Raw genomic sequence first — 54225 nt, 5'->3', positions numbered from 1 at the left:
GATCGCGGCCATGGTGTCATGGCCGCCCGCCCTGGCCGTCTCGCCAAGGTATTTCACCCGTCACCCCTGGCGGGCAGCGGCGACCGAGGCCTCGAGGATCTCCATCGCCTCGGCGAAATGCGCGTCGGGAATGGTGATCGGGGCCAGGAAGCGCACGACGTTGCCGTAGACGCCGCAGGTCAGCAGGATCAGCCCGCGCTTCTGCGCCTCAAGCCGGACCCGGCCGGTGAAGCCCGCGTCGGGTTCCTTTGTGGTGGCATTGCCGAACTCGACCGCGACCATGAAGCCGGGACCGCGGATGTCGACGATTTCCGGCGTGGTGGCGCGCAGGGCTTCCAGCCGCTGCTTCAACCGGCTGCCCAGCTCGTTCGCGCGGGCGCAGAGGTCTTCCTCCTCGATCACGTCAAGCACCGCATTCGCCGCCGCGATCCCCAAGGGGTTCCCGGCATAGGTGCCGCCCAGACCGCCGGGATTGGCCGCATCCATCAGCTCGGCCTTGCCGGTCACCGCCGCCAACGGCAGCCCGCCCGCAAGACCCTTGGCCATGGTGGTCAGGTCGGCCGCGACGCCATGCATCTCCATCGCGAACAGGTTGCCGGTCCGGGCAAAGCCGGTCTGCACCTCGTCCGCGATCATCACGATGCCATGCTTGTCGCACAGCGCCCGGATCGCCTTCACCAGATCGGTCGGGGCCGGATAGAAGCCGCCCTCGCCCTGCACCGGCTCGAAGATGATCGCGGCGACGCGGGCCGGGTCGAGGTCGGCCTTGAACAGCTTCTCGATCCCCGCCATCGCATCCTTGGTCGAGATGCCATGCGGCTCCATCGGGAAGGGAACGTGGAAGACATCGGGCATCATCGCGCCGAAGCCCTTCTTGTAGGGCTCGACCTTGCCGGTCAGCGACATGCCCATGAAGGTCCGGCCGTGGAAGCCGCCGCCGAAGGCGATGACGGCGTTGCGCCCCGTGGCGATGCGGGCGATCTTGATCGCATTCTCGCAGGCTTCCGCGCCGGTGGTGACGAAGATCGTCTTCTTGCGGAAATCGCCCGGCACCTTCTCGTTCAGCCGCTCGGCCAGGCGGATGTAGTTCTCGTAGGGCATCACCTGGTGGCAGGTATGGGTGAACTTCGCCATCTGGTTCGCCACCGCCGCCATCACCTTCGGGTGGCAATGTCCGGTGTTCACCACCGCGATCCCGGCGGCGAAGTCGATATAGCGATTGCCCTCGATATCCCAGATTTCCGAGTTCAACGCCCGGTCGGCGTAGATCTGCGTCATCATCCCCACCCCGCGCGAGATGGCTTCGTCGCGGCGCTTGGCAACTTCGGCGTTCAGCATGGTCTTGCTCCCAGAGACATGAAGGCGACCCCGGCGGCCAGACTCGACCTCGGGCTTTGCGCTATTTGATCAAATATCCGCGCCGGGTTCAATCCTCCCCTCGGGGATCCAAGAATTTAAGCAGTCGTTAACCCTGCCGGGTGCAGGCTCCGAATCGCGAACGAGGCGAGGGCCATCATGCCGGACGGGCAGCTTTCCACCCCACACCCCATTCCCCGGACGGAGGATGACCGTCTGGACCGGCTCCGCCTCGTCCGCTCCCGCCGGGTGGGGGCGGTGACCTTCCACCGCCTCATGGCCGAGCACGACTCCGCCCAAGCCGCACTTGCCGCCTTGCCCGGCATCGCCAGGGCAGCGGGGGTAGCGGAGTATGAGGTCTGCCCCCTGGGCGTCGTCCAGGCCGAACTGAAGCATGGGCGGGCGCTTGGTGCGCGGCTTCTGGTGCATGGCGATGCCGATTATCCCGCCGCGCTGGCGGACCTGCCGGACGCGCCCCCGGTCCTCTGGACGCTTGGCGACCTGGCGCATCTCCACCGCCCTTCGGTCGCGATGGTCGGTGCGCGCAATGCCTCGTCGCTGGGCCTGCGCATGGCGCGCCGCCTGGGGCAGGGGCTCTCCGAGGCGGGCTTTGCCGTGGTCTCGGGCCTTGCGCGCGGCATCGACGCCGCCGCGCATGAGGCGGCGCTGGAGGGCGAGGGGCGCACGATCGCCGTGATGGCCGGCGGGATCGACGTGATCTATCCGCCCGAGAATACCGCCCTGGCCACCCGCATCGCCGCGATGGGCTGCCGGATCAGCGAACATCCCCCCGGCCTTGTCCCCCAGGCCCGGCATTTCCCGCTGCGCAACCGCATCGTCGCGGGCCTTGGCCGCGCCGTGGTGGTGGTCGAGGCGGCGGCCAGATCCGGCAGCCTGATCACCGCGAAAGCCGCGCTCGACTACGGGCGCGAGGTGATGGCGGTCCCCGGCCATCCCTTCGACGCCCGCGCCTCGGGCTGCAACATGCTGATCCGCGACGGCGCGCTTCTGGTCCGTGGACCCGCCGACGTGGCCGAGGCGCTGGGGACCCCAACTCTGGCCGAGCCGGAGCTGCGCCTGCCGGCCCAGCCGCCGCTGCCCGGCCCCCAGGCTCCGCAGCGTCCGCTGAAGGATGTGGCGCTCCTCCATTCGATGATCCTGTCGCGCCTCGGGCCCAGCCCCCTGGCCGAGGATCAGCTGGTCCGCGACCTGAGGCTCAGCCCCGCCGAACTCGCGCCCGAACTCCTCAATCTTGAACTGGATGGCCGCATCGCGCGCCAACCGGGCGGCCTGCTCTCGCGGATCGACTGACGGACCCGGGCGTCCACACCGAAACCGGGCCTGGCCGATGCGTGACCGCGACAGGCTGCGCCGCCGGTTGACATTGCCGCCGCTTCTCCCACATGTTGCCGCGCCATTCGCAAGGCCGTCGGAGTTCGGGAAATCATGCCAGTCGTCGTCGTCGAATCCCCGGCCAAGGCCAAGACAATCAACAAATATCTCGGCCCGGACTTCACCGTGCTGGCCTCCTACGGCCATGTCCGCGACCTGCCCGCCAAGGATGGCTCCGTCGATCCCGAACACGGGTTCGAGATGCTCTGGGAAGTCGCGCCCGAATCGAAGAAACACGTCCGCGCCATCGCCGAGGCGCTGAAGACCGACGACACCCTGATCCTCGCCACCGACCCCGACCGCGAGGGCGAGGCGATCAGCTGGCACCTGAAGGAAGCCCTGCAAAGCTCGATCAAGAAAGGGAAAAAGGTCGCCCGCGTCACCTTCAACGCGATCACCAAGGACGCTGTGACCAAGGCGATGAAGGAACCGCGCGAGGTCGACCAGGCGCTGGTCGAGGCCTATCTCGCCCGCCGCGCGCTGGACTATCTGGTGGGCTTCACCCTCTCGCCGGTCCTCTGGCGCAAGCTGCCGGGGGCCAAGTCGGCGGGCCGGGTGCAATCGGTCTGCCTGCGCCTCATCGTCGAGCGCGAGATGGAGATCGAGGCCTTCAAGGCCCAGGAATACTGGACGGTGAAAGCCGTCTTCCGCACCCCCCGCGGGCAAGAGTTCGAGGCCGGGATGGTCACCCTCGGCGGCAGGAAGCTGGCGAAGTTCGACATCCCCACCGCCACCGCCGCCGAGCTTGCCGTCCAGGCCGCGACACACCGCGATTTCAAGGTGGCGGCGGTCGAATCCAAGCCCGCGACCCGCAACCCCTGGCCGCCCTTCATGACCTCCACCCTCCAGCAGGAGGCCAGCCGCAAATACGGCATGGGCGCGAAACAGTGCATGAACGCCGCGCAGCGCCTCTATGAGGCGGGGTATATCACCTACATGCGGACCGACGGCATCGACATGGCCCCTGAGGCCGTGATGGCCGCGCGCGACGAGATCAAGCGCCGGTTCGGGGCGGAGTACGTTCCGGATTCTCCCCGCATGTACAAGAACAAGGCCAAGAATGCTCAGGAAGCGCATGAATGCATCCGGCCGACCGACATGGGTCTCGGGCCGGAGAAGATCCGGGTCGAGGACGACCAGCGCAAGCTTTACGACCTGATCTGGAAACGCACGATCAGCAGCCAGATGGCCGCCGCGCGGCTGGAGCGGACGGCGGTCGACGTCGTCTCGCCGGATGGGGAAGTGGGCTTCCGGGCCAACGGGCAGGTGGTGCTGTTCGACGGCTATCTCAAGGTCTACGACCAGGGCCGCGATGACGAGGACGACGAGGAAGGCCGCCTGCCGCAGGTGATGCAGGGCGAGGCGCTGGCCAAGGGTGCCGTCACCCCCGACCAGCATTTCACCCAGCCGCCGCCGCGTTATACCGAGGCGACGCTGGTCAAGCGGATGGAAGAACTGGGGATCGGCCGGCCCTCGACTTATGCCTCGATCCTGACCACGATCGTCGACCGTGAATATGTGCGGAAGGACAAGAACCGCCTGTTCCCCGAGGACAAGGGGCGGCTGGTGACGGCCTTCCTCGCGAACTTCTTCAAGCGGTATGTGGAATATGATTTCACCGCCGATCTGGAGGCGGAGCTGGACGACGTCTCGGCCGGGGACCGCGACTACAAGGACGTTCTGGCCCGCTTCTGGCGCGATTTCTCGGCGGCGATTGCCGAGACGGCGGACCTCAGGATCGGCGAGGTGCTGGAGAAGCTGGACGAGTTCCTCGCCCCCCACCTCTACCCGCCGCGCGCCGATGGCGGCGACCCGCGCGTCTGTCCGACCTGCGGCACCGGGCGGCTGCACCTGAAGACTGCGCGCTCGGGCGGGGCTTTCATCGGCTGCGGCAACTACCCGGAGTGCCGCTATACCAGGCCCTTGGCGGGGGATGCGGAGAGCGTCGCCTCGGACGGGCGGGTGCTGGGGCAGGACGAGAACGGGCTGGAGATCAGCCTTCGGGCGGGCCGTTTCGGGCCCTATGTCCAGCGGGGCGAGGCGAGCGAGGCGCAGCCGAAACCGGACCGGGCGAGCCTGCCGAAGGGCTGGACGCCGGACAGCCTGACGCTGGAGCGGGCGCTCCAGCTTCTGTCGCTGCCGCGCGAGGTGGGGGTGCATCCCGAGGACGGCGTGCTGGTCGAGGCCGGGATCGGGCGGTTCGGGCCCTATGTGAAGCATGGCTCGGTCTATGCGAACCTGCCGGAGGTCGAGGAGGTGTTCTCGATCGGGATGAACCGCGCGGTCGAGGTCTTGGCCCAGAAGGCCGCGCGGGGCCGGGGCCGGGGGGCGGCGGTGGGGCCGCTCAGGGTGCTGGGGCCGCATCCCGACGGGGGCGAGGTCCAGGTGATGCCGGGGAAATACGGGCCCTATGTGAAGTGGGAAAAGGTCAACGCGACCCTGCCCAAGGGGGTGGAGCCCGAGGCGGTCACGCTGGAAGAGGCGCTGGTCCTGATCGCCGAGAAGGCGGGGAAGGCGGGGGCGAAGAAGAAGGCTCCGGCAAGGAAGGCGGCGGCTTCGAAGACGGCGGCTCCGAAGAAGGCCCCGGCGAAGAAGGCTGCTGCGGGCGAGAGGAAAGCCCCGGCGAAAAAGGCCGCCCCGAAGAAGAAGGCCGCGACGGGGGATTGAGCGTCCACTGTGGACAGATCTGCGGGACCAGCGGAATCAACGGGTTGGCCGCGGGCGTTAACCTGGGGTTAAGGTTTCAGGCGTGCCGGCTGCGTTCGGGCGGAGCCGATCGCCAAAGCCGGGATGCCACGGTCGCGGCGGCGGCCTGACGGAACCCGCCGACCGCAAGGGTTACGGACCGGAGGGGCTTTTCCGTGCGGCAGGGCTGCGGGCACGGCGGGCAGATTCGCAACTTTGCGATTTGATGCGGCATCCTTCAAATCGCTTTGCAAATTTTCGCATTCGCGCTTTCGCAATGTCCGGCCTCATGTAGATTGGCGCTGCCATCGGGCCGGGGGGAAGAGATGAAGGATATCCTTGACGAGTTGGAAGCGCGGCGGGCCGTGGCCCGGGCGGGCGGCGGCGAGAAGCGGGTCGCGGCGCAGCATGCCAAGGGCAAGCTGACCGCGCGCGAACGGATCGAGCTTCTGCTGGACGAAGGCTCGTTCGAGGAATTCGACATGTTCGTCGCCCATCGCTGCAACGACTTCGGCATGGACGGCGAGCGGCCGCCGGGCGACGGGGTGGTCACCGGCTGGGGCACGGTCAATGGCCGCATGGTCTATGTCTTTGCCCAGGATTTCACCGTCTTCGGCGGCTCGGTCTCGGAAACCCATGGCGCGAAGATCTGCAAGATCATGGACATGGCGATCCAGAACGGCGCGCCGGTGATCGGGATCAACGATTCGGGCGGCGCGCGGATCCAGGAGGGCGTGGGGTCGCTCGCGGCCTATGGCGAGGTCTTCCAGCGCAACGTGCTGGCCTCTGGCGTGGTGCCGCAGATTTCCCTGATCATGGGGCCCTGTGCGGGCGGCGCGGTCTATTCGCCGGCGATGACCGACTTCATCTTCATGGTGAAGGATTCCAGCTACATGTTCGTGACCGGCCCGGATGTGGTCAAGACGGTGACCAACGAGCAGGTCACCGCCGAGGAACTGGGCGGGGCGGGCACACATACGAAGAAATCCTCGGTCGCCGACGGGGCCTATGAGAACGATGTCGAGGCCCTGGCCGAGACGCGGCGGCTGATCGACTTCCTGCCGCTCAACAACCGCGAGAAGGCGCCGGTGCGGCCCTTCTTCGACGATCCGGCCCGGGTCGAGATGAGCCTCGACAGTCTGGTCCCGGACAATCCGAACCAGCCCTACGACATGAAGGAACTGATCCTGAAGATCGCCGACGAGGGCGATTTCCTGGAGTTGCAGAAGGATTTCGCGGCCAACATCATCACCGGCTTCATCCGGATCGAGGGGCAGTCGGTCGGCGTGGTCGCGAACCAGCCGATGGTGCTGGCGGGGTGCCTGGATATCGACAGCAGCCGCAAGGCCGCGCGGTTCGTGCGCTTTTGCGACGCGTTCGAGATCCCGCTGTTGACGCTGGTGGACGTGCCGGGCTTCCTGCCGGGGACGGGGCAGGAATATGGCGGCGTGATCAAGCACGGCGCGAAGCTGCTGTTCGCCTATGCCGAGGCGACGGTGCCGAAAGTGACGGTGCTGACCCGCAAGACCTATGGCGGAGCCTATGTGGTGATGTCGTCGAAGCATCTGCGTGGCGATTTCAACTATGCCTGGCCCACGGCCGAGGTCGCGGTAATGGGGGCCAAGGGCGCGGTCGAGATCCTGTATCGGTCCGAACTGGGCGAGCCCGAGAAGATCGCGCAGCGGGTGAAGGATTATGAGGGCCGCTTCGCCAACCCCTTCGTGGCGGCGGAAAAGGGCTTCATCGACGAGGTGATCATGCCCCATTCCACCCGCCGCCGGGTGGCCCGCGCCTTCGCCGCCTTGCGGACGAAGAAGCTGGCCAACCCGTGGAAGAAGCACGACAACATCCCGCTGTAAGCCGATGGCACGCCGCATCCTCGCCCTGCTTGCGCTGCCGGTCCTGGCGGGGCTCTCCGCCTGCCAGGAGGACGGCGAGGGGATCCCGGTCCCCTCGGGCCGCGCCTTGTCGCTGATCGAGGTGGTGACCAACGCGCCGGGGACCGAGGGCGCCGCGGCGCGCTTCCGCTTCCTCGCTCCGGGCCTGACCCCGGACGAGGCCGAGGCCGCGGCGGTGGACATGCAGGCCCTGTGTGACGGCTATGCGCTGCCGCGGACCGAGGGGATGGTGCCCGCGCCGCGGCAGATCATCATCTCGTTTTCCGGCAAGAACCTGCCGTTCGGCCAGACCGCGCCGGATGTGGTGCAGTTCTTCGAAAGCTATGCGATCGGCACGGGCACCTGCATCTGGGAGCAATTCTGATGCGGGCGCAAAATCTTGTAATTCCGGCTGGTCTTGCCCACGGGGCTGATGTAGGAACGCCACAGGCCGGGAACTTGGTTCGGCTGGCGTGTCATTCCTCTACCCGTTCGGGTATGGTGCCGCCAGGCCGCGCCAAATCGGCCGAAGTCAACAAACTGATGCCGGGTGCAGATTGCCCTCGTGCATCTCAAAAAGGATGGAGTAGAGGATGTCGAAGAGCGGACGTATCGTTCTGGTCGTTGCCATGTTTGCCGCTATGGCTGCTTGCGCGAAAAAAGAAGAAGTCGCAGTGGTCGAGCCGGTCACCGTCGAGCCGACCTACACCGGCAAGTACAAGTGACTTTCCGGAGCGGGCCCGTCGGCATCCGCTGACCGGGCCTGCTCGCCCCCGGGTCGATGACCCGCGCGCCGGCTGGCGCACCTCCCTCGACATCGCCGCGCCATTGCGCCTATGGGCGACCGCTTCGCTTTCGACTATTCGTGCCGCTGCAATCGCAGACAGGAGTGAAGTCAGATGCTGAAGCACCGCGGCTTTCCCGGCCGGATGCCGGGAACCGATTTCCAGTTCACCATCCGCCGCGCCAATGTGAAGGAAGGCGCGACCCGGCTGATCCGGCGCGAGCGGTTCAAGGACCGCAAGAACCTGGACCGGGCGGCCGACAGCGCCTTCATGGCCGCGCTCTGGCAATATTTCGGCGAGGAGCCCTTCGAGCGCGGCAATCTGGACGCGGGGCGGCTGTCGTGGCTGTTCGGGCGCGAGGTGGTGGCGGCCGAGGATCCGTTCGACCCCTGCTCGTACGAGGCGCTGCTGAAGATCGACGCGAAGCGGGCCGAGGCGGCTTTCCCCGAGGTCTTTGCCCCGGACGCCCCCGCCGCGCTGCACGACGACTGGGACGAGGACGACGAGGCGTGATGGCCCGGGGCCCATTCCAGGCGCGGCTGGTCCCGGTGGGGCGGTCTTTTGCCGACGGCTCCGGATGGGCCAGAAACCGCTTTGCAATCCGTGGCGTTGCGGTAGAATCTCGCGCAACAACAACACGCAAACGAGGCAGTTCCACATGCGCAAGTCCCTTGTCCTTTTCGCCATGCTCTCCATGCCGCTGGCCGGCTGCATGCAGGATCCCGCGTCGCGCGGTCTTGCCGGCGCCGCCGCGGGCGCGCTGGTCGCCGATGCCCTGGACGAGAACATGGTCGCGGGCGCGGCCCTTGGCGGTCTGGCCGGCGTCGCAACCTGCGGCATCGAGCTGGGCTTGCCGCCCTGCAACTCGGGCTACTGATCTAGCCGCCTCCGGGCGGGCACACCAACCACGCAGGACCATCCGGGCCGACCGCCCGGGTGGTCCTTTGCTTTTTGCGTCTCAAGGGGGAGCCGATGTTTGACAAGATCCTGATCGCCAACCGGGGCGAGATCGCCTGCCGCGTGATCAAGACGGCACGGAAGATGGGGATCAAGACGGTCGCGGTCTATTCCGACGCCGACCGCAATGCCTTGCACGTGCGGATGGCGGACGAGGCGGTGCATATCGGCCCGTCCCCGGCGGCGCAGTCCTATATCGTGATCGACAAGATCATGGCGGCGATCAAGGCGACGGGCGCGCAGGCGGTGCATCCGGGCTATGGCTTCCTGTCGGAAAACCGCGCCTTCGCGGCGGCGCTGGAGGCGGAAGGTGTGGTGTTCGTCGGCCCGCCGTCGCCCGCCATCGAAGCCATGGGCGACAAGATCACCTCGAAGAAGATCGCCCAGGAAGCGGGGGTCAGCACGGTCCCCGGCTACATGGGCCTGATCGCCGATGCCGAGGAGGCGGTGAAGATCAGCCGCGAGATCGGCTATCCGGTGATGATCAAGGCCAGCGCCGGCGGCGGCGGCAAGGGGATGCGGATCGCCTGGAACGACGCCGAGGCGGCGGAGGGCTTCCAGTCCTCGAAGAACGAGGCGGCGGCCAGCTTCGGCGACGACCGGATCTTCATCGAGAAGTTCGTGACCCAGCCGCGCCACATCGAGATTCAGGTGCTGGCCGACAAGCATGGCAACTGCGTCTACCTGCACGAGCGCGAATGCTCCATCCAGCGCCGGAACCAGAAGGTGATCGAGGAGGCCCCCAGCCCCTTCCTGGACGAGGCGACGCGGAAGGCGATGGGCGAACAGGCCTGCGCCCTGGCCAAGGCGGTGGGCTATACCAGCGCCGGGACGGTGGAGTTCATCGTCGATGGCAGCCGCAACTTCTATTTCCTTGAAATGAACACCCGTTTGCAGGTCGAGCATCCGGTGACGGAACTGATCACCGGCGTCGATCTGGTGGAACAGATGATCCGCGTGGCGAATGGCGAACCCCTGCCGTTCAGGCAGGAAGACCTGAAGATCCACGGCTGGGCGATGGAAAGCCGGCTTTACGCCGAGGATCCGTACCGGAACTTCCTGCCCTCCATCGGGCGGCTCACCCGCTACCGGCCGCCGGTCGAGGGCAAGACCGAGCGCGGCGGGATCGTGCGCAACGATACCGGTGTCTACGAGGGTGGCGAGATCAGCATGTTCTACGACCCGATGATCGCCAAGCTCTGCACCTGGGGGCCGACCCGGGCGGACGCGATCGAGGAGATGCGGCTGGCGCTGGACACGTTCGAGGTGGAAGGCATCGGCCACAACCTTCCCTTCGTCGGCGCGGTGATGGACCATCCGCGCTTTGTCGCGGGCAACATCACCACGGCCTTCATCGCCGAGGAATATCCCGAGGGCTTCCAGGGCGCCAGGCTGGACCAGCCCACGCTGCGCCGTGTCGCGGCGGCGGCGGCGGCGATGAACCGGGTGGCGGAGATCCGGCGGACGCGGATTTCCGGCACGATGGACAACCACACCCGCCGGGTCGGCGACGACTGGGTGGTGACGGCGCAGGGCGTGGCCTTCCCGGTCAAGGTGGCCGCCGATCCCGAGGGCTCGACGGTGGTCTTCGACGACGGGACCGAACTGCGTGTGACCAGCGACTGGACGCCGGGCCAGCCGCTTGCCCGGCTGCATGTCGGCGACGAGCCGGTGGTGATCAAGGTGGCGAAGATCCCGATGGGCTTCCGGATGCGCCTGCGCGGGGCCGAGCTGAAGGTCCATGTCCGCACCCCGCGCCAGCATGCCCTGGCCGGTCTGATGCTGGAAAAGGCGCCGCCGGACACGTCGAAATACCTGCTCTGCCCGATGCCGGGCCTGATCGTGAAGATCAATGTCGGCGTCGGCGACGAGGTGCAGGAGGGCCAGGCGCTGGCGACGGTCGAGGCGATGAAGATGGAGAACATCCTCAAGGCCGAGAAGAAGGGCGTGGTCAAGGCGGTGAAGGCGGCCCCGGGCGCGAGCCTGAAGGTCGACGACGTGATCCTGGAGTTCGAATGATGGCGCGACGGCGGAATTCGAACGAATTCCGTGTCGATTTCCGTTCGGAAATCGGTTCCGCCTCAGCGTCCGGCCGGATTCCTCTCCAGAATTTCCTGCCGGCGCAGGGGCAGCTTGTCGATGGCATGCGTGATCTCGCGCACATCCCAGGGCAGGGGCTTGCGGATCACCGGGCGCAGGTCCTTGTCCATGATCACCAGCGAAAAGCCGCGCGGGCGCAGTTTCTGGCGCCATTCGCTGCGCGCCTCGGGGTCGGTGTCGGTGACGAGGATCACGTCGCGCTCCTCAAGCTCGGGGTAGGATCGAGCGAGAAGCTCCATCTGGCGGGTGTAGCTGGGATCGTTGGGGCTGTCGGCAAAGACCACGATCGGGCGCTTGAGGTAGAGCTGGTCGGCCAGAACGACCTCGGCCGCGGGCAGCGGGCCGAAGGGCGGGGTCTCCTGGGCCGGGGCGGCCAGCGGCAGAAGGGCAGCAAATACAGCAATGTGCAGGGGTCGCATGGGGCCTCTCTTTGTCCCGGATATAGGGGCATTCGGGCGAAATCTAAAGGCTTTGGGGTGAGAGATGACGGATGATCTGAAGGCCTGGGCGGCCCTGGCGTCGAAGGAGCTGAAGGGGGCATCGCCCGACAGCCTGAACTGGCAGACCCTGGAGGGGATCACGGTCAAGCCGCTGTATACGGCGGCGGATACGGCGGACCTGCCGCAGCTGGGGGAACTGCCGGGCGTGGCCCCGTTCACGCGCGGCGTCCGGGCGACGATGTATGCCGGGCGGCCCTGGACGATCCGGCAATATGCCGGCTTCTCGACCGCCGAGGAGTCGAATGCCTTCTATCGCAAGGCGCTGGCGGCGGGGCAGCAGGGCGTCTCGGTCGCCTTCGACCTGGCGACGCACCGGGGCTATGACAGCGACCATCCCCGCGTGGTGGGGGATGTCGGCAAGGCCGGGGTCGCCATCGACTCGGTCGAGGACATGAAGATCCTGTTCGACGGGATCCCCCTGGAAAAGATCAGCGTTTCCATGACGATGAACGGGGCGGTGATCCCGATCCTGGCGAATTTCATCGTGGCCGGAGAGGAACAGGGGGTGCCCCGCTCGGCCCTGTCGGGGACGATCCAGAACGACATCCTGAAGGAATTCATGGTGCGGAACACCTATGTCTATCCGCCCGAGCCTTCGATGCGGATCGTGGCCGACATCATCGAATACACCTCCGCCGAGATGCCGAAGTTCAACTCGATCTCGATTTCCGGCTATCACATGCAGGAGGCCGGGGCGAACCTGGTGCAGGAGCTGGCGTTCACCCTGGCGGACGGCAAGGAATATGTGAAGACGGCCGTGGCGCGCGGGATGGACGTCGACGACTTCGCCGGGCGGCTGTCGTTCTTCTTCGCCATCGGGATGAACTTCTTCATGGAGGTCGCAAAGCTGCGCGCCGCGCGGATGCTGTGGCACCGGATCATGGACGGGTTCGGGGCGAAGAAGACGTCAAGCCTGATGCTGCGGACGCATTGCCAGACTTCCGGCGTGTCCTTGCAGGAGCAGGACCCCTACAACAACGTGATCCGCACCGCCTATGAGGCGATGGCGGCGGTTCTGGGCGGCACGCAAAGCCTGCACACCAACGCGCTGGACGAGGCGATCGCGCTGCCGACCGAGTTCGCGGCGCGGATTGCCCGGAACACCCAGCTGGTGTTGCAGGAGGAGACCGGGATCACCCATGTCGTCGATCCGCTGGCGGGCTCGTATTATGTGGAAAGCCTGACCGCCCGGCTGGCCGAGGAGGCCTGGAAGCTGATCGAGGAAGTCGAGGCGATGGGCGGCATGACCAAGGCGGTGGCCTCCGGCATGCCGAAGCTGCGGATCGAGGAATCGGCGGCGAAGCGGCAGGCGATGATCGACCGCGGCGAGGAGGTGATCGTGGGGGTCAACAAGTATCGCAAGGCCAAGGAAGACCCGATCGACATCCTGGACATCGACAACATGGCCGTCCGCGAGGCGCAGGTGGCGCGGCTGAAGGCGGTGCGCGCGGGCCGGGACGAGGGCCGGTGCCAGGCGGCGCTGGCGGAAGTGACGCGGCGGGCGGGGGAAGGCGGCAACCTTCTGGAAGCGGCGGTGGAGGCAGCCCGGGCTCGGGCCTCGGTCGGGGAGATTTCGGACGCGATGGAAAAGGTGTTCGGGCGGCATCGGGCCGAGGTGAAGACCCTCGCCGGGGTCTATGGCGCGGCCTATGAGGGCGACCAGGGCTTCCAGCAGATCCAGAAGGATGTCGAGGCCTTCGCCGAGGCCGAGGGGCGGCGGCCGCGGATGCTGGTCGTCAAGATGGGGCAGGACGGGCACGACCGGGGCGCGAAGGTGATCGCCACGGCCTTCGCCGACATCGGCTTCGACGTCGACGTGGGGCCGCTGTTCCAGACGCCCGAGGAGGCGGCGCAGGATGCGATCGACAACGATGTGCATGTGATCGGGATTTCCAGCCAGGCGGCGGGGCACAAGACGCTGGCGCCGAAGCTGATCGAGGTGCTGAACGCGCGCGGGGCGGGGGATATCCTGGTGATCTGCGGCGGGGTGATCCCGCAGCAGGATTATGAGTTCCTCAAGGCGGCCGGGGTGAAGGCGATCTTCGGGCCGGGAACCAATATCCCGGCGGCGGCGAAGGAGATCCTGGACCTGATCCGGGCGGCGCGGGGCTAGCAGACCGTAGACAGACGCGGCGAAATGCCGCAGCGTAATCCGAACTCCATCCCCGCCGGCGTGCCGGCGGGGCGAAGGCGGATGGATCACGCGACATGGACCAGAGCGAGCAGAGGACGTCCGAGGCACCCGCAGTCGTGTTCTTCGACGGCGACAGCCGTGGCTGGGGACCCATCGTCCACATGGCGCAGCTGATGGCGCGGCTGTTCGGCGCGCCGCTGGAACGGCCCGCAGCGCCGCAGCCCTCGCGCCTGCGCCTGGCGCAGCGGCATATCTTCAGGACCCGGAAGGGGACGGGGCACGGGGTGATCTATCTGGCCAGAGGGCCGCAGGACATTCCGCGGATCGTCGCCTTGCCGGGGTTCGACCGGCCGCATCGGTTCCGGGCGCTGTGGATCGTCGACAGCTTCTGGACCGAATGGGCCCCCTCGTCCCGGCTGTTCTCGCATTTCGATCTGGTTGCCTACATGCAGAAGGGCGAAGCGGCCTTTTACGAGGGAATGGCGCCGGGCCGGTCGCTCTGGCTGGGCTGGGGGGCGGATGTCCTTGGACTTGGCTCGGCACGGGCCGAACGCGATCTCGACGTCCTGCGGGTCGGGCGCCAGCCGACCGAATGGGATGACGATGCGCGCAGTCTTGAACTGTGCCGGGCGGCAGGACTGCGCTTTCACGGCCGGCCGCCCGCCCTTTCCGCCGGATGATCCGCAGGACCCTTCGGCCAGCCACCGCGCCCTTATGGAGTATTACGCGCGCAGCAGGTTCCTGATCGCGCATTCCAACCTTGCGGCCCCGGCACCCTATACCCATCCGGAGAAGGCCTATCTGACCGGGCGCTGGACCGACGCGCTGGCCTGCGGGGCCATCGTGGCCGGGCTTGCGCCGCACGAGGATGCCGGCGCCGCCGAGCTTTTCTGGCCGGGAGCGACGCTGGACTTCGACCGGATCGACCTTGGTTCCAACGTCGCGCAACTGGCCGACGCGGTCGCGGGCTGGGCGCCGGAGATGGCCGCAATGAACCATCGGCAGTCGCTGATCCGGCTGGACTGGCGCTGGCGCTTTGCCGCCCTGGCCGAGCGTCTGGGTTTCCGGGCACCGGCGCTGGAACCGGAGATGGCCGGCCTGAAGGCGGCGATCGCCAGGGCCGCAGCCTGAGGCATCGGGGGGTCGCTAAAGCTCGATCTCGCCGTTGGGGCCGGGGATGGGTTCGGTCGGCGTCACCAGGGGGGCGTTGCGGCGGATCAGGATGTCGCCGTTCGGCAGCATCACCGGCGCGTCGTAATTGCTGAAATCGTCGATCAGCGCAATGAACTGGCGCAGTTTCGGCCCGACCTCGGCCCCGAAGGCCTCAAGCGCGGGGCCGATCTGGTCCATCGCCTGGTCCATGTCGTCGAGCGCGGGCTGCATCTCGGACAGAAGGCCGCGCAGGACCAGTTTCGCGCCTTCCTCGATCAGGCTGAAACCATCCTCCCCGGGCGTCGGGGTGGGGGTGGTTTCCTGCGCGAAGGCGGGTGCGGCGGCGAGGGCGGCGGCAAGGAGAGGGGGCAGGGCACGTCTCATGCGGGCAATATGCGCGCGCGGGACCCGCATTTCAAATCACATCCGGCAGATCGACCGTCACCGGGAAATGGTCCGAGGCCTGCAGCACCGCCTCGCGCAGTTCGGGGACCGAGGCCACGCCGGGGTCGTTGAACGGATGCCAGATCCGCCAGTCCGGGCCGCGCGCGGCAAGGTCGGGCGAGACCATGACGAAATCCAGAAGCGCCTCGAAATAGCATTTCCGGGGCGCCATGTAGAAGCGTGCGGTGCTGGGCGCGAGGCCGACGCGGCTTTGCAGGGCCAAGGCGGCATGGGGATCGGTGAGGCGGAGTTTCGGATCCTGCGTGGTGCCCAGCACGATCTCGACCCCGGAATGGCCGAACAGCTTTTCGAATTCGTCGATGCCGGGGCCGTCGTTGAAATCGCCCAGAACCACCAGGCTCTCCCCCGCCGCAAGGTGGCTTTCCACCCGCTGCCGGATCCAGAGGCACTGCGCCAGCTGCTTGCGGCGGTTCTCGATCGAGAGCCGCATCTGCGCCTCGCGGCCGATGGCGCCATAGGGGTTCTTCGACTTGGCATGGACCCCGATCAGCCGCAGGTCCGTCCCGCCCGAGGTGGTCAGCCGCAGTTCCAGCGGCGGTTTCGAGAAACGGATGGTCTCGGAGATGCTGTCGGCGTCGAGGTCGTAGCGGAAGGTGGTGTCGAAGCGCGGGGCGTCGTGCGAGCCATGGCTGTTCGACGGCGCGCCCTTCGGGTCGTGCTGCACGGTCAGCCGGTCGGGATCGTAAAGGAAGGCGATCTCCTGCTCGGTCTCGGAAGGAAAGCCGATCAGCGCCTTGCGGGTGCGCAGGCCATAGGCCTGGGCGAAGGTCTCCAGCGCGCGGATGGTGGAACGCTTGCCGTTGGTGTCCGGGGCCTCGACGATGACGATCCCGTCGGCGTTCAGCGCGTTGAAGACGATCCCCAGCGCGCCAAGCTGTTCGGCCCGGCTGGTCTTGTAGCGGGCCGAGGGTTCGCCATCCTCGAGCAGGCGGCCGCGGTCGTCGAAAAGGGCGTTGAACCATTCGACATTGTAGGTGGCCAGGCGCAGGCCGGTCATGCGGCCTCCTTCGCCGAGATCTCGCGCCAGGCCTCGTTGATCAGCTGCAACCGGCGCTCGGCCAGTTTCATCGCCTCGGGCGGGACGCCGCGGGAATGCATGACATCGGGATGGGTGTCGCGCACCAGCTCGCGCCAGGCCTTGCGCGCCTGGTCCTTGCTGGCATGGCGCGGCAGGCCGAGGACGTCATAGGGATCGCGCGGCGCGCCTTCGACCAGGCGCGAGCGGACGATGCGGAAGCAGGCCTCGTCCAGGCCGAATTCATCGGCGACATGGGCCAGGAAGGCATCCTCGCCGCTGTGGTAGGAGCCGTCGGCGACGGCGATCTGGAACAGCGCCTCCAGGATGTCGACCAGGACATGGTGGTCGTCGGCGCAGATCCGGTGGCCGTCAGGATTGAACAGCCGCGCGATCTTGCGGGCATAGGCGTCGAAGCCCGCCACGTCCTGCCGGGCAAGGTTGTAGACGCGGGCGGCGTGTTCCTCCTCGCCCTCGGGGAAGGAGAAGATGCGGCGGAAGGCAGTGACCTCGTCGCGGGTCACGGTGCCGTCGGCCTTGGCCATCTTGGCGCCAAGCGCGAGGACGGCGATGGTGAAGCCGACCGAACGCTCGGGCGCCGGGGCGCCGCGCAGGCGGTCGAAGACGACGGAGAGCGGCTCTCCCTTGGCGAGGGCGGCAAGCGCGTCGGCGATGCGGGTCCAGATCGACATGGGGCCAGTCTATCCGGCGGCATGGCGCTTGTCAGAGGAATTTCTGCATCAGCACAAGGTCCATGAAGCGGCCGAACTTGCGGCCGGCCTGGGGGATGCGGGCGATCTCGGCAAAGCCGATGCTGGCGTGGAAGGCGATGCCGTCGGGGTTCTCGGCCGAGACGCCGGCGATCAGCTGATGCGCCCCGGCGGCGCGGGCATGATCCTGGACCGCGGCCATCAGCGCCCGGCCGATGCCCTTGCCGCGGGCTTCGGGCGCAAGGATGACGGAATGTTCCATGCAGGTCGCATAGCCCCGCCCGCCGCGGAACTGGGCGTAGCTGGCAAAGCCGAGGAGATCCGGCCCGAAAGCGACGAAGGTGGCATGTCCCAGCGCGTCGCGGTCGGCGATCATCCCTTCGACTTCGGCGGCGGTCTTTTCGGAGGGGTTGAAGGTGACGGCCGTGTCGCGGATCCAGGGGTTCCAGAGCGCGGCGATGGCGGCGGCATCCCCGGCCGTGGCGCGGCGGATCATGGCAGGGCCACCGGGCCGCCGGGCGTGTCGATCACGGCGGCAAGGCCGGGCGGGCCGGCGGCGAAGTGGAGGCGCGGGTCCTCCAGCCGCAGGCGGGCGCGCAGGGCGGCGGCCTCGGGGTGGGTCACGGTCAGGCGGTTCAGCCGCAGGCCCCGGTCGGGCAGGGCGGCGGCGGGGTGGAGGCTCCCGTGCCACTGGATGAGCGCGGGGCAGGTGCCGTCGAAGGGCAGGCGGCCGTCCTCCGGGACGGCCATCTGCCAGCGGTAGTCGCCCCGCGCCAGTGCCATCGGCGCGCCCCAGCCGGGCGGGCCCGCCGCCAGCGCGGCCTCCTTGTCTTCGGTGGCGGCGATCCAGGTCGTCAGCCGGGGCGGGCCGGTGAAGCGGTCGAGGTCGAACCAGCGCGGCCGGCCGGGGGCGGGGGCCGCCGGGTCCACGGCGATGACCTCGAGATAGAGGTCGCCCAGCGACAGAAGCCGGTTGTGCGTCCCCATGGCGGGATGCTGGCCGCCCCCGGCCATGGTCACGCCAAGCGCCGCCTCGATCGCCGCCACGCCCTCGTCCAGGGACCGGGCCGAGACCGCCAGATGATCCAGCCGCAGCATCAGCGCGCCGGCGTAAGGCTGGTGACGCGGGTCTCGGCCTTCAGCGAGACGGCAAGCGACTGGAAGCGCGCGCGCGCGACCTCGCCGAACAGGGCCTCGCCGGCCGGGGTCAGCTCCAGCCCGAGAAGGCGTTTCTTCGGCTGCCAGCTCAGCCGCCCGGCCCGGGCCGGATCGCCGATCGAGAACATCGCGCCGAAGCGCATCGCCTTGCCCAGCACCTCGGCCGCCTGGACCTGATCCTCGGCCAGCAGGCGGAACATCGGCTCCAGCCGCGAACCGGAGCGGCTGTTCTTGTAGCGGTGCAGGAGGGCGAGGCCGAGGAACACCCTTCCGGCATGGTCCAGCCCGCCGAGGTTGGCGCGCGTCACGTTGTCGAAACAGGCCTCGGCGCGGAAATCGGGATGGGCGCGCCAGGTGGTGTCGTGCAGGAGGCAGGCCGCTTTGACCAGCCGCAGCCGGTCCACCGTCGCGCCGGAGAAGAGCGGCAGCAGGAAATCGTAAAGCTTGCGGCCGAAGCCGGGGATGCGGGCCTGGCCCTTCTCGGCCATGCGGGCGGCCTCGATCAGCGGATCGCGGGCGCGCAGCTTCTCCGGCATGTGTTCGTAAAGCGTGCCCTCGCGGATGCCATAGGCCGAGACGTCGATCTCGGTGGGCTTGAATACGGCGAGAATCTCGCGCAGCACCTCGCAGGCCAGGGGGACAAGCTCCATCCGCTCCTGGCTGGTGCCGGTTCGGCCGCGCAGGGCGGCAAGATCGGCGGCGGCCAGCCAGTCCAGCGTGTCGCCAAGGCCCTGCGGCGTCATGCGGTATTCGTGCAGGACCGTCAGCGGGTAGTTCCGCCGCTCCATGTCCAGCCGCGCGATCACCCGCCAGCTGCCGCCGACGAGATAGATCCGCTCGCCGCTGGATTTCAGGCTGGCCCGGGCCGCCTTCAGCAGCTTGGCGACATGCGTCCGGCGCGCCTTGGGGTCGGAGATCTGTTGCAGGCGGAACGGGCCGAGCGGGGTCGAGACGCGCTTGCCGACGCGGCCCTCGCCGATGCGGGCCAGTTCCATCGAGTTGCCGCCGATGTCGCAGACGATGCCCTGGGCCTCGGGCCAGCCGAGAAGCACGCCCTGGGCGGACAGCCGCGCCTCCTCGTCGCCATCGACGACATGCAGCCTGAGCCCGGTCTCGCGCAGGACCTCGGCCTGGAATTCGGGGCCATCCTTGGCCTCGCGCGTGGCGGCGGTGGCGACGACGGTGAGGGGCTGGACCTGCATCCCCTCGGCCAGAAGCGCGAAGCGGCGCAGCGCCGACAGCGCACGGGCGCGGCCCTGGGGGTTGAGGCGGCCGGTTTCGGCCAGGCTCTTGCCAAGGCCGCACATGATCTTTTCGTTGTAGAAATAGGCCGGGCTGCGCGCGGCGCCGTCGAAGACCACCAGGCGGACCGAGTTCGAGCCGACGTCGATCACGCCGACGCGCGAGAGGGCGCGGGCGGAGGGATCGTCGAACAGGGGCCTGCCGAAGGGGCCGTCATCGTCGTCCTCGGTCAAGGGCGCGTTGTCAGCCATGTCAGAATCCCCCGGGTCTTGCCGGCGGATAGTGCCGGTCCCCCGGCGCGGGGTCAACGGCTCGGGCGCCGTTTCCTGCGAAGGAAACGGGACGGAGTTTCTGAAAACTCCGGCAAAATTCCGGCGCCGGAATTTTTCGCCTTCCGTTCCTAGCGTGTCGGGCCGGGCGCTGCGGTCTCGTCGTCGCGCGCCATGATCAGGCGCGGCGCATCCTTCGCCCCGGCGGTGCCGCGGCCGGAAAGCGAGGGGTTCTCCATGAAGAACTGGTGGCAGGAGAAGAGCCGTGCCCCCTCGGGCCCGAGGTCGCGGGAATAGGTTCCGTCGGGCGCAAGGATCCAGCTTTGCGCCTCGTCCGCCAGGTTGGCGGCCATGATCTGGCTGAGGATCTGGTTCTTGACCGTGGGGTTCATCGCCTCGACCAGGGTTTCCACCCGGCGCGAAAGGTTGCGCCCCATCCAGTCGGCCGAGGAGAAGAACACCCGCGCCTTCTTCGCGGGCAGGCCGTGGCCATTGCCGAAGCAGACGATGCGGGAATGTTCCAGGAAGCGGCCGACGATCGACTTGACACGGATGTTCTCGGACAGGCCCTTCACGCCGGGGCGCAGGCCGCAGATGCCGCGCACGACGAGGCTGATCTTCACCCCGGCCTGGGAGGCGGCATAAAGCGCGTCGATCACGTCGGCCTCGATGATCGAGTTCATCTTGGCCCAGATCTCGGCCGGGCGTCCGGCGCGGGCATGTTCGGCCTCGGCCGCGATGAGTTCCAGCAGGCGCGGCTTCAGCGTGATCGGCGAAATCGCGAGGTTCTCCAGCCCCTCGGGCTGGACGTAGCCGGAGAGATAGTTGAACACCTTGGTCGCATCCCGGCCGAGTGCCCCGTCGCAGGTGAAGAAGCTGAGGTCGGTGTAGATGCGGGCGGTGATCGGGTGGTAGTTGCCGGTCCCGTAATGGGTGTAGGTGACCAGATGGTCGCCCTCGCGCCGGACGACGGTGCTGATCTTGGCATGGGTCTTGTAGTTCACGAAACCATAGACGACATGCGCGCCCGCGCGCTCCAGCCGGCGGGACTGGCGGATGTTCGCGGCCTCGTCGAAGCGCGCCTTCAGTTCCACCAGCGCGGTGACCGATTTCCCCGCCTCGGCCGCTTCGCACAGCGCGGTGACGACCGGGCTGTCCCAGGAGGTGCGGTAGAGCGTCTGCTTGATCGCCAGCACGTTCGGATCCCGCGCCGCCTGTTCCAGAAAGCGGATCACCATGTCGAAGGTCTCATACGGGTGATGCAGCAGCATGTCCTTCTGCCGGATCGCCGCGAACATGTCGCCCTCATGGTCCTGCACCCTTTCGGGCACGCGGGGGGTGAAGGGCGGCCACATCAGGTCCTTGCGCGAGGAGAGGAGCAGTTCCTTCAGGTCGGCGACGCCGAGGAGGCCCTTGACCTCGACCACCTCGTCCTCGGAGACGGCGAGTTCTTCCATGATCAGCGCGCGCAAGTCCTCGGGGGCGCCGGCCGAGAGCTTGAGGCGGATCACCTCGCCCCGGCGCCGCCGCTTGAGCGCGGTCTCGAATTCGCGGACCAGGTCCTCGGCCTCGTCCTCGACCTCGAGGTCGCTGTCGCGCAGCACGCGGAAGGTGCAGTGGCCGCGGTTGCTGTAGCCGGGAAACAGCATCCCCAGATGCAGCAGCAAAAGTTCCTCGAGCGGCAGGAAGCGGTTCTCGCCCTCCTTGCCCGGCAGGGGCACGAAGCGGGTGATCTGCTGCGGGATCGGCAGCAGCGCCTTGAGCGGGCGGCGGTCGGTGACGCGCTCAAGCTCCAGCGCCAGCGAAAAGCCGGTGTTGGGGATGAAGGGGAAAGGATGGGCCGGGTCGATCGCCAGGGGCGACAGGACCGGGAAGACATTGTTCAGGAAATGCGCTTCCAGATGCTTCAGGTCGCGCGCCGTCAGCTTGCCGCGCTGGACGAGGGTGATCCCCTCGGCCTCCATCTCCTTGCGCAGGCGGTTGAACGTGGTCTGCTGCGTCTGCATCAGGCGGCGGGCGTCGGCGTTGATCAGCTGCAGCTGCTCGGCCGGGCTGCGGCCGTCCTCGGAAAGGGCGGCGTTGCCGGTGCGCACCAATGCCCGCAGGCCCGCGACGCGGACGGTGTAGAATTCGTCCAGGTTGGTGGCCGAGATCGACAGGAAGCGCAACCGCTCCAGCAGCGGCACGGCGGGGTTCGCGGCCTCTTCCAGGACGCGCCAGTTGAAGGCCAGCCAGGAGAGTTCGCGGTTGAAGAAGCGGCCGGGGCCGGCGGTCTCGGCAAAGGATAGCTCGGCCGGGGTGGGGAACGGGGAACGCAGGAAATCGGACTGGGTCATGGGGGAGGGGAATAGGCCGGCATCGTGACGGAACGGTGACAGTGTTTCACCCCGGCGGCAGGCTGTCCAGCACCTCGGCCGCAAGGGCGCGGGTGATCGGGCGCCCCCCGGCCAGGGCGGCGGCATCCAGCGCCGCGACCAGCGCCCGCGCCGCGCCCACCGAGCGCGGCATTCGGCTGACGAGGTAGGGGATCAGGGTCGCGGGCACGGCGACCTGGCGGTCGGCGAAGAGCTTGACCAGCACCGCCGACAGAAGCGCGTCGTCGGGTGCTTCCAGCCGGGCAATCGGCGTGGCCTGCAACCGGCTGATCAGGTCCGGCAGCCGCAGGCCCCAGTCGCGCGGCGGGCGCTGGGCGGTCATGAGGAGGCTTGCCCCCTGGGTCACCAGGTTGTGCAGGTGGAACAACTCGGCCTCGGCCCCGTCCAGCCGGTCGGCATCCTCGACCGCGACGGGGGTGGCGGCAAGGTCGGCGGGGTCAAGCGTCCGCAGCGCGGCGGCGGGAAGGATCAGGGCGCCCGCCATCTCGGCCCAGACCCGGGCGAGATGGGTCTTGCCCGAGCCCTCGGGCCCGATCAGGAGAAGCTTGCGGCCGGGCCAGTTCCGCCAGTCCTCGACCACCTGCAGCGCAAGCGCGTTCGAGGGGGCGACGAAGAAGTCGGCCCGCGTCATCGCCTCGGTGCTGGGCAGGTCGAAGGCGAGCTGGCGGATCACGGGCCCGAATCCGCCTTGGAGCCCGCCTTGCGGCTGCGCCGGGGCGCGGCAGGCGGGGCATCGGGAGGAAGCACCAGCCCCTCGGCCCCGCGGTAAAGCAGGCTGGCGCGGTATTGCTCGACCGCGAAACGGGTCAGGACGCCGATGGAGGCGGCCACGGGAACGGCGATCAGCATGCCGACGAAGCCGAAGACCGAGCCGAAGGCCGACAGCGCGAAGAGAAGCCAGACCGGATGCAGGCCCACCGACTTGCCCACCAGCTTGGGCGTCAGGATGTTGCCCTCGATGAACTGGCCGACGGCGAAGATCGCGGCGATGATGCCGATCTGCACCCAGTCGCCCCAGAACTGCACCAGCGCCAGGCCCACCGCCAGCGTGCCGCCGATGATCGAGCCGACATAGGGGATGAAGGTGATCGCCCCGGCGATGGCCCCCACCACCAGGCCGAACTGCAACCCGGCCGCCATCAGCGCCACCGCATAGAAGGTGCCAAGCGCCAGGCAGACCGAGACCTGGCCCCGCACGAATCCGGCCAGAACCATGTCGATCTCGCCGGCAAGGCGGCGGATCGTCGGCGCATGGTCGCGCGGCAGCATGGCGTCGATCCGGGCGATCATCTCGTCCCAGTCCAGCAGCAGGTAGAAGGCGACGACCGGCACGACGACGATGAACAGGACGATCGAGATCACCCCCAGCGCCGAGGTCAGCACGCCTTGGGCCAGTTGCGCCGCGCGGGACTGGATCGCAAGCCCGATCTCGGCCAGGGTCTGGCGGATGGTCGAGGTGCTGTCGGCAAGCTCGGGGAAGCGGTCGAGGAGGAAGCCCTGCAGCCGCTTGGCGATGTCGGGGGTGGCGTCGATCAGCGCGGTAAGCTGGTTGACCAGCGTCGGGATCACCGCCAGCACCAGCAGGATCACCAGCACCAGCGCCATCAGCGAGATCAGCGTCGTCGCCGCGACGCGGGAAAGACCCGCCCGCTCCAGCCGGTCGGCGACGGGATCAAGGAAATAGGCGATCGCACCGCCCATCAGGAAGGGCAGAAGGATATCGCCCAGAAACCAGAACAGGCCCAGGAAGACCAGCGCGGCGACGCCCCAGTAACGGATCTGTTCTCTGATCGGCAGCGCCATCGCGGGTTCCTTCCTGGCTGGCCCCACATATCGCCGCAGCGGCGATGCGGCGCAAGCCTTGCCGGAGGTATGGAATCAGGCCGCGGGACAGGGCGGATTCCCGCCGTCAGCACCCGCTTACCGGCCGGACCCTAAGCGTCGGGGCCATGGACCACCACCGGCGGTTGCGGGCAGGTCCGGCCCGACCGGGGCGCATGTCCCGGCCCGGCCCCGTCGTCCCGGACGGCGGGCCGATCCCTCCCAGCCCGCAGGTGCGGGCGCAACGAAAGGTGACGCGATGACGTCGAAGTTCCTCCTCCCCCTCACCCTGGCCGCCTTCACGCCGCTGGCCGCCCTGGCGATGCCCGCTGTCGGCGACATGGTCGGCACCAACCCCGACGACGCCAAGGCCGCGCTGGAAAAGGCCGGCTGCGTGGTTGACACCTTCGATTCCGAGGACGGCAAGATCGAGGCCAAGTGCAAGGACAGCGCCACCGGCGCCGCCATGGAGGTCTACATCGACCCCGCCACCGGCGCGGTCACCGAGATCAAGACCGGGGATTGACCATGGCCACCCCCCGGACCGAAGCCGCCGCACCGCCCCGCCTGTGGGACCCGCTGGTTCGCCTGACGCATTGGGGGATCGCCTTCGTGATCCTGGCCAATGCGCTGGCGACCAAGGGGGGCAGCCTTGTCCATGTCTCGCTGGGCTGGGCGGTGATGGCGCTTTTGCTGTTGCGGCTGGTCTGGGGGGTGCTTGGCCCGCATGAGGCGCGCTTTGCCGCCTTTCCGCCGAATCCGCGCGCCGCGGCGCGCCACCTGGGCCAGCTCGTCTCGGGCCGGGTCCGGCACTATCCCTCGCACAACCCGGCCGGGGCGCTGATGATCTATGCCTTCTGGGCCACGCTGGCGGCGGCGATCGCCACCGGCCTGATCCTGACCGGCGGAGCGACACCGATGCAGGTGGCGGCGGACAAGGCGGCGGTTGCATCCGGCGACTGGTCTGCTTTGATCCGCGAAGACGGGGGGGACGAGGGCGACTCACCCCTGCGCGAGGTGGCCGGGGAGGTGCACGAGGTGGCGTCGAATCTGCTTCTGGTCCTCGCGGCCCTGCATATCGCGGGCGTCTTCGTCGAGGGCCGCGCCATGCGTCGGAACCTGGTCGCCCCGATGCTGTTTGGCGAAAGGCGCAGATGACGGCCACGATCGAGCCCCGGGCTCCCGATATTCGCAGCGCCGGGCGCCGCCAGACCGCGGCGCTTTCGGCTTTCCTGCTGGTGCAGACGCTGGGCACGGTCTTCTTCGTCGGCGACGTCATCGGCGACCTGCGCAAGGACCCGACTTCGGTGCATTTCCTGTTCGAGGCCTTCGTGACCTCGGCGCTGGTGCTGGGGATCCTGTTCGGCGCCTTCGCGCTGCGCCGCACGGTGGAACTCCTGCGCGCCCAGGAACAGGCGCTGGACGTGGCGCGGGGCGCCCTGTCCGAGGTGATCGACCGCCAGTTCCGCAGCTGGGGGCTGACCCCGGCCGAGCGCGATGTGGCCTTCCTGGCGCTGAAGGGGCTGGACGTGGCCGAGATCGCCGAGCTGCGCGGCGCGGCGCAGGGCACCGTGCGCGCGCAGCTGACCCGGATCTACGCCAAGGCCGGCGTCTCGGGCCGGGCCCAGTTCGCAGCCTATTTCGTCGAGGACCTGCTTGGCCAGGGCGTCGCCGCCTGAGCCCTTGCAGGGTGGGCGATATCGCCCGGGTTCCGCCCGTCAGGCCAGCGCCACCGCCACCGCGGCAAAGTGCAGGCCCGCCGCCACGGCGACGAACAGGTGCCAGATCGCGTTCTGGAACCGCAGCCTTTCCCAGACATAGAAGCCCACGCCGGCGACATAGGTCACCCCGCCCGCCGCCAGCAGCCAGAGCGAGACCGAGGGCAGCGCCGCCGAGACCGGGCCGATGGCGATGATCCCGACCCAGCCCAGCAGCACATAGGCCAGGATCGACAGCCGGTCATAGCGCCCCGGGAGGACCACCTTGACCAGGATCCCCAGCGCCGCGCCGGTCCAGACCACAAGACCCAGCGCCCAGGACCAGGCCGCGCTTTCCAGATGCGGGATCACCGCCGTATAGGTGCCCGCGATCATCACATAGATCATCGAATGGTCGAAGCGCCTGAGCAGCCATTTCAGCGCGCCGGGCGGCGTCATGTTGTAGGCCAGCGAAAAGCCCCACATCAGGAAGAACCCGGCCGCATAGACCGCCAGCGCCGCGAAGGTGCCGATCCCGGCCGAGGTCAGCGCATGAAAGAGCAGGATCGGGAAGGCGATCACCCCGGCCAGCAGCGCCAGGGCATGCACGATCCCGTCGGCCAGCAGTTCGTGCAGCGAGAGCTGGCGCTTCTTCAGACGGTAATGGTCGGCGGGCAGGGTCATGCGGCGATGCTGGCAGGAAAGGGTTACGGAAGGATGACCGCCACCCGGCGGAAATCAAGCCGCCTTCACCCGCCATGACGCAAGGTCAGCCGGGCCCGGCGGCCCGGCCGGGCCTTACCTGTGGGCCGCGTAGATCTGCGCGATGCGGTCGACGGCGGCCTCGGGGCTCATCTCCTCGCTGGCCCCGGTGCGGCGCGAGGTCAGCTCGACCACGCCCTTCTCCAGGCCGCGCGGCCCGACGGTGATCCGCCAGGGCAGGCCGATCAGGTCCATCGTGGCGAACTTCGCCCCCGCCCGCTCGTCCCGGTCGTCGTAAAGCGGTTCCAGCCCGCGGGCGAGCAGCGCCTTCTCCAGCCCGGCGCAGGCGGCATCGGCGGCGCCGTCGCCCTGCTTCAGGTTCACGATCCCGACCGGGAAGGGGGTGACCCCCTCGGGCCAGATGATCCCCTTGTCGTCGTGGGAGGCCTCGATGATCGCGCCCAGAAGGCGGCTGACGCCGATCCCGTGGCTGCCCATCTCGACCGGGACCTTGGTGCCGTCCTTGGTCACCACCTCGGCCCCCATCGCCTCGGAATACTTGGTGCCGAAATAGAAGATCTGCCCGACCTCGATGCCGCGGCCGACCTTGCGATGCGCCTCGGGCACCCCGGCGAAGACAGCCTCGTCATGGGTCTCGTCGGTGCGGGCGTAGAGGGTGGTGAACTCCTCGCAGACCTTCGCCACCTGGTCGCGGTCGTCGTAATCGATCTCGCGCTGGCCAAGCTTCAGCCCGGTCACGCGGTCGTCATAGAAGACCTCGGATTCGCCGGTGTTGGCCAGCACCAGGAATTCATGCGTGTTGTCGCCGCCGATCGGACCCGAGGCCGCGCGCATCGGGATCGCGGTCAGGCCCATGCGCTCGTAGGTGCGCAGGTAGCTGACCATGTGGCGGTTGTAGGCGTGCAGCGCCGCGTCGCGGTCGACGTCGAAGTTGTAGCCGTCCTTCATCAGGAACTCGCGCCCCCGCATCACGCCGAAGCGCGGCCGCATCTCGTCGCGGAACTTCCACTGGATGTGGTAGAGCGTCAGCGGCAGGTCCTTGTAGCTGTTGACGTGGCTGCGGAAGATGTCGGTGATCATCTCCTCGTTGGTCGGGCCGTAAAGCATGTCGCGGTCCTGGCGGTCCTTGATCCGCAGCATCTCCTGCCCGTAGTCGTCGTAGCGGCCGGATTCGCGCCAGAGGTCGGCGGGCTGCAGCGTCGGCATCAGAAGGGGGATGTGGCCGGCGCGGATCTGCTCCTGGTGGACGATCTCCTCGATCCGCTTCAGGACGCGGTAGCCGAGCGGCAGCCAGGAATAGATCCCGGCGGCCTGCTGCTTGATCATGCCGGCCCGCAGCATGTAGCGGTGGCTGACGATCTGGGCCTCGGCGGGGTTTTCCTTGAGGACGGGGAGGAAGTAGCGGGAGAGACGCATGGTCCGGGCCTTTGGCGATTGGGTCCTGCGTTTCCTAGCGGGTCGGGGCCGGGCAGGCAAGCGCGAGGGGCCGTCTACCGTGGACAGGCTGGCGGGCCCGAGGGATTCCAACGGGTTGGGTGCGAGCGTTCCGGCGCTCAGGCAAGACGCAGGCCCCGGTCGGGCGAGGCCGGGTGAACCCCGACTCCGCCCGACCCCGGCCTACTCCACCGTCACCGACTTTGCCAGGTTGCGCGGCTGGTCCACGTCGGTGCCCTTGGCGATGGCGGTGTGATAGGCCAGAAGCTGCGCCGGGACGGCATAGAGGATCGGGGCCCATAGGGGATCGACGGCGGGAAGGGTCAGGGTCTTCCAGCTGCCCTGGCCCGCGGCCCGGATCCCGGCGGCATCGGACAGAAGCAGGACCTTGCCGTTGCGGGCCATGACCTCCTGCATGTTCGAGACGGTCTTGTCGAAGAGCGCGTCCTTGGGGGCCAGCACGATGACCGGGACCTGGGCGTCGATCAGGGCGATGGGGCCGTGCTTGAGTTCGCCCGATGCATAACCTTCGGCATGGATGTAGCTGATTTCCTTGAGCTTCAGCGCCCCCTCAAGCGCCAGCGGGAACATGGCGCCCCGGCCCAGGAACAGGATGTCCTGCGCCTTGGCCAGTTCGGCCGCGATGGTGGCGATCGGGTCGGAGAGGCCGAGGGCGGCGTTCAGGATGCCGGGCAGGGCGCGCAGCGACTGGAGCCGCTGGCGCAGGTCCTCGGCGTCGATCCGGCCCCGGTCGGCGGCGGCCTTCAGGGCCATCAGGGCAAGCGTGACAAGCTGGCAGGTGAAGGCCTTGGTCGAGGCGACGCCGACCTCCACCCCCGCCATGATCGGCAGCGCCAGATCGCTTTCGCGCGCGATCGAGGAGGTCGGGACGTTCACCACGGCGACGACCTTGGCCACCTTCCCGCGCGTGTGGCGGAGAGCGGCAAGCGTGTCGGCGGTCTCGCCGGACTGGCTGACGAAGACGGCCATCGAGGCGGCGGAGAGGACCGGGTCGCGGTAGCGGAACTCCGACGCGATGTCGATGTCGGCGGGCAGCCCGGCAAGCTGCTCGAACCAGTATTTCGCGACGTGGCAGGCATAGGAGGCCGTGCCGCAGGCGACCAGGGTGACCCGGTCGATGCCTTTGAAATCAAGTTCTTCCGGCAGGTGCAGCGTGCCTTCTGGCGAGGTGTAGTGCTTCAGCGCCCCGGCGATGACGACGGGCTGCTCGGCGATCTCCTTGGCCATGAAATGCTTGTAGCCGGCCTTTTCCACCCGTGCCGCGTCGATCTGGATCAGGGCCTCGGGCCGGTTGGCGCGGCGGTTTTCGGCGTCGAAGATCTCGGCCCCGGCGCGGGTGACGATGGCCCAGTCGCCCTCTTCCAGATAGGTGATCCGGTCGGTCATCGGCGCCAGGGCAATGGCGTCGGAGCCGACGAACATCTCGCCCTTGCCCCAGCCGATCGCGAGGGGCGAGCCCTTGCGGGCGGCGATCATCAGGTCGTCCTGGCCGTCGAACAGAAAGAGGAGCGCGAAGGCCCCCTGCAGCCGGGACAGCGTGTCGCGCGCGGCCTCGACCGGCGAGGCGCCCCGGTCCATGGCGCGGCGGGTCAGGAGGGCGACGGTCTCGGTGTCGGTCTGGGATTCGGGGGTGTAGCCCTCGGCGGCCAGTTCGTCGCGCAGTTCGCGGAAATTCTCGATGATGCCGTTGTGCACGACCGCGACCCCGCCCGAGCGATGCGGATGGGCGTTGGTCACGGTGGCCGCGCCATGGGTGGCCCAGCGGGTGTGGCCGATGCCGGACTTGCCGGCAAGGGGCTCGTGCACCAGGAGGTCGGAGAGGTTCACCAGTTTGCCCACCGCGCGGCGGCGGTCGAGCCTGCCGGCGTTGACCGTGGCGATGCCGGCCGAGTCATAGCCGCGATATTCCAGCCGCTTCAGCGCCTCGACCAGCAGGGGGGCGGCCTCATGGTTCCCCAGAACCCCAACAATACCACACATTATGACTGTCCTTTGGCCTTGGCGGCCTTGATGGATTTCAACTTTTCAAACATCCGCGTCGCAAGCCCCGGTTTGGTGACCTGCCGCGCCCGGCCGATGGCGACGGCCTCCGGGGGCACATCCTCGGTGATGACGGAGCCGGAGCCGGTGAGTGCGCCATCGCCCACGGTCACCGGGGCGACCAGCATCGTGTCCGAGCCGATGAAGGCGCGCTTGCCGATCACGGTGCGGTGCTTCATCACGCCATCGTAGTTGCAGGTCACGGTGCCCGCGCCGATGTTGGCATGCTCGCCGACATGGGCGTCGCCGAGATAGGTCAGGTGGCCGACCTTCACGCCTTCGTCCAGGATGGCGTTCTTGATCTCGACGAAGTTGCCGACATGGACATCCTCGGCCAGTTCCGCGCCGGGACGCAGGCGGGCGAAGGGGCCGACGGTGGCGCCGCGGCTGACGTGGCAACCTTCGAGATGGCAGAAGCCCTTGATCTCGGCCCCGGATTCGACGGTGACGCCGGGGCCGAACAGGACGTTCGGCCCGATCACCGCGTCGCGGCCGACATGGGTGTCGAGGGCGAAGAACACGGTCTCGGGCGCGGTGAGGGTGACGCCGTTCTCCAGCGCCGCGGCGCGGGCGCGGGACTGGAAGGCGGCCTCGGCCTCGGCCAGTTGCGCGCGGGTGTTGACGCCCAGCGTCTCGGCCTCGTCGCAAAGGACCACGCCGGCCGAGAGGCCACGGGCGCGGGCGAGTTCCACGATGTCGGTCAGGTAGTATTCCTGCGCCGCATTGGCATTGCCGACTTCGGCCACGAGGGAGAGCAGGGTCGCGGCTTCGGCGCAGATCACGCCGGAGTTGCAAAGAGTTATGGCGCGCTCCTCGGGCGAGGCATCCTTGAACTCGCGGATGGCGAGAAGCGTGTCGCCTTGCGTCAGGAGACGGCCGTAACGTCCCGGCTCCCTTGCATGAAAGCCGAGGACGACGACGCCATGGCGCTTGCGCGCCACCAGCATGGCGCGCAGGGTTTCCTCGCGGATGAGGGGGGTATCGGCGTAAAGCACGATGGCCTCGCCCTCGACCCCGTCGAGGAGGGGGGCGGCCTGGGCGACGGCATGGGCGGTGCCGAGCTGGGGGTCCTGAACGACCGTCTCGACCACTTCGGACCAGTCGCGCGCGGCGGCGGCGACCGCCTCGCCGCCATGGCCGGTGACGGTGACGATGCGCGCGGGATCGAGGCCTTGCGCGGTGGCGAGCGCATGGTGCAGCAGCGGCGCGGCGGCCATGCGGTGCAGGACCTTGGGCAGGTCCGAATTCATCCGCGTGCCCTGACCGGCCGCCAGAACGATCACTGAAACCTGCATTCTGCCCCTTCCTTTATCATTGCGGCCGTTTTACCCCCATGGCGCAGGGTGGCAAGGGGGCGGGTCCTCACGCCATGTTACAGGATTGCGGACATGCGGACGGTGGTATTCGATCTGGACGGGACGCTGGCCGATACGTCGGCCGATCTGCTGGCGGCGGCGAACGCCTGCCTGCCGAGGGCGGTGCTGGGGCCGGAAGATGCGCTGACCGCCTTCCATGGCGGGCGGGCGATGCTGCGGCTGGGCTTCACCCGGCTGGGGCATGACTGGGGCGAGGCGGATGTGGACGCGGCCTATCCGCGGCTGCTGGAGGCTTATGGCGCGGCGATCGCGGTGCATACGCGGCTTTATCCCGGGGCGATGGATGCGGTCGAGGCGCTGCGCCACCGGGGTTTCGCGGTCTCGATCTGCACCAACAAGCCCGAGGCCCTGGCCGAGGGTCTGTTGCGGGCGCTGGGCGTGCGGGATGCCTTCGGCGCGCTGGTGGGGGCGGATACGCTGCCGGTGCGCAAGCCCGACGCCGCGCCCTATCGCGCCGCGGTGGAGCGGGCGGGGGGCCTCGTCGGCCGGTCGATGCTGGTGGGCGATACCGAGACGGACGCCAAGACCGGCGTCGCGGCCGGGGTGCCGGTGGCGCTGGTGACCTTCGGGCCGGAGGGGCGCGGGGTGGAACGCTTCGCCCCGGCCGCGCTGCTGGAGCGGTTCGAGGACCTGCCGGGGCTGGCGCAACGACTGCTGGCCTAGCGCGGGAGTATCGGCGCCAAGAGGAAGCACGATTTCGGTCGAATGCGACCGGGCGCGGGGCAGGGCGATCCCGGAGCGTCCGGTGGCGGGGCGATCCGGGTATTCCCGTCAGGAGGACGCACATCCGACGCGAGCGGGACGGGACGCGCTGCGGGGTCCGCGACGGTTTGACAGGACCCCGCGCCGCTCCTAGGGTCCGCGCCATGAGCCTTGCCGCTACCCCCCCTGCGCCCGTGAGCCGCCATGCGGTGAGCTTCGTCCTGATCACCGTGTTCCTGGACATGGTGGGCTTCGGATTGATCATGCCGGTCCTGCCCAAGCTGATCGAGGACGTGGGCCATGTCACCATCGACCGGGCGGCGATCATCGGCGGCTGGATGTTCGCGGCCTTCAGCCTGGCGCAGTTCGTCTTCGCGCCGCTGATGGGCAATCTTGCCGACCGTTTCGGACGGCGGCCGCTGCTGTTGCTGGCGATCTTCGGCCTGGGGCTGGACTTCATCCTGATGGCGCTGGCGCCGACGCTGGAATGGCTGTTCGCCGGGCGAATCATCGCGGGGATCTGCGGGTCGAGCTGGATCATCGCATCGGCCTATATCGCGGATGTGACTGCGCCGGACGACCGGGCCAGGGCCTTCGGGATGATGGGCGCGGCCTTCGGCGTGGGCTTCGTGATCGGCCCGGCCATCGGCGGCCTTCTGGGAGAGCTGGGGCCGCGCGTGCCGTTCTGGGTCGCGGCGGGGATCTCGCTGCTGAATTTCGCCTATGGCTGGTTCGTCCTGCCCGAGTCGCTTGCGGTCGCGAGCCGCCGGAGGTTCGAACTCTGGCGCGCCAATCCCTTCGGCGCCTTCCGGGTCTTCGCCACCTATCGCGGCGTGTTGCCGATGGTCATGGTGCTGGGACTGTTCTTCTTCTCGACCTCGGTCTATCCGGCGATCTGGACCTTCTGGGGCATTGCCAAGTTCGGCTGGTCCGAGGCGATGGTGGGCGGGACGCTGGCGATCTTCGGGCTGATCGCCGGGGCGTTCCAGGGGTTCCTGACCGGGCCTGCGACGGCGCGGTTCGGCGAGTGGCGGGTGGCGCTGTTCGGCCTGGTCTGCGCCACGCTGGTGGTCCTGGGCTATGGGTTCGTGGGCAGCCTTGGCGCGGTCATCGCGCTGATGATCCTGCACGGGCCCGAGGGCTTTGTGCATCCGCTGCTGACCTCGCTTCTGACCAGGCGGGTGCCCGAGGATGCCCAGGGCGAGTTGCAGGGCGGGATTTCCGCCGTCACCAATCTGGCGATGCTGTTCGGCACGGTGTTCTTCGCCTGGATCTTCGGGCATTTCTGGGCCGAGGCGCGCGTCTGGCGGTCGACCGACGTGGCCTATTGGGTCGCAGCGGGGTTCCTTGCGCTGACCACGCTTCTGTTCCTGATGTTGAAGAGGTCTGAAAAGGCATGAGCGAACGCTTTGACGGCAGTTTCACCCAGCAGGAGCCGATCCCCGAGGCCGGGATCGAGGCGGCGATGGCGGTGCTGCGGCATGGGCGGCTGCACCGCTATAATACCGCCGGCGAGGAGATCGCCGAGACCGCGCTGCTGGAGGAGGAGTTCGCCGCCCATGTCGGGGCGAGGTATTGCCTGGCGCTGGCCTCGGGCGGGGCGGCGATGGCCTGCGCCTTGCGGGCGTTGCAGGTGAAGCCCGGCGATCCGGTCCTGTCCAACGCCTTCACCCTGGCCCCGGTGCCGGGGGCGATCGCCTCTCTGGGCGCGCGGCCGGTGTTCGTCGAGGTGACCGAGGACCTGACCATCGACCTTGGCCATCTGGAGCGGCAAGCCCTGGCGAGCGGGGCGAAGGTGCTGCTGCTCAGCCACATGCGGGGCCATGTCGGCGACATGGATGCGATCATGGCGCTCTGCGACCGGCTGGGCCTGCGGGTGGTCGAGGATTGCGCGCATACGATGGGGGCGCGGTGGAAGGGCGTGCCCTCGGGGCGGCACGGGGCGATCGGCTGCTATTCGACGCAGACCTACAAGCACATGAACAGCGGCGAGGGCGGGCTTCTGGTCACCGATGACGCGGAACTGGCGGCGCGGGCGGTGCTGCTGTCGGGGTCCTACATGCTTTACGCCCGCCACCGTGCGGCGCCGGGGCCCGAGGTGTTCGAGGCGCTCAAGCTGGAGGTGCCGAACGTGTCCAGCCGGATGGACAACCTGCGCGCGGCGATCCTGCGGCCGCAGATCGGGATGCTGGACGACCGGCGGGCGCGGTGGCGGGTGCTGTATCAGGGGATGGAGCGGGGGCTTCGGGGCGTGGCGGGGCTGAAGCTGATTCCGCGTCCGCAATGGGAGGACTATGTCGGTTCGAGCTTCCAGTTCCTGCTGCCGGGCTGGGAGCCCGCGCGCGTGGCCGCCTTCGTGGCGGCGGCGGCGGCGCGAGGGGTGGAGCTGAAATGGTTCGGCGCGGCGGACCCGCAGGGGTTCACCAGCCGCTATGCGCATTGGCTTTATGCCGCGCCTGAGGTGCTGCCGCAGACCGACCGGGTGCTGGCCGGGCTGATCGACATGCGCCTGCCCCTGACCTTCCTGCCGGACGACGTGGAACTGATCGCCCGGATCCTCGCCGAGGAGGTAGCGCGCGCCGCGGAAGCGACGGAGCTGGCCCCGGTCGCCGCGCCGGTGGCGGACTAGATGCGCCTTCTCGGCCCGGCGCGGCGGCCGGGGCCGGTCGTGCGGGGGCTGCGGCGGCTGGTCGATCCGCGGCTCTGGCTCAAGCTAGGGCTTGGCGGGGGCGTCCTTCTGCTGGTCCTGCTGCCGATGCTGGCCGACCTGGCCAATGCCGCGCTGAAACGGGTCGAGGGCGCGGAGGGCGAGTGCCGGATCCTGCGGGTGATCGACGGCGATACGGTGACGCTGATGTGCCCCGGCGACGGGATGCAGAGCGCGCGGATCCTGGGCTATGACACGCCCGAGAAGTTCTCGCCGCAATGCCTGGCCGAACTGGTGGCGGCCGAGCGGGCAAGCTGGGCGCTTCGCACGCTGATCCAGAAGGCCGGCCGGCTGGCGGTGCTGCGCGAGGGGGTGGACCGCTACGGCCGGCTTCTGGTGCGGCTGGAGCTGGACGGGTTGGACGTCGGCCGCGCGATGATCCGGGCAGGCCATGCGCGGCAATATTCCGGCGGGCTGCGCGGGAGCTGGTGCTGATGCGGATCCTGCGCGAGACCGGGCTGACGCTGACCGTGGAACTGGGCGCGCTGACGGTGACCATGCTGTCGGACGGCGAGACGCGGATGCCGGCCGACTGCCTGCGCGCGCCTGACGGCGCGGCGCTGGGGCCGGAGGCGCTGGCGGATCCGGTGGCCGGAGAGCTGCGGCTGCCGGTGCGGGCCTTCCTGGTCCGGGGGCCCGGCGGCGCGCTGCTGATCGACGCGGGCGCGGCGGGGGCCTGGCGTCCCGGTCTCGGCCGGTTGCCCGAGGCGCTGGCCGAGGCCGGCCTGGGCAAAGGCGAGGTCACGGCGATCGCGTTGACCCATCCGCATGTGGACCATGTCGCGGGTCTGGTGGATGCCGATGGCGGGGCGGCCTTTCCGAATGCCGCGCGCGTCTTCGTCGCGGTCGAGGACCTGATGGCCGTGCGGGCCGATCCCCTCCTGTTGCCGATCCTGTCGCTGCTGGTGCCGCTGGAACAGGGCGACGGCCCGCTGCCGGGCGTCACCGCGATCGCCGCGCCGGGGCATACCGCCGGGCACATGGCCTATCTGGTCGAGGGGCGGCTCCTGATCTGGGGCGATCTGGTGCATAATGTCGCAGTGCAGTTCCCCCGGCCCGAGATCGGCTGGTGCCACGACGACGACCCCGCAAGCGCGCGCGCCTCGCGGCTGGCGCTGATGGAGCAGGCGGCCGAGGCCGGCTGGCTGGTCGCCGGCGCGCATTGCCGGATCCCGGCATCGGCCGGATCGGGCGGCGGGGCCGGGGCTATGCCTTCCACCCGCTCACCCGGGCCTGACCGGCGGGATCGGAACAGCGCCTTGCGGCGCATGCCCTTTGTCCCCTCACCGGGCTCGCCTCCTCCCCGAAGGCGCCTCCGGCGGGGAGGTTTGCCCCGGTATGAAAGGCATTTTCCGCTTTCAGGCCGGGAGACGTAGCCGGGGGGTCCGGGGAGGAACCCCCATCGCCGGCGAGGAGGCGAAGCCCGGTGACGAGACGGGAGGCGCGCGCCGCGGTGCGCCGCAAGACGGCGGGGCGGCGCGCGATTCGGTCTGGAACCGGGGGCGGCGCGGGAAAGGGGCGGGCTCCGGCCGGGTTCCGCCGTGGCGGGGCGGGCGCAGCCACCGGACGGCCCGGCCCGGCGCATCCGATTTTCTCGCCGCGCAAGCATCTGATTCCGCCCTGCCTTCGGTTGACCCCGCCGGGGGGCCGGAGTAAACGGGCGGGTGAGACTGGCGGGCCCGAGACTGCCCGCAAAGCTCGCACGTCGCCAGCTGCAAGGAGCCTACGCGTGGACCTCATCCTCCGAGAGTATCTTCCCATACTCATCCTCCTGGCTATTGCCGTGGGTCTGGGCCTGGTCCTGATCCTGGCGGCCGCGGTGCTGGCCGTGCGCAATCCCGACCCGGAAAAGGTCAGCGCCTATGAATGCGGCTTCAACGCCTTCGACGATGCGCGGATGAAGTTCGACGTGCGCTTCTACCTGGTGTCGATCCTGTTCATCATCTTCGACCTGGAAGTGGCCTTCCTCTTCCCCTGGGCGGTGGCCTTCGGCGACCTCAGCATGGCCGCCTTCTGGTCGATGATGCTGTTCCTGGCCGTCCTGACCGTCGGTTTCGCCTATGAATGGAAGAAGGGGGCCCTGGAATGGGAGTGATGACCGGCGCCAATACGGCGGGGGCCGACCGCGAGGTCGCCACCCAGGCCCTGAACCGCGAGTTGCAGGACAAGGGCTTCCTGCTGACCTCGACCGAGGACATCATCAACTGGGCGCGGATCGGCTCGTTGCACTGGATGACCTTCGGCCTGGCCTGCTGCGCGGTCGAGATGATGCATACCTCGATGCCGCGCTATGACGTGGAACGCTTCGGCACCGCGCCGCGCGCCTCGCCCCGGCAGTCGGACCTGATGATCGTCGCGGGCACGCTGACCAACAAGATGGCCCCGGCGCTGCGCAAGGTCTATGACCAGATGCCCGAGCCGCGCTATGTGATCTCGATGGGCTCCTGCGCCAATGGCGGCGGCTATTACCACTACAGCTACAGCGTCGTGCGCGGCTGCGACCGGATCGTGCCGGTCGACGTCTACGTTCCGGGCTGCCCGCCCACGGCCGAGGCGCTGCTTTACGGAATCCTGCAGCTGCAGCGGAAGATCCGCCGCACCGGCACTTTGGTGAGGTGATCCCATGTCCGAAGCCCTGCGCGAACTGGCCGGGATCATCGAGCTGAAGCAGCCGGAGGCGGTGCAATCCGGCACCGTCGCCCTGGGCGAGCTGACGCTGGTGGTCAACCTTGCGAACCTCAAGGCCCTTGTGGAATTCCTGCGCGACGACGCGGCCTGCCGCTTCTCGACGCTGGTCGACATCACCGCGATCGACAATCCCGAACGCCCGGCGCGGTTCGACGTGGTCTATCACTTCCTGTCGATGTACCGGAACCAGCGCATCCGCCTGAAGGTCGCGGTGCGCGAGGAGGAGATGGTCCCCTCGCTGGTCGACCTGCACCCGAGCGCGAACTGGTTCGAGCGCGAGGTGTTCGACATGTTCGGGATCCTGTTCTCGGGCCACCCCGACCTGCGCCGGATCCTGACCGACTACGGTTTCCGCGGCTATCCCTTGCGCAAGGATTTCCCGACCACGGGCTATACCGAGGTCCGCTATGACGAGGCGCTGAAGCGCGTGGTCTACGAGCCGGTTCGCCTGGTGCAGGAATACCGGCAATTCGACTTCATGTCCCCCTGGGAGGGCGCGGAATACATCCTTCCGGGCGACCAGAAGGCGGAGGGCAAGTGATGGACGGCGATATCCGGCGCAATACCTATGACGACGGCTCGACCGACTTCGAGACCGGCGAGCAGCGCATCCGCAACTTCAACATCAACTTCGGTCCGCAGCACCCGGCGGCGCATGGCGTGCTGCGCCTGGTGCTGGAGCTGGACGGCGAGATCGTCGAACGCTGCGACCCGCATATCGGCCTGCTGCATCGCGGCACCGAAAAGCTGATGGAATCGCGGACCTATCTGCAGAACCTGCCCTATTTCGACCGCCTCGACTATGTGGCGCCGATGAACCAGGAACATGCCTGGTGCCTGGCGATCGAGCGGCTGACCGGGGTGCAGGTGCCGCGCCGGGCCAGCCTGATCCGGGTGCTCTACTCGGAAATCGGCCGCGTCCTGAACCACCTTCTCAACGTCACCACGCAGGCGATGGACGTCGGCGCGCTGACCCCGCCGCTCTGGGGGTTCGAGGAGCGCGAGAAGCTTATGGTCTTCTACGAGCGGGCCTGCGGGGCGCGGCTGCACGCGGCCTATTTCCGGCCCGGCGGCGTGCACCAGGACCTGACGCCCGAGCTGATCGACGACATCGACGCCTGGGCGGATCATTTCCCCAAGGTGCTGGACGACATCGACACCCTGCTGACCGAGAACCGCATCTTCAAGCAGCGCAATGCCGATATCGGCATCGTCCGCGAGGAAGACATCCAGAAATGGGGCTATTCGGGGGTGATGGTGCGCGGCTCGGGCCTGGCCTGGGACCTGCGGCGCGCCCAGCCCTATGAGTGCTACGACGAGTTCGACTTCAAGATTCCGGTCGGCAAGAACGGCGACTGCTTCGACCGCTATCTCTGCCGCATGGCCGAGATGCGGGAATCGACCAGCATCATCCGCCAGGCCTGCGCGAAGCTGCGGGTGGAAAAGGGCGACGTGCTGGCGCGCGGCAAGATCACGCCGCCGAAGCGGGGCGAGATGAAGACCTCGATGGAGGCGCTCATCCACCACTTCAAGCTTTATACCGAGGGTTTCCACGTCCCGGCGGGCGAAGTCTATGCCGCCGTCGAGGCGCCCAAGGGCGAGTTCGGGGTCTATCTGGTCGCCGATGGCACCAACAAGCCCTACCGCGCCAAGATCCGGGCTCCGGGCTTCCTGCACCTGCAGTCGATGGACTGGATCTGCAAGGGCCACCAGCTGGCCGACGTCAGCGCGATCATCGGCACGATGGATGTCGTGTTCGGGGAGATCGACCGCTGATGCCCGACGTGACGATCAACCTCTGGACCCTGATCCTCGGCGCGGCCTCGGGCCTTGCCGGGGTGCTGGGGGCCAGGGCAGGCAATCGTTACGTCATGGGCGCCATCTTCGGCGCCGTCACCGCCGCAATCCTGACCATCGCCAGGGGATATATCTGAGCCATGCTCCGCCGCCTTCACGCCGTCCAGCCCGACAGCTTTGCCTTCACCGTGGCCAACCTCGCCTGGGCCAAGGGCCAGATCACCAAATACCCCGAGGGCCGTCAGGCCAGCGCGATCATCCCGCTGCTGTGGCGCGCGCAGGAGCAGGAGGGCTGGCTGTCGCGGCCGGCGATCGAACATGTCGCGACCATGCTGGGGATGGCCTATATCCGCGCGCTGGAAGTGGCGACCTTCTACTTCATGTTCCAGCTCGCCCCGGTGGGCAAGGTCGCGCATATCCAGATCTGCGGCACGACCTCCTGCATGATCTGCGGCGCCGAGGATCTGGTCGCCGTCTGCAAGGAGCTGATCTCGGCCACGCCGCATACCCTCTCGGCCGATGGCAAGTTCTCCTGGGAGGAGGTCGAGTGCCTGGGGGCCTGCGCCAATGCGCCGATGGCGCAGATCGGCAAGGACTATTATGAGGACCTGACGCCCGAAAAGCTGCGCGATCTGATCGCGCGCTTCACCAGGGGCGAGGTGCCGGTGCCGGGGCCGCAGAACGGGCGCTATGCGTCCGAGCCGCTGGCCGGGCTGACCTCGCTGACCGACCATGCGGCGGGGCGGGCCAAGCTGAACGCCAGCGCCGAGCGGGCGGTGGCGATCGGCGACACGATCAAGCGGATCGACGGGACCGAGGTGCCGCTGACCACGCCCTGGCTGGGCCGGGCCGAGACGGTGAAGCCCGCGCGCGGCAAGACGGCCGAGGCCAGGCCCGGCGCGGGTGTCGCCGCCGATGCGACCGGCGCGACCGTGCAGGAGGCCCCGGCAACCTCGAAGGGCAAGCCGGTGACCGAGGGAAACGCCCCGAACGCGACCCCGGCCGCGACGCCCGAGGCGCGGGTCCCGGCGGGCGAGGACACGCGGCCGGCCGGGCTGAGCGCCCCGCGCGAGGGCAAGGCGGATGACCTGAAGCTGATCCTCGGGATCGGTCCCAAGCTGGAGGCCCTGTGCCACAGCCTCGGCTTCTTCCACTTCGACCAGATCGCGGGCTGGACCACGAACGAGATCGCCTGGGTGGATGCGAACCTGGAAGGCTTCAAGGGCCGCGTGACCCGCGACAACTGGGTGGCGCAGGCGAAGATCCTGGCGGCGGGCGGCTCGGTCGCCGATGCCGAAGCCGCCGCGAAGAAATGAGCCGCTGGGCCATGCCGCAGCCGCACCCCAGCCCAGCCGACCTTGCCACCGCCCGGAAGGCGCGGCTGGTCGGCATCGTCCTGGGCGGGACGATGATCCTGTGGCTTGGGGCGCAGTGGCTGGGCGGACGCCTGGGCTGGGAGACGCGCTTCGTCTTCCTTTTCGACCTGGCTGCCATCGCCGCATTCCTGTGGGCCTTGGTGGTGACGTATCAGATCTGGCGGATGCGCCGGGGTTAGGAAGGCAGAGATGCTCAAGGATCAGGACCGCATTTTCACCAACCTCTACGGGATGCACGAGCGCAGCCTGAAGGGCGCCATGAAGCGCGGGCATTGGGACGGCACGGCCGAGATCATCCAGCGCGGCCGCGACACGATCATCGAGCAGGTCAAGGCGAGCGGATTGCGCGGCCGGGGCGGCGCGGGCTTCCCCACGGGGCTCAAGTGGTCGTTCATGCCCAAGCAGTCGGACGGACGGCCCAGCTATCTGGTGATCAACGCCGACGAGTCCGAGCCCGGCACCTGCAAGGACCGCGAGATCATGCGGCATGATCCGCACACCCTGATCGAGGGGGCGCTGATCGCCTCCTTCGCGATGGGGGCGAACACCTGCTACATCTACCTGCGCGGCGAATACATCCGCGAGCGCGAGGCGCTGCAGGCGGCCATCGACGAATGCTATGACGCGGGCCTTCTGGGCAAGAACGCCGCCAAGTCGGGCTGGGACTTCGACCTTTACCTGCACCACGGCGCCGGGGCCTATATCTGCGGCGAGGAAACCGCGCTGCTGGAAAGCCTCGAAGGCAAGAAGGGGATGCCGCGGATGAAGCCGCCGTTCCCGGCGGGCTCCGGCCTTTACGGCTGCCCGACCACGGTGAACAACGTGGAATCCATCGCGGTGGTGCCGACCATCCTGCGCCGGGGGCCGGAATGGTTCGCGGGCTTCGGGCGGCCGAACAATGCCGGGACCAAGCTGTTCGGCATCTCGGGCCATGTGATGAACCCCTGCGTGGTCGAGGAAGCGATGTCGATCCCGCTGAAGGAACTGCTGGACCGTCACTGCGGCGGCGTGCGCGGCGGCTGGAAGAACCTGAAGGCGGTGATTCCCGGCGGCTCCTCGGTGCCCTTGCTGACGCAGGCGCAGTGCGACGACGCGATCATGGATTTCGACTGGCTGCGCGAGCAGCGCTCGGGCCTCGGCACGGCGGCGGTGATCGTGATGGACCAGTCGACCGACGTGATCAAGGCGATCTGGCGGCTGTCCAAGTTCTACAAGCACGAGTCCTGCGGCCAATGCACCCCCTGCCGCGAGGGCACCGGCTGGATGATGCGGGTCATGGACCGGCTGGTGCGCGGCGAGGCGGAGGTCGAGGAGATCGACATGCTGCTTTCCGTGACCAAGCAGGTCGAGGGCCACACGATCTGCGCCCTTGGCGACGCCGCCGCCTGGCCGATCCAGGGCCTGATCCGCGCGTTCCGGGACGAGATCGAGGACCGGATCAAGGCCAAGCGCAGCGGTCGCGTCAGCGCGGTCGCGGCGGAGTGATGCGGATGGCGCTGGCCCTTTCCGTGACGCTTGCACAGGCCGCTTGCGTGGCGACGGCTCCGGCCGTTTCCGTCGCGCATGGGCCGGTGCGGGTCACGAATGGCGGCCAGCCGTTCCAGATGTGGGAAGGTGCGCTTGCCCGCAAGGCGGCGGATGCGCAATGCGGGGCCGGGGGCGTCAAGGTCTCGATCTACGACCGTTACGACCGGGCAACCGGCGCATGGGTCTATCCGGAGGGTTGCGCATGACGAATGGCGTCACCTTCGGTCATAAGGCGCTGATTACAGCGGTTTGTCATGGCATATCAAAGGGGTTCAACCCCATCTCCAGGCTGGAAACAGCCAAGGAGGCCATGATGCGCCCGTTCGTTCTGACCCTGACCCTGACCGCAGCCCTTGCCACACCCGCGCTGGCGCTGGTGCCGATCAACGAAGAGCCGGTGATCGGCGAGAAGCTCCTGATGGGGTTCATCGGCGATGCGATTGCCGACAACTGCCCGACGATGCAGGCCCGCAAGCTGCGCGCCCTGGGCGAATTGAACAAGCTGCGCGATTACGCGCTGGCGCAGGGCTACCCCTCGGAGGTGGTGCGCGAGTTCGTCACCTCGAAGGAGGAGAAGGCGAAGTTCAAGGCGAAGGCCGCCGACTGGCTGAAGGCCAAGGGCGCCGAGCCGGGCATGCCGGAGGCCTATTGCCGGATCGGCGAAGAGGAAATCGCCCGGGAGAGCCTGATCGGCTCTCTGCTGAGGTCGACGCGATGAGCGCCGGGCAAGAGACATATCACGGATGCGCGGCGGTGGTCCTTCACCGCTGCGGGCAAGGGGCGGCGGAGTAGGGCCATGACCAACCTCAAGAAAATCAGCATCGACGGGATCGAGGTCGAGGTCGATGGCGCGATGACCATCATCCAGGCGGCCGAGACCGCCGGGGTGGAGATCCCGCGCTTTTGCTACCACGAGCGCCTGTCGATCGCCGGCAACTGCCGGATGTGCCTGGTCGAGGTGGTGGGCGGCCCGCCGAAACCCGCGGCCTCCTGTGCGATGCAGGTCCGCGACCTGCGGCCGGGCCCGAATGGCGAGGCCCCGGTGGTCAAGACCAAGTCGCCGATGGTCAAGAAGGCCCGCGAGGGGGTGATGGAGTTCCTGCTCATCAACCACCCGCTCGACTGCCCGATCTGCGACCAGGGCGGCGAATGCGACCTGCAGGACCAGGCCATGGCCTATGGCGTGGACTTCAGCCGCTACCGCGAGCCGAAGCGGGCGTCCGAGGACCTGAACCTCGGGCCGCTGATCAAGACCGCGATGACGCGCTGCATCTCCTGCACCCGCTGCGTGCGCTTCACCACCGAGGTCGCGGGCATCACCCAGATGGGCCAGACCGGCCGGGGCGAGGACAGCGAGATCACCAGCTATCTGAACATGACGCTGGATTCGAACCTGCAGGGCAACATCATCGACCTTTGCCCGGTGGGCGCGCTGACCTCGAAACCCTATGCCTTCACCGCCCGGCCCTGGGAACTGAGCAAGACCGAGACGGTGGACGTGATGGACGCGCTGGGGTCCAGCATCCGCGTCGATACCAAGGGCCGCGAGGTCATGCGCATCCTGCCGCGCAACCATGACGGCGTGAACGAGGAATGGATCAGCGACAAGACCCGTTTCGTCTGGGACGGGCTGCGCCGGCAGCGGCTGGACACGCCCTATGTCCGCGAGAACGGCAAGCTGCGCAAGGCGGGCTGGGCCGAGGCGCTGACCAGGGCGGCCGAGGCGATGCGGGGCAAGAAGGTTGCGGCGCTGGTCGGCGACCTGGCCCCGGTCGAGGCGGTGTTCTCGCTCAAGCAGCTGGTCGAGGGGCTGGGTGGCAAGATCGAATGCCGCACCGATGGCGCGAAGCTGATCGCCGGCAACCGCTCGGGCTATGCCGGCACGGCGCGGATCGAGGATATCGACACGGCGGGCGGCATCCTGCTGATCGGGACCAATCCCCGGATCGAGGCGCCGGTGCTGAACGCGCGGATCCGCAAGGCCTGGACCAACGGCGCGGTCGTGGGGCTGATCGGCCAGGCGGCGGACCTGACCTATGAATATCACCTCATCGGCACCGACCGGGTGGCGCTGGCGGACCATGTGAAAACGGCCGAGGCCGCGCCGCCGGATGCCAAGCCCGGCGTGGTGATCGTCGGCCAGGGCGCGATCAACGAGGCGGATGGCGAGGCGGTCCTGGCCCATGCCATGCGTATCGCCGAACTGCGCGGCGCAAAGCTTCTGATCCTGCATACCGCGGCCTCGCGCGTCGGCGCGATGGACGTGGGCGCGGTGACCGAGGGCGGGCTGTCCATGGCGGTCGAAGGCGCGCAGGTGATCTACAATCTCGGCGCCGATGAGGTCGAGATCATCCGCGACGGCGCCGATGCGCCCTTCGTGATCTATCAGGGCAGCCATGGCGACCGCGGCGCGAACCGTGCCGACATCGTCCTGCCGGGCGCCGCCTGGACCGAGGAGAACGGGTTGTTCGTCAACACCGAGGGCCGCCCGCAACTGGCGTTCCGCGCCGGCTTTGCCCCCGGCGAGGCCAAGGAGAACTGGGCGATCCTGCGCGCGCTGTCGGCCGAGCTTGGGGCGACGCTGCCCTGGGATTCGCTGGCCGCCCTTCGGGCCGCGCTGGTGAAGGCGCATCCGGTGCTGGGCCGGGTGGACGAGGTGGCGGAGAACCCGTTGCAGCCGATCGAGCCGAAGCATCTGGGAAAGGCGAATTTCCGCAACGCGATCAAGGATTTCTACCTGACGAACCCGATCGCGCGGGCCTCCTCGGTGATGGCCGAAATGTCGGCCATGACCAAGGCGCGCGCCAGCACCGCGCTGGCGGCGGAGTGACCATGCAGCACCCGCTGACCCTTCTGGCGACCCTTGGCACCGCGACCGCGGCGCTGGGGGCTTGCGCGCCACAGGCAGAGGTGTCAGAGGATCGCGGCCAGCCGGTCCATGCCGGGATCCAGGCGATCCCGCTGGGCGACGGCATGGTCAGCACCGGCGTCGCATTGCGCGGCCCGGCCGACCGCGCCGGCGTCGAGGCCCATGGCCGCTGTGCGCCAGCGCGATATGCGCTGGATCGGGGATACGGGTTCGCGCGGCATGTGCGGACCAGCGCAAGGAAGGACGGGCAGTCATGGCACGGGGATGCGGTCTACCTCATCCCGGCCGGGCGGCCCGAGGGCCTGCACAGCATCGACGCCGAGGCGGCGGTGACGGAATGTGCCGGGCCTGGAATACCGACGGTTTGAGGATGAGGGACTGACATGGACGGGTTCTTTGCCACGGGGTTCGGAACGGCGGTGCTGATCGCGGCGCAAAGCCTTCTGATCGTGGGCTTCGTGATGATCAGCCTGCTCTTCCTGGTCTACGGCGACCGGAAGATCTGGGCCGCCGTCCAGATGCGGCGCGGCCCGAACGTGGTCGGCCCCTGGGGCATCCTGCAATCGGTGGCCGACGCGCTGAAATATGTCGTCAAGGAGATCGTGATCCCCGCCGGGGTGGACCGGCCGGTCTTCTTCCTGGCGCCGATGCTGAGCTTCATCCTGGCGATCCTCGCCTGGGCGGTGATCCCCTTCGATGACGGCTGGGTCCTGGCCAACATCAACGTCGCGATCCTGTTCGTCCTCGCCGTGTCCTCGCTGGAGGTTTACGGCGTGATCATGGGCGGCTGGGCCTCGAACTCGAAATACGCCTTCCTCGGCAGCCTGCGGTCGGCGGCGCAGATGATCTCCTACGAGGTGTCGCTGGGCCTGATCATCATCGGGGTGATCATCTCGACCGGGGGGATGAACTTCTCCTCGATCGTGGCGGCGCAGGACGGGGACTGGGGCCTGTTCAACTGGTACTGGCTGCCGCATTTCCCGATGGTCTTCCTGTTCTTCATCAGCACCCTGGCCGAGACCAACCGCCCGCCCTTCGACCTGCCGGAAGCGGAATCGGAACTGGTGGCCGGGTTCATGGTGGAATATTCCTCGACCCTCTACCTGCTGTTCATGGCCGGCGAATACATCGCGATCTTCCTGATGTGCGCGCTGATCAGCCTGCTGTTCTTCGGTGGCTGGCTCTCGCCGATCCCCGGCCTGTCCGATGGCTGGTGGTGGATGGTCGGCAAGATGTGGGTCTTCTTCTTCATGTTCGCCATGGTGAAGGCCATCGTGCCCCGCTACCGCTATGACCAGCTGATGCGGATCGGCTGGAAGGTCTTCCTGCCCTTGTCGCTGGCCTGGGTGGTGATCGTGGCGTTCCTCGCGAAATTCGAAGTGCTGGGCGGCTTCTGGGCCCGCTACACGATTGGAGGCTGACGATGGCCAATATCGACTGGTCCCGCGCCACGAAATACTTCCTGCTCTGGGATTTCCTCCTGGGCTTCAAGGTCGGGTTCAAGTATTTCTTCGCGCCGAAATCGACGGTGAACTACCCGCACGAGAAGGGGCCGCTGTCCCCGCGTTTCCGGGGTGAGCATGCGCTGCGCCGCTATCCGAACGGCGAGGAACGCTGCATCGCCTGCAAGCTGTGCGAGGCGGTCTGCCCGGCGCAGGCGATCACCATCGACGCCGAACCGCGCGAGGACGGCAGCCGCCGCACCACGCGCTACGACATCGACATGACCAAATGCATCTACTGCGGCTTCTGCCAGGAAGCCTGCCCGGTCGATGCCATCGTCGAAGGCCCTAACTTCGAATTCTCGACCGAGACCCGCGAGGAACTGTTCTACACCAAGGAGAAACTCCTGGAGAACGGCGAACGCTGGGAGGCCGAGATCGCCCGCAACCTCGAACTCGACGCCCCTTACCGCTGATGACCGAAGACCTCGCCAAGATGTTCGCCGCGATGATGGAGCAGGGCCAGAAGATGGCCCAGGCCTTCATGCCGGGCATGGAGAACTTCGACGCGAAGGCGATGGAAAAGTTCTTTCCGACGATGCCGAAGGAACTCCTGGAGATGTGGTTCGGCAAGACCTTCAACCCCGAGGGGCTGGACGCGCGGACCCGCTTCCTGGTCACCATCGCGGCGCTGACCGTGCTGGGGCCGGTGGGCGAGCCGCAATTGCGGATGACGATCAGGAACGGCCTTGCGGCCGGGGCCACCAAGCGCGAGATCGCGGAAGTGATCTGGCAGATGTCCATGTTCGGCGGGTTGCCCGCCATGCAGAAGGCGCTGGAAATCGCCCAGTCCGTCTTCGCCGAGACCCCTGAGGAGAAAGACGCATGACCGTCTTCAGCTTTGCCTTCTACCTCTTCGCCGTGATCACGGTGACGGCCGGCCTGATGGTCACCCTGTCGCGCAACCCGGTGCATTCGGTGCTCTGGCTGATCCTGACCTTCCTGTCGACCTCGGGCCTCTTCGTGCTTCTGGGGGCGGAGTTCGTGGCGATGCTCCTCGTCATCGTCTATGTCGGCGCGGTGGCGGTGCTGTTCCTCTTCGTGGTGATGATGCTCGACATCGACTTCGCCGCGCTGAAGGGGGAACTCGCGCGCTACATGCCGCTGGGGCTGCTGATCGGCGTCGTCCTTCTGATGCAGATCGCCATCGGCATCGGCGTCTGGACCGTGGCCGATGGGGCCGAGGGGCTGCGCCAGGCGGTGGCGCCGACCGAGATCGAGAATACCCGGGCGCTGGGGATGCTGCTCTACGACAGGTATTTCCTGCTGTTCCAGCTTGCCGGCCTGATCCTGCTGGTCGCGATGATCGGCGCGATCCTCCTGACGCTGCGCCACCGCAGGGACGTCAAGCGGCAGAACGTGCTGGCCCAGATGTGGCGCGACCCGGCCAAGGCGATGGAACTGAAGGACGTGAAGCCGGGGCAGGGGTTGTAATCATGCGCGCCGCTCTGCTCCCATTCATTGCGCTAAGCGCCTGTATCGCCGGGGAGGACGTCGGCGGCGTACCGGTGATTAGCGACACGAGTGCCGTAGCGGATGCTGGTCCTGTCAATGAAGGCAATGGAGTCGTCGGACTTGTTTCGGGCGGAATGACCGACACAGGCGCACAGCAGTGGCAGTATACTCAACTGGAATGCGCGACAGGGTCCTATGTTGTCATCAGCACCTATGATGAAATGGGCGTATCGGAACGGAGAGCATTCCGGCTGGCCAGATACGTCAAAGATCAGCGCAACGCAGGTACGACCGCCAGCCTGGAAACGTTCTTCAAGGCGTCCGCGAAAGCAGGAATGAGGCCACTGCAAAACCAGTTCCACAAGGGATGGGCAGACGAGAGCGGCTGCAAGAAGTTCTATCCGAGTGTCAAGCGAAACTGGCCGGAAATGACTGATGCAGAGAAGGCGCAGCTTGAAACTCAAAGGTCGCTGATTGCCTCTGTGGTGGGTGTGACCGTAACAAAACAATGACCGGTGCGCTGTAGCGCACCCTACGAAATCGGCCTTCGGGCCTGCGAAAGTTCGGGCCACAAGAGCCCAAGAGGGACCAGAAGATGATCGGACTTGAACATTACCTGACGGTGGCCGCGGCCCTCTTCGTCATCGGGATCTTCGGGATATTCCTCAACCGGAAGAACGTGATCGTCATCCTGATGTCGATCGAGCTGATGCTGCTGGCGGTGAACATCAACCTCGTCGCCTTCTCCTCCTATTCCGGCGATCTGGTGGGGCAGGTCTTCACCATGTTCGTCCTGACCGTGGCGGCAGCTGAAGCCGCCATCGGCCTCGCCATCCTGGTCGTGTTCTTCCGCAACCGCGGCACGATCGAGGTGGAAGACGTGAACGTGATGAAAGGCTGACCCAGATGGCATCGATCATCCTCTTTGCTCCGCTGATCGGGGCGATCATCTGTGGCTTCGGCTGGCGTCTGATCGGCGAGAGGGCAGGGCAGGTGATCACCACCTCGCTGGTCTTCCTGGCCGCCGCGCTGAGCTGGTACATCTTCCTGACCTTCGACGGCGAGACGCAGCAGATCACCATCCTGCGCTGGATCGAATCCGGCACGCTGGGCAGCGAATGGGCGATCCGCCTGGACCGGCTGACCGCGATCATGCTGGTCGTGGTGAACTCGGTCTCGGCCCTGGTCCATCTCTACAGCTTCGGCTACATGGCGCATGACGAGAACTGGCACGAGGGCGAGCATTACAAGGCCCGTTTCTTCGCCTATCTCTCGTTCTTCACCTTCGCCATGCTGACGCTGGTCACCTCGGACAACCTGGTGCAGATGTTCTTCGGCTGGGAGGGCGTGGGCGTCGCCTCCTACCTGCTGATCGGCTTCTACTACCGCAAGCCCTCGGCCAATGCGGCGGCGATCAAGGCTTTCGTGGTCAACCGCGTCGGCGACTTCGGCTTTGCGCTGGGGATCATGGGCCTGTTCTTCCTGACCGACTCGATCCGCTTCGTCGACGTGTTCGCCGCCGCCCCCGGCCTGGCCGAGACCAATCTCACCTTCCTCTGGACCGAGTGGAATGCCGCCAACCTGATCGGCGTCCTGCTCTTCATCGGCGCGATGGGGAAGTCGGCGCAGCTCTTCCTGCACACCTGGCTGCCGGACGCGATGGAGGGCCCGACGCCGGTGTCGGCGCTGATCCACGCCGCGACCATGGTGACCGCGGGGGTGTTCCTGGTCTGCCGCATGTCGCCGCTTTATGAATATGCGCCGCAGGCGACCGCCTTCATCACCGTGCTGGGCGCGATGACCGCCTTCGTCGCGGCGACGATCGGGCTGGTGCAGAACGACATCAAGCGCGTGATCGCCTATTCCACCATGTCGCAGCTCGGCTACATGTTCGTGGCCGCCGGGGTGGGCGTCTATTCGGTGGCGATGTTCCACCTCTTCACCCATGCCTTCTTCAAGGCGATGCTGTTCCTTGGCGCCGGCTCCGTGATCCACGCGACCCACCATGAGCAGGACATGCGCTACTACGGCGGGTTGCGTCGCCAGATCCCGATGACCTTCTGGGCCATGCTGATCGGCACGCTGGCCATCACCGGCGTGGGCATCCCGCTGACGCATTACGGCTTTGCCGGCTTCCTGTCGAAGGACGCGGTGATCGAAAGCGCCTGGGTGGGCTCCTCCTTCGCCTTCTGGCTCCTGGTCGTGGCCGCCTGCTTCACCAGCTTCTATTCCTGGCGGCTGATGTTCCTGACCTTCTTCGGCACCAGCCGCGCGAATGGACACGATGCGCATGGGCAGGATGCCCATGGCCATGACGCCCACCACCACCACGAGCCGCACGAAAGCCCGATGGTCATGCTGATCCCGCTCGGGGTCCTGGCCCTTGGCGCGATCTTCTCGGGGATGCTGTGGTACAAGGTCTTCTTCGGCGACGAGGCTGCGGTGCGCAACTGGTTTGGCATGGAGGCCGCCGCCCATGGCGAGGTGCATGGCGAGACCGCCGCCGCCGCGCATGGCACCGAGGCCGCGCCGGAGGAAACCGCCCCGGCGGAAACCGTAGCGACCGAGGCCGCCCCGGCCGAAGCCGTGGCGACCGAGGCCCAGGCCGAGGCGACCCTGTCCGGCGAGTTCCAGGCCGACGTCAGCGCCGCCCCCAAGGGCGCGCTGGTGATGCTGCCCTTCACGCCCGAAGAACAGGCCGTGGTCGACAGCCGCCTCGACGCCGAAAAGGCGGCCGCGGCAGAGCATGCGCCGACCACGATCATCAACGCGGCGCATGTGGTGCCGACCTGGGTCAAGCTCTCGCCCTTCGTCGCGATGCTGATCGGCTTTGCGATGGCCTGGCTGTTCTACATCCGCGATCCCAGCCTGCCGCGCCGCCTGGCCGCGCAGCAGCGCCCGCTCTACCTGTTCCTGCTGAACAAGTGGTATTTCGACGAGCTTTACGACGTGATCTTCGTCCGCCCGGCGAAATGGATCGGCGGCTTCCTGTGGAAGCGCGGCGACGGCGACGTGATCGACGGGACGCTCAACGGGGTGGCGATGGGGATCATCCCCTTCTTCACCCGCCTCGCAGGCCGCGCGCAGTCCGGCTATCTGTTCCACTACGCCTTCGCGATGGTGCTGGGGATCGTGATCCTCGTCACCTGGATGACGCTCTTCGGCGGCGCGAAGTAAGGGGCGCGCACAATGGAAAACCAGCTTCTCTCCATCATCACCTTCCTGCCCCTGGTCGCGGCGGTCATCCTTGCGCTCTTCATGCGCGGCGACGATGCGGCGGCGAAGAACGGGGCCCGGTGGCTTGCGCTCTTCACCACCACCGCGACCTTCGTGATCTCGCTCTTCGTGCTGTTCCGCTTCGATCCGTCGAACACCGGCTTCCAGTTCGTCGAGGAACGGGAATGGATCCTGGGCCTGAGCTACCGGATGGGCGTGGACGGGATCTCGGTCCTGTTCGTGATGCTGACCACCTTCCTGATGCCGATCACCATCGCGGCCTGCTGGAGCGTCGAGACCCGGGTCAAGGAGTACATGATCGCCTTCCTGGTGCTGGAGACGCTGATGCTCGGCGTGTTCTGCGCGCTGGACCTGGTGCTGTTCTACCTGTTCTTCGAGGCCGGGCTGATCCCGATGTTCCTGATCATCGGCATCTGGGGCGGCAAGGATCGGATCTACGCCTCCTTCAAGTTCTTCCTCTACACCTTCCTCGGCTCGGTCCTGATGCTGGTCGCGATGATCGCGATGTACATGGACGCGGGCACGACCAACATGGTGCAGCTCCTGACGCATGACTTCGGGTCCGAGACCTTCGGCCTGCTCGGCTTCCAGGTCGTGGGCGGGTTGCAGACCATGCTGTTCCTGGCCTTCTTCGCCAGCTTCGCGGTGAAGATGCCGATGTGGCCGGTCCATACCTGGCTGCCGGACGCCCACGTCCAGGCCCCGACGGCGGGCTCGGTCGTGCTGGCGGCGATCCTGCTGAAGATGGGTGGCTACGGCTTCCTGCGCTTCTCGCTGCCGATGTTCCCGGTCGCCTCGGACCTCCTCAGCCCCCTGGTCTTTTGGCTTTCGGCCATCGCCATCGTCTACACCAGCCTGGTGGCGCTGGCGCAGTCGGACATGAAGAAGCTGATCGCCTATTCCTCGGTCGCGCACATGGGCTATGTCACCATGGGCATCTTCGCGGCGAACCAGCAGGGCGTGGATGGGGCGATCTTCCAGATGCTGAGCCACGGCTTCATCTCGGGCGCGCTCTTCCTTTGCGTCGGCGTGATCTACGACCGGATGCACACCCGCGAGATCGACGCCTATGGCGGCCTGGTGAACCGGATGCCGGCCTATGCGCTGGTGTTCATGTTCTTCACCATGGCCAACGTCGGCCTGCCCGGAACCTCGGGCTTCGTGGGCGAGTTCCTGACCCTGGTCGGCATCTTCCAGGTCAATACCTGGGTCGCCGCCTTCGCCACCACCGGGGTGATCCTCTCGGCCTCCTATGCGCTCTGGCTGTACCGCCGGGTCGTCTTCGGCGACCTGATCAAGGAGGCGCTGAAGTCGATCACCGACATGGACCGCCGCGAGAAGGCGATCTTCGCGCCGCTGATCGCGATGACCCTGATCCTCGGCGTCTATCCCAGCCTTGTGACCGACATCATCGGGCCGTCGGTTTCGGCCCTGGTTACCGACTATCACGCCGCTCTGCCCGCTGACGCGGCCGAGCTGGCCATGCACTGAGGACGCCCGCGATGAGCTCTGCAGATTTCCAGATCCTTCTGCCCGAGATCCTGCTGGCGGGCTATGCCATGGCCACGCTGATGATCGCGGTCTACACCGGCAAGGACCGGCTTGCGCCGATGCTGATGTGGGCGACCTCGGGCCTGTTCGTGGCGCTGGCGCTGTATGTCGGGGCCAGCGGCGAGGGCGCGCGCGCCGCGTTCGGCGGGCTGGTCTCCGACGACCCCTTCGCCCGTTTCGCCAAGGTCACCGTCCTGCTGTCGGCCGCCGCCGTCCTGGTGATGAGCCAGGACTACATGGGCCGGCGCGGGATCCTGCGCTTTGAATATCCGATCCTCGTGACCCTCGCGGTGGTGGGGATGATGGTCATGGTCTCGGCCGCCGACCTGATCACGCTCTACATGGGTCTCGAACTGCAATCCCTGTCGCTTTACGTCCTGGCCGCGATGCGGCGCGACAGCGGCAAGTCCTCGGAAGCGGGGCTGAAGTATTTCGTGCTGGGCTCGCTCTCATCGGGTCTCCTGCTTTACGGGGCCTCGCTGGTCTATGGCTATGCCGGCACCACCCAGTTCGCCGGCATCCTGTCGACGCTGCAGGACGGCGTGCCGCTGGGCCTCCTGTTCGGCCTGGTGTTCATGCTCTCGGGCCTCGCCTTCAAGGTCTCGGCCGCGCCCTTCCACATGTGGACCCCGGACGTCTACGAAGGCTCTCCCACCCCGGTGACGGCCTTCTTCGCCACCGCGCCCAAGGTCGCCGCCATCGCGCTGATCGCGCGGCTGGTGCAGGACGCATTCGGCGGCATCCCCGGCCAGTGGGGCCAGGTGCTGGCGGGGCTCTCGGTCGCCTCGATGTTCCTTGGCGCCGTCGCGGGGATCGGGCAGCGCGACTTCAAGCGGCTGATGGCCTATTCCTCGATCGCGCACATGGGCTATGCGATGATCGGCCTTGCGGTCGGCACCGCCTATGGCGTGCAGGCGGCGCTGATCTACATGGTGATCTATGTCACGATGAACATCGGCACCTTCGCCTTCATCCTCTCGATGGAGCGGGACGGCCGTCCGGTCGCCGACATCAACGGGTTGAACCAGTTCGCGAAGAAGGAACCGCTGAAGGCGCTGGCGATGCTGGTCCTGCTGTTCAGCCTTGCCGGCGTGCCGCCGATGGTCGGCTTCTTCGGCAAGTTCTACGTGCTGAAGGCCGCCGTGGATGCCGGCATGGTCTGGCTTGCGGTGGCGGGGGCGGTGGCCTCGGTGATCGGTGCCTTCTACTACCTGCGCATCGTCTACTACATGTATTTCGGGGCCGAGCAGGACCCGGTCGACAGCCGCATGGCGCCGGTGCAATGGGCGATGCTGGTGGGCGTGGCGGCGATCATGGTGGTCGGCATCGTGAACCTGTTCGGGGTCGAGCCCGCCGCGGCTGTCGCGGCCGAAGCACTTGTCCGCTGAGGCAGGCACCGGGGCAGGGCGGCACATCGCCCTGCCCGAAATCGACAGCAGCAATGCCGAAGGCTTTCGCCGCGCCCCGGCGCTGGCGGGCCCGACCTGGATCACCGCCGGGCTGCAGACCGCCGGGCGCGGCCGCCGGGCC

At 67.7% G+C, this 54225-nt stretch carries 57 protein-coding genes (2 of these 57 running past the window's edge); 41 read left to right on the top strand and 16 right to left on the bottom strand.

Going from position 1 to position 54225, the window contains the following annotated elements; all coding sequences use genetic code 11:
- Together ACE3UA_RS02710 and ACE3UA_RS02705 are read right to left on the bottom strand one after the other, a co-directional pair.
- A protein-coding gene (locus ACE3UA_RS02710) for a sugar-transfer associated ATP-grasp domain-containing protein (RefSeq protein ID WP_374642251.1) crosses the window boundary here: on the bottom strand, positions 1-57 show its 5' portion. It extends 1098 nt beyond the left edge of the window; only the first 57 of its 1155 coding nucleotides appear in the window; its start codon is at positions 55-57; its stop codon lies off the left edge, out of view.
- A 3-nt stretch (positions 58-60) separates the two neighbouring features.
- The gene (locus ACE3UA_RS02705) at positions 61-1338 is read right to left on the bottom strand and encodes a 4-aminobutyrate--2-oxoglutarate transaminase (RefSeq protein WP_374642249.1); all 1278 of its coding nucleotides are present in this window, start codon (positions 1336-1338) and stop codon (positions 61-63) included.
- Between the two features lie 177 nt (positions 1339-1515).
- Between ACE3UA_RS02705 and dprA the strand changes: the two genes are divergently transcribed.
- From dprA to ACE3UA_RS02665, 8 genes are all read left to right on the top strand, one after another.
- Positions 1516-2667 carry a DNA-processing protein DprA gene (dprA, locus tag ACE3UA_RS02700; RefSeq protein ID WP_374642247.1) on the top strand — a complete coding sequence of 384 codons (1152 nt, stop codon included), beginning with the start codon at positions 1516-1518 and terminating at the stop codon, positions 2665-2667.
- A 135-nt stretch (positions 2668-2802) separates the two neighbouring features.
- A complete protein-coding gene (topA, locus tag ACE3UA_RS02695; protein ID WP_374642245.1) occupies positions 2803-5415 on the top strand; it encodes a type I DNA topoisomerase in 2613 nt (870 codons plus the stop codon).
- Positions 5416-5759: 344 nt separating this feature from the next.
- Positions 5760-7292, top strand: a complete 1533-nt coding sequence (locus ACE3UA_RS02690; RefSeq protein ID WP_374642243.1) for an acyl-CoA carboxylase subunit beta — start codon at positions 5760-5762, stop codon at positions 7290-7292.
- 4 nt (positions 7293-7296) lie between these two features.
- Positions 7297-7695, top strand: coding sequence for a DUF6497 family protein (locus ACE3UA_RS02685; RefSeq protein WP_374642241.1), 399 nt, complete (start codon positions 7297-7299; stop codon positions 7693-7695).
- Between the two features lie 208 nt (positions 7696-7903).
- The gene (locus ACE3UA_RS02680; protein WP_277922945.1) at positions 7904-8035 is read left to right on the top strand and encodes a hypothetical protein; all 132 of its coding nucleotides are present in this window, start codon (positions 7904-7906) and stop codon (positions 8033-8035) included.
- Between the two features lie 174 nt (positions 8036-8209).
- Positions 8210-8608 carry a hypothetical protein gene (locus ACE3UA_RS02675; RefSeq protein WP_374642238.1) on the top strand — a complete coding sequence of 133 codons (399 nt, stop codon included), beginning with the start codon at positions 8210-8212 and terminating at the stop codon, positions 8606-8608.
- A 145-nt stretch (positions 8609-8753) separates the two neighbouring features.
- Complete coding sequence (locus ACE3UA_RS02670) at positions 8754-8972, top strand: hypothetical protein (protein WP_197642231.1); 219 nt, start codon at positions 8754-8756, stop codon at positions 8970-8972.
- A gap of 95 nt (positions 8973-9067) precedes the next feature.
- A complete protein-coding gene (locus tag ACE3UA_RS02665) occupies positions 9068-11071 on the top strand; it encodes an acetyl-CoA carboxylase biotin carboxylase subunit (protein WP_374642236.1) in 2004 nt (667 codons plus the stop codon).
- Between the two features lie 62 nt (positions 11072-11133).
- On the opposite strand, the gene ACE3UA_RS02660 is transcribed toward ACE3UA_RS02665, so the two are convergent.
- Positions 11134-11571 (bottom strand): DUF4174 domain-containing protein, encoded by a 438-nt coding sequence (locus ACE3UA_RS02660; protein ID WP_374642234.1) that lies wholly within the window; start codon positions 11569-11571, stop codon positions 11134-11136.
- Between the two features lie 64 nt (positions 11572-11635).
- Here ACE3UA_RS02660 and scpA point away from each other — a divergent pair, with 64 nt between their 5' ends.
- The 3 genes from scpA (at position 11636) to ACE3UA_RS02645 (ending at position 14917) form a co-directional block, all read left to right on the top strand.
- Positions 11636-13765: a methylmalonyl-CoA mutase gene (scpA, locus tag ACE3UA_RS02655; RefSeq protein WP_374642232.1), complete on the top strand. Its 2130-nt coding sequence runs from the start codon at positions 11636-11638 to the stop codon at positions 13763-13765.
- Positions 13766-13860: 95 nt separating this feature from the next.
- The gene (locus tag ACE3UA_RS02650) at positions 13861-14466 is read left to right on the top strand and encodes a hypothetical protein (protein WP_374642230.1); all 606 of its coding nucleotides are present in this window, start codon (positions 13861-13863) and stop codon (positions 14464-14466) included.
- Entirely contained in the window at positions 14390-14917 is a 528-nt protein-coding gene (locus ACE3UA_RS02645) for a hypothetical protein (protein ID WP_374642228.1), read from the top strand. The genes ACE3UA_RS02650 and ACE3UA_RS02645 overlap by 77 nt, the downstream gene beginning before the upstream one ends.
- Positions 14918-14932: 15 nt before the next feature.
- Here ACE3UA_RS02645 and ACE3UA_RS02640 read toward each other — a convergent pair whose 3' ends face one another.
- The 9 genes from ACE3UA_RS02640 to ACE3UA_RS02600 form a co-directional block, all read right to left on the bottom strand.
- Positions 14933-15322: a hypothetical protein gene (locus ACE3UA_RS02640; RefSeq protein WP_374642226.1), complete on the bottom strand. Its 390-nt coding sequence runs from the start codon at positions 15320-15322 to the stop codon at positions 14933-14935.
- A gap of 31 nt (positions 15323-15353) precedes the next feature.
- A complete protein-coding gene (locus tag ACE3UA_RS02635) occupies positions 15354-16400 on the bottom strand; it encodes an endonuclease/exonuclease/phosphatase family protein (protein WP_374642224.1) in 1047 nt (348 codons plus the stop codon).
- A complete protein-coding gene (locus tag ACE3UA_RS02630; RefSeq protein ID WP_374642222.1) occupies positions 16397-17110 on the bottom strand; it encodes a TerB family tellurite resistance protein in 714 nt (237 codons plus the stop codon). The genes ACE3UA_RS02635 and ACE3UA_RS02630 overlap by 4 nt, the downstream gene beginning before the upstream one ends.
- Before the next feature lie 31 nt (positions 17111-17141).
- Complete coding sequence (locus ACE3UA_RS02625; protein ID WP_374642220.1) at positions 17142-17624, bottom strand: N-acetyltransferase family protein; 483 nt, start codon at positions 17622-17624, stop codon at positions 17142-17144.
- Positions 17621-18226 carry a VOC family protein gene (locus ACE3UA_RS02620; protein ID WP_374642218.1) on the bottom strand — a complete coding sequence of 202 codons (606 nt, stop codon included), beginning with the start codon at positions 18224-18226 and terminating at the stop codon, positions 17621-17623. The genes ACE3UA_RS02625 and ACE3UA_RS02620 overlap by 4 nt, the downstream gene beginning before the upstream one ends.
- Complete coding sequence (locus ACE3UA_RS02615) at positions 18226-19779, bottom strand: Ppx/GppA family phosphatase (RefSeq protein WP_374642216.1); 1554 nt, start codon at positions 19777-19779, stop codon at positions 18226-18228. The genes ACE3UA_RS02620 and ACE3UA_RS02615 overlap by 1 nt, the downstream gene beginning before the upstream one ends.
- A 149-nt stretch (positions 19780-19928) precedes the next feature.
- Entirely contained in the window at positions 19929-22133 is a 2205-nt protein-coding gene (locus ACE3UA_RS02610; RefSeq protein WP_374642214.1) for an RNA degradosome polyphosphate kinase, read from the bottom strand.
- A gap of 46 nt (positions 22134-22179) precedes the next feature.
- A complete protein-coding gene (locus tag ACE3UA_RS02605) occupies positions 22180-22803 on the bottom strand; it encodes a chromosomal replication initiator DnaA (protein ID WP_374642393.1) in 624 nt (207 codons plus the stop codon).
- A 38-nt stretch (positions 22804-22841) separates the two neighbouring features.
- Positions 22842-23975, bottom strand: coding sequence for an AI-2E family transporter (locus tag ACE3UA_RS02600; RefSeq protein ID WP_374642212.1), 1134 nt, complete (start codon positions 23973-23975; stop codon positions 22842-22844).
- A gap of 277 nt (positions 23976-24252) precedes the next feature.
- Here ACE3UA_RS02600 and ACE3UA_RS02595 point away from each other — a divergent pair, with 277 nt between their 5' ends.
- The 3 genes from ACE3UA_RS02595 to ACE3UA_RS02585 are packed head-to-tail and all read left to right on the top strand — an operon-like array spanning position 24253 to position 25672.
- The gene (locus tag ACE3UA_RS02595; protein WP_197642217.1) at positions 24253-24519 is read left to right on the top strand and encodes a PepSY domain-containing protein; all 267 of its coding nucleotides are present in this window, start codon (positions 24253-24255) and stop codon (positions 24517-24519) included.
- A gap of 2 nt (positions 24520-24521) precedes the next feature.
- Positions 24522-25151, top strand: a complete 630-nt coding sequence (locus tag ACE3UA_RS02590) for a cytochrome b/b6 domain-containing protein (protein ID WP_374642209.1) — start codon at positions 24522-24524, stop codon at positions 25149-25151.
- Positions 25148-25672 (top strand): LuxR C-terminal-related transcriptional regulator, encoded by a 525-nt coding sequence (locus tag ACE3UA_RS02585; RefSeq protein WP_374642207.1) that lies wholly within the window; start codon positions 25148-25150, stop codon positions 25670-25672. The genes ACE3UA_RS02590 and ACE3UA_RS02585 overlap by 4 nt, the downstream gene beginning before the upstream one ends.
- A 39-nt stretch (positions 25673-25711) precedes the next feature.
- Here ACE3UA_RS02585 and ACE3UA_RS02580 read toward each other — a convergent pair whose 3' ends face one another.
- The 4 genes from ACE3UA_RS02580 to glmU all read right to left on the bottom strand — a co-directional run bounded on the left by ACE3UA_RS02580 (position 25712) and on the right by glmU (position 31203).
- Positions 25712-26374 carry a hemolysin III family protein gene (locus ACE3UA_RS02580; protein WP_374642205.1) on the bottom strand — a complete coding sequence of 221 codons (663 nt, stop codon included), beginning with the start codon at positions 26372-26374 and terminating at the stop codon, positions 25712-25714.
- Positions 26375-26488: 114 nt separating this feature from the next.
- Entirely contained in the window at positions 26489-27829 is a 1341-nt protein-coding gene (proS, locus tag ACE3UA_RS02575) for a proline--tRNA ligase (protein ID WP_374642203.1), read from the bottom strand.
- Positions 27830-28030: 201 nt separating this feature from the next.
- Positions 28031-29848, bottom strand: a complete 1818-nt coding sequence (gene glmS / locus ACE3UA_RS02570) for a glutamine--fructose-6-phosphate transaminase (isomerizing) (RefSeq protein ID WP_374642201.1) — start codon at positions 29846-29848, stop codon at positions 28031-28033.
- Positions 29848-31203: a bifunctional UDP-N-acetylglucosamine diphosphorylase/glucosamine-1-phosphate N-acetyltransferase GlmU gene (gene glmU / locus ACE3UA_RS02565; protein ID WP_374642199.1), complete on the bottom strand. Its 1356-nt coding sequence runs from the start codon at positions 31201-31203 to the stop codon at positions 29848-29850. Before glmU ends, glmS begins: the two co-directional genes overlap by 1 nt.
- A gap of 93 nt (positions 31204-31296) precedes the next feature.
- Here glmU and ACE3UA_RS02560 point away from each other — a divergent pair, with 93 nt between their 5' ends.
- The 27 genes from ACE3UA_RS02560 to ACE3UA_RS02430 all read left to right on the top strand — a co-directional run.
- A complete protein-coding gene (locus ACE3UA_RS02560; RefSeq protein ID WP_374642197.1) occupies positions 31297-31947 on the top strand; it encodes an HAD family hydrolase in 651 nt (216 codons plus the stop codon).
- Positions 31948-32150: 203 nt separating this feature from the next.
- The gene (locus tag ACE3UA_RS02555) at positions 32151-33386 is read left to right on the top strand and encodes a TCR/Tet family MFS transporter (protein WP_374642195.1); all 1236 of its coding nucleotides are present in this window, start codon (positions 32151-32153) and stop codon (positions 33384-33386) included.
- Complete coding sequence (locus ACE3UA_RS02550; protein WP_374642193.1) at positions 33383-34615, top strand: DegT/DnrJ/EryC1/StrS family aminotransferase; 1233 nt, start codon at positions 33383-33385, stop codon at positions 34613-34615. The genes ACE3UA_RS02555 and ACE3UA_RS02550 overlap by 4 nt, the downstream gene beginning before the upstream one ends.
- Positions 34616-35128 carry a thermonuclease family protein gene (locus ACE3UA_RS02545; RefSeq protein WP_374642191.1) on the top strand — a complete coding sequence of 171 codons (513 nt, stop codon included), beginning with the start codon at positions 34616-34618 and terminating at the stop codon, positions 35126-35128. It begins immediately after the preceding gene.
- Entirely contained in the window at positions 35128-36069 is a 942-nt protein-coding gene (locus ACE3UA_RS02540) for an MBL fold metallo-hydrolase (protein ID WP_374642189.1), read from the top strand. The genes ACE3UA_RS02545 and ACE3UA_RS02540 overlap by 1 nt, the downstream gene beginning before the upstream one ends.
- A 353-nt stretch (positions 36070-36422) precedes the next feature.
- Positions 36423-36788 carry an NADH-quinone oxidoreductase subunit A gene (locus ACE3UA_RS02535; protein WP_374642187.1) on the top strand — a complete coding sequence of 122 codons (366 nt, stop codon included), beginning with the start codon at positions 36423-36425 and terminating at the stop codon, positions 36786-36788.
- Positions 36779-37312 (top strand): NADH-quinone oxidoreductase subunit B family protein, encoded by a 534-nt coding sequence (locus ACE3UA_RS02530; protein WP_197642204.1) that lies wholly within the window; start codon positions 36779-36781, stop codon positions 37310-37312. The genes ACE3UA_RS02535 and ACE3UA_RS02530 overlap by 10 nt, the downstream gene beginning before the upstream one ends.
- A 4-nt stretch (positions 37313-37316) precedes the next feature.
- Positions 37317-37922 carry an NADH-quinone oxidoreductase subunit C gene (locus ACE3UA_RS02525; protein ID WP_374642185.1) on the top strand — a complete coding sequence of 202 codons (606 nt, stop codon included), beginning with the start codon at positions 37317-37319 and terminating at the stop codon, positions 37920-37922.
- Complete coding sequence (locus tag ACE3UA_RS02520; RefSeq protein WP_374642183.1) at positions 37922-39157, top strand: NADH-quinone oxidoreductase subunit D; 1236 nt, start codon at positions 37922-37924, stop codon at positions 39155-39157. The genes ACE3UA_RS02525 and ACE3UA_RS02520 overlap by 1 nt, the downstream gene beginning before the upstream one ends.
- Positions 39157-39315, top strand: a complete 159-nt coding sequence (locus ACE3UA_RS02515) for a hypothetical protein (RefSeq protein ID WP_374642181.1) — start codon at positions 39157-39159, stop codon at positions 39313-39315. The genes ACE3UA_RS02520 and ACE3UA_RS02515 overlap by 1 nt, the downstream gene beginning before the upstream one ends.
- Before the next feature lie 3 nt (positions 39316-39318).
- Positions 39319-40494 (top strand): NADH-quinone oxidoreductase subunit E, encoded by a 1176-nt coding sequence (locus ACE3UA_RS02510; RefSeq protein WP_374642179.1) that lies wholly within the window; start codon positions 39319-39321, stop codon positions 40492-40494.
- Entirely contained in the window at positions 40491-40733 is a 243-nt protein-coding gene (locus ACE3UA_RS02505) for a DUF5337 domain-containing protein (RefSeq protein WP_374642177.1), read from the top strand. The genes ACE3UA_RS02510 and ACE3UA_RS02505 overlap by 4 nt, the downstream gene beginning before the upstream one ends.
- Positions 40734-40743: 10 nt before the next feature.
- Positions 40744-42039, top strand: coding sequence for an NADH-quinone oxidoreductase subunit NuoF (nuoF, locus tag ACE3UA_RS02500; protein WP_374642175.1), 1296 nt, complete (start codon positions 40744-40746; stop codon positions 42037-42039).
- 5 nt (positions 42040-42044) lie between these two features.
- Entirely contained in the window at positions 42045-42287 is a 243-nt protein-coding gene (locus ACE3UA_RS02495) for a hypothetical protein (RefSeq protein WP_374642173.1), read from the top strand.
- 107 nt (positions 42288-42394) lie between these two features.
- Positions 42395-42799, top strand: a complete 405-nt coding sequence (locus ACE3UA_RS02490) for a DUF5333 family protein (RefSeq protein WP_374642171.1) — start codon at positions 42395-42397, stop codon at positions 42797-42799.
- 78 nt (positions 42800-42877) lie between these two features.
- Positions 42878-44911 carry an NADH-quinone oxidoreductase subunit NuoG gene (gene nuoG / locus ACE3UA_RS02485; protein WP_374642169.1) on the top strand — a complete coding sequence of 678 codons (2034 nt, stop codon included), beginning with the start codon at positions 42878-42880 and terminating at the stop codon, positions 44909-44911.
- 2 nt (positions 44912-44913) lie between these two features.
- The gene (locus tag ACE3UA_RS02480) at positions 44914-45318 is read left to right on the top strand and encodes a hypothetical protein (RefSeq protein WP_374642167.1); all 405 of its coding nucleotides are present in this window, start codon (positions 44914-44916) and stop codon (positions 45316-45318) included.
- A gap of 15 nt (positions 45319-45333) precedes the next feature.
- Entirely contained in the window at positions 45334-46371 is a 1038-nt protein-coding gene (nuoH, locus tag ACE3UA_RS02475; RefSeq protein ID WP_374642165.1) for an NADH-quinone oxidoreductase subunit NuoH, read from the top strand.
- A gap of 2 nt (positions 46372-46373) precedes the next feature.
- The gene (gene nuoI, locus ACE3UA_RS02470) at positions 46374-46868 is read left to right on the top strand and encodes an NADH-quinone oxidoreductase subunit NuoI (protein ID WP_197642192.1); all 495 of its coding nucleotides are present in this window, start codon (positions 46374-46376) and stop codon (positions 46866-46868) included.
- A complete protein-coding gene (locus ACE3UA_RS02465) occupies positions 46868-47281 on the top strand; it encodes a carboxymuconolactone decarboxylase family protein (RefSeq protein ID WP_197642191.1) in 414 nt (137 codons plus the stop codon). The genes nuoI and ACE3UA_RS02465 overlap by 1 nt, the downstream gene beginning before the upstream one ends.
- Positions 47278-47886 carry an NADH-quinone oxidoreductase subunit J gene (locus ACE3UA_RS02460; protein ID WP_197642190.1) on the top strand — a complete coding sequence of 203 codons (609 nt, stop codon included), beginning with the start codon at positions 47278-47280 and terminating at the stop codon, positions 47884-47886. The genes ACE3UA_RS02465 and ACE3UA_RS02460 overlap by 4 nt, the downstream gene beginning before the upstream one ends.
- 2 nt (positions 47887-47888) lie before the next feature.
- The gene (locus tag ACE3UA_RS02455) at positions 47889-48419 is read left to right on the top strand and encodes a hypothetical protein (RefSeq protein ID WP_197642189.1); all 531 of its coding nucleotides are present in this window, start codon (positions 47889-47891) and stop codon (positions 48417-48419) included.
- 83 nt (positions 48420-48502) lie between these two features.
- Complete coding sequence (gene nuoK, locus ACE3UA_RS02450) at positions 48503-48808, top strand: NADH-quinone oxidoreductase subunit NuoK (protein WP_197642188.1); 306 nt, start codon at positions 48503-48505, stop codon at positions 48806-48808.
- 5 nt (positions 48809-48813) lie between these two features.
- Positions 48814-51084: an NADH-quinone oxidoreductase subunit L gene (gene nuoL / locus ACE3UA_RS02445; RefSeq protein ID WP_374642161.1), complete on the top strand. Its 2271-nt coding sequence runs from the start codon at positions 48814-48816 to the stop codon at positions 51082-51084.
- A 12-nt stretch (positions 51085-51096) separates the two neighbouring features.
- The gene (locus tag ACE3UA_RS02440) at positions 51097-52635 is read left to right on the top strand and encodes an NADH-quinone oxidoreductase subunit M (protein WP_374642159.1); all 1539 of its coding nucleotides are present in this window, start codon (positions 51097-51099) and stop codon (positions 52633-52635) included.
- An 11-nt stretch (positions 52636-52646) separates the two neighbouring features.
- A complete protein-coding gene (gene nuoN, locus ACE3UA_RS02435) occupies positions 52647-54083 on the top strand; it encodes an NADH-quinone oxidoreductase subunit NuoN (RefSeq protein WP_374642157.1) in 1437 nt (478 codons plus the stop codon).
- Positions 54073-54225 carry the 5' end (the start) of a biotin--[acetyl-CoA-carboxylase] ligase gene (locus ACE3UA_RS02430; protein ID WP_374642155.1) on the top strand. Its footprint extends 603 nt past the window's final position, so only the first 153 of its 756 coding nucleotides appear in the window; it begins with the start codon at positions 54073-54075; its stop codon lies off the right edge, out of view. Before nuoN ends, ACE3UA_RS02430 begins: the two co-directional genes overlap by 11 nt.

It is taken from the genome of Tabrizicola sp. (assembly GCF_041919135.1).
In the GTDB taxonomy this organism is placed as follows: Bacteria; Pseudomonadota; Alphaproteobacteria; order Rhodobacterales; family Rhodobacteraceae; genus Tabrizicola.
This window is presented reverse-complemented; position numbering and strand designations above follow the sequence as displayed.

Bases quoted from the DNA above. Each gene is read 5' to 3' on its own strand.
- ACE3UA_RS02705 (WP_374642249.1), bottom strand. From the start codon at position 1,338: ATGCTGAACGCCGAAGTTGCCAAGCGCCGCGACGAAGCCATCTCGCGC.
- dprA (WP_374642247.1), top strand. From the start codon at position 1,516: ATGCCGGACGGGCAGCTTTCCACCCCACACCCCATTCCCCGGACGGAG.
- topA (WP_374642245.1), top strand. From the start codon at position 2,803: ATGCCAGTCGTCGTCGTCGAATCCCCGGCCAAGGCCAAGACAATCAAC.
- ACE3UA_RS02690 (WP_374642243.1), top strand. From the start codon at position 5,760: ATGAAGGATATCCTTGACGAGTTGGAAGCGCGGCGGGCCGTGGCCCGG.
- ACE3UA_RS02685 (WP_374642241.1), top strand. From the start codon at position 7,297: ATGGCACGCCGCATCCTCGCCCTGCTTGCGCTGCCGGTCCTGGCGGGG.
- ACE3UA_RS02680 (WP_277922945.1), top strand. From the start codon at position 7,904: ATGTCGAAGAGCGGACGTATCGTTCTGGTCGTTGCCATGTTTGCCGCT.
- ACE3UA_RS02675 (WP_374642238.1), top strand. From the start codon at position 8,210: ATGCTGAAGCACCGCGGCTTTCCCGGCCGGATGCCGGGAACCGATTTC.
- ACE3UA_RS02670 (WP_197642231.1), top strand. From the start codon at position 8,754: ATGCGCAAGTCCCTTGTCCTTTTCGCCATGCTCTCCATGCCGCTGGCC.
- ACE3UA_RS02665 (WP_374642236.1), top strand. From the start codon at position 9,068: ATGTTTGACAAGATCCTGATCGCCAACCGGGGCGAGATCGCCTGCCGC.
- ACE3UA_RS02660 (WP_374642234.1), bottom strand. From the start codon at position 11,571: ATGCGACCCCTGCACATTGCTGTATTTGCTGCCCTTCTGCCGCTGGCC.
- scpA (WP_374642232.1), top strand. From the start codon at position 11,636: ATGACGGATGATCTGAAGGCCTGGGCGGCCCTGGCGTCGAAGGAGCTG.
- ACE3UA_RS02650 (WP_374642230.1), top strand. From the start codon at position 13,861: ATGGACCAGAGCGAGCAGAGGACGTCCGAGGCACCCGCAGTCGTGTTC.
- ACE3UA_RS02645 (WP_374642228.1), top strand. From the start codon at position 14,390: ATGCGCGCAGTCTTGAACTGTGCCGGGCGGCAGGACTGCGCTTTCACG.
- ACE3UA_RS02640 (WP_374642226.1), bottom strand. From the start codon at position 15,322: ATGAGACGTGCCCTGCCCCCTCTCCTTGCCGCCGCCCTCGCCGCCGCA.
- ACE3UA_RS02635 (WP_374642224.1), bottom strand. From the start codon at position 16,400: ATGACCGGCCTGCGCCTGGCCACCTACAATGTCGAATGGTTCAACGCC.
- ACE3UA_RS02630 (WP_374642222.1), bottom strand. From the start codon at position 17,110: ATGTCGATCTGGACCCGCATCGCCGACGCGCTTGCCGCCCTCGCCAAG.
- ACE3UA_RS02625 (WP_374642220.1), bottom strand. From the start codon at position 17,624: ATGATCCGCCGCGCCACGGCCGGGGATGCCGCCGCCATCGCCGCGCTC.
- ACE3UA_RS02620 (WP_374642218.1), bottom strand. From the start codon at position 18,226: ATGCTGCGGCTGGATCATCTGGCGGTCTCGGCCCGGTCCCTGGACGAG.
- ACE3UA_RS02615 (WP_374642216.1), bottom strand. From the start codon at position 19,779: ATGGCTGACAACGCGCCCTTGACCGAGGACGACGATGACGGCCCCTTC.
- ACE3UA_RS02610 (WP_374642214.1), bottom strand. From the start codon at position 22,133: ATGACCCAGTCCGATTTCCTGCGTTCCCCGTTCCCCACCCCGGCCGAG.
- ACE3UA_RS02605 (WP_374642393.1), bottom strand. From the start codon at position 22,803: ATGACGCGGGCCGACTTCTTCGTCGCCCCCTCGAACGCGCTTGCGCTG.
- ACE3UA_RS02600 (WP_374642212.1), bottom strand. From the start codon at position 23,975: ATGGCGCTGCCGATCAGAGAACAGATCCGTTACTGGGGCGTCGCCGCG.
- ACE3UA_RS02595 (WP_197642217.1), top strand. From the start codon at position 24,253: ATGACGTCGAAGTTCCTCCTCCCCCTCACCCTGGCCGCCTTCACGCCG.
- ACE3UA_RS02590 (WP_374642209.1), top strand. From the start codon at position 24,522: ATGGCCACCCCCCGGACCGAAGCCGCCGCACCGCCCCGCCTGTGGGAC.
- ACE3UA_RS02585 (WP_374642207.1), top strand. From the start codon at position 25,148: ATGACGGCCACGATCGAGCCCCGGGCTCCCGATATTCGCAGCGCCGGG.
- ACE3UA_RS02580 (WP_374642205.1), bottom strand. From the start codon at position 26,374: ATGACCCTGCCCGCCGACCATTACCGTCTGAAGAAGCGCCAGCTCTCG.
- proS (WP_374642203.1), bottom strand. From the start codon at position 27,829: ATGCGTCTCTCCCGCTACTTCCTCCCCGTCCTCAAGGAAAACCCCGCC.
- glmS (WP_374642201.1), bottom strand. From the start codon at position 29,848: ATGTGTGGTATTGTTGGGGTTCTGGGGAACCATGAGGCCGCCCCCCTG.
- glmU (WP_374642199.1), bottom strand. From the start codon at position 31,203: ATGCAGGTTTCAGTGATCGTTCTGGCGGCCGGTCAGGGCACGCGGATG.
- ACE3UA_RS02560 (WP_374642197.1), top strand. From the start codon at position 31,297: ATGCGGACGGTGGTATTCGATCTGGACGGGACGCTGGCCGATACGTCG.
- ACE3UA_RS02555 (WP_374642195.1), top strand. From the start codon at position 32,151: ATGAGCCTTGCCGCTACCCCCCCTGCGCCCGTGAGCCGCCATGCGGTG.
- ACE3UA_RS02550 (WP_374642193.1), top strand. From the start codon at position 33,383: ATGAGCGAACGCTTTGACGGCAGTTTCACCCAGCAGGAGCCGATCCCC.
- ACE3UA_RS02545 (WP_374642191.1), top strand. From the start codon at position 34,616: ATGCGCCTTCTCGGCCCGGCGCGGCGGCCGGGGCCGGTCGTGCGGGGG.
- ACE3UA_RS02540 (WP_374642189.1), top strand. From the start codon at position 35,128: ATGCGGATCCTGCGCGAGACCGGGCTGACGCTGACCGTGGAACTGGGC.
- ACE3UA_RS02530 (WP_197642204.1), top strand. From the start codon at position 36,779: ATGGGAGTGATGACCGGCGCCAATACGGCGGGGGCCGACCGCGAGGTC.
- ACE3UA_RS02525 (WP_374642185.1), top strand. From the start codon at position 37,317: ATGTCCGAAGCCCTGCGCGAACTGGCCGGGATCATCGAGCTGAAGCAG.
- ACE3UA_RS02520 (WP_374642183.1), top strand. From the start codon at position 37,922: ATGGACGGCGATATCCGGCGCAATACCTATGACGACGGCTCGACCGAC.
- ACE3UA_RS02515 (WP_374642181.1), top strand. From the start codon at position 39,157: ATGCCCGACGTGACGATCAACCTCTGGACCCTGATCCTCGGCGCGGCC.
- ACE3UA_RS02510 (WP_374642179.1), top strand. From the start codon at position 39,319: ATGCTCCGCCGCCTTCACGCCGTCCAGCCCGACAGCTTTGCCTTCACC.
- ACE3UA_RS02505 (WP_374642177.1), top strand. From the start codon at position 40,491: ATGAGCCGCTGGGCCATGCCGCAGCCGCACCCCAGCCCAGCCGACCTT.
- nuoF (WP_374642175.1), top strand. From the start codon at position 40,744: ATGCTCAAGGATCAGGACCGCATTTTCACCAACCTCTACGGGATGCAC.
- ACE3UA_RS02495 (WP_374642173.1), top strand. From the start codon at position 42,045: ATGGCGCTGGCCCTTTCCGTGACGCTTGCACAGGCCGCTTGCGTGGCG.
- ACE3UA_RS02490 (WP_374642171.1), top strand. From the start codon at position 42,395: ATGCGCCCGTTCGTTCTGACCCTGACCCTGACCGCAGCCCTTGCCACA.
- nuoG (WP_374642169.1), top strand. From the start codon at position 42,878: ATGACCAACCTCAAGAAAATCAGCATCGACGGGATCGAGGTCGAGGTC.
- ACE3UA_RS02480 (WP_374642167.1), top strand. From the start codon at position 44,914: ATGCAGCACCCGCTGACCCTTCTGGCGACCCTTGGCACCGCGACCGCG.
- nuoH (WP_374642165.1), top strand. From the start codon at position 45,334: ATGGACGGGTTCTTTGCCACGGGGTTCGGAACGGCGGTGCTGATCGCG.
- nuoI (WP_197642192.1), top strand. From the start codon at position 46,374: ATGGCCAATATCGACTGGTCCCGCGCCACGAAATACTTCCTGCTCTGG.
- ACE3UA_RS02465 (WP_197642191.1), top strand. From the start codon at position 46,868: ATGACCGAAGACCTCGCCAAGATGTTCGCCGCGATGATGGAGCAGGGC.
- ACE3UA_RS02460 (WP_197642190.1), top strand. From the start codon at position 47,278: ATGACCGTCTTCAGCTTTGCCTTCTACCTCTTCGCCGTGATCACGGTG.
- ACE3UA_RS02455 (WP_197642189.1), top strand. From the start codon at position 47,889: ATGCGCGCCGCTCTGCTCCCATTCATTGCGCTAAGCGCCTGTATCGCC.
- nuoK (WP_197642188.1), top strand. From the start codon at position 48,503: ATGATCGGACTTGAACATTACCTGACGGTGGCCGCGGCCCTCTTCGTC.
- nuoL (WP_374642161.1), top strand. From the start codon at position 48,814: ATGGCATCGATCATCCTCTTTGCTCCGCTGATCGGGGCGATCATCTGT.
- ACE3UA_RS02440 (WP_374642159.1), top strand. From the start codon at position 51,097: ATGGAAAACCAGCTTCTCTCCATCATCACCTTCCTGCCCCTGGTCGCG.
- nuoN (WP_374642157.1), top strand. From the start codon at position 52,647: ATGAGCTCTGCAGATTTCCAGATCCTTCTGCCCGAGATCCTGCTGGCG.